Here is a 57,494-nt window from a genome sequence, read left to right as displayed (position 1 = left end):
GGCCCTGTCGCCCAGCTTTATTGGACCACGCAGGTCGATGGCGCGGGCGGCTACGATCAGTTCGATCGCGGTGAGGTATCGTAGCTTCTCAACCAGCCGTCCGGTCTTGTCGATCACCGACATGGCAAGCGACGCATAGTCCTCCACACGATCGGCAACCGGCGTCACCGTAAAGGGCATGGGCATCGCCAGATGGCCGATCTCCGCCGTCAGCGCCGCGACGGTCTTTTGCAATGCGCCAAAACCGTTGGCGCCAGCACCTTCCGGTGCGAGGAAACGCGGCAGATCGGAAAAGCCCGGCGACAGCAGCTTCATGATCCGCTCGGCTGTCATGGCGGCAAGACGGGCGAGCGCGAGCGCCAACGTGTCGAAGGCCAGCACCATGTGGGTCGGATCGAAATTGCCCGTCGGCAGCACGACATCTTCATCGGCAAGAACCGATGGGTTGTCGTCACTGGAGTGCAGCTCGAGTTCGGTCGCCGACCACGCCGCTCTCAGCGCATGCAAGGCAGTGCCGGAGACCGATGGCACGCAGCGAAGGCTGAGCGGATCCTGAAGGCGCCGCGCGGCCCCTTGTTTCGTCAGATCGCCCCCTTCGAGCAGCGAGCGAACCGCCGCCGCGACATCGCCTTGTCCGGGGCCGGGCCGCAGGCGTATCGCCAGCGGGTCGAGCGGATCGAGGCTCGCGCGAAATCCTTCGTAGGACAGCGCTGCCGCACCGACATGCGCGTCGAAAATACGCCTGATGTCCTGCAGCAGCAGGCAGGCAAGGCCAACGGAAGCAGCGTTGGAAGAGATCAGCGACAATCCATCCTTAATACCGAAGGGCGGCTGTGCGAGCCCGGCGACCGCCAATGCTTCAGCGCCGGAGACCTCACGGCCGCCCGGCAGAATGGCTTTCCCCTCCCCGACCAATACCAGTGCAATATGTGCAAGCGGCGGAAGATCCGCCTCGCCGATCGAACCGGTCATCGGCACCTTCGGATGAACGGCGCAATTGAGCATGCCGGCAAGCGCTTGCGCCACCTCGGGCGAACCCCCCGAATAGCCTCGGCAGAAACGGGCCAAACGCGCCGCCATCATGGCGCGGACCTCGTCCGCTTCGGCAAAGCGCCCGACGCCGACGGCGCGGGGGCGTGGAATACGGTGTTGCCCTGAATCCTTCGTGGGATCGAGGCGCGTATCGACGGCCGCGCCCAAGCCGGTGCTAACCCCATAGATCGCCTTGCCCTCGCCGGCATGGCGGACGAGACAGGCATAGGCGGCTTCGATGCCGGCGAGCGCATCAGCACCGATTGTCACCTCTGCGCTGTCGCGGGCGATAGCGCAGATCGCATCGATATCCGCGCCGGACGCATCGAAGATCACCTTAGCGTCGGCACCCATCCGTCTGTCCATTTCTCAAACCGAACGTTTTCAGGCGAAGCGCAGGCGCTGGCCGATATTCATCCGCTTCGCCTTGTCGACCATGGCCGCGCCCAGCGCAACATCCGTGGTGCTGAGACCGCGATGCCAGAAGAGAATGGTCTCGTCGTCGCTCTCGCGGCCGGGCCGTGCGCCGCAGACGATCTGGCCGATTTCGGCATGCAGCGTCTCCGCCGTCACCTTGCCCTCATCGACATGCCGGCGCAATGCGCCATAGGGACGGCCGGGGCCGCATTGGCCCCAATCGTCGACGACAACCTTGTCCATGATGTCGGTCAGATCGAATTCCAACACGCTCATCGTGCCATAGGGAACGACGAAGGCGCCCTTCTTGACCCAGGCTGTCTTGAAGAGTGGCGTCGGCTCCGGCAGACGACTGGCCTCGACCATGATGTCGGCGTCCTTCAGGCAGTCTTCCCAATTGTCGGTGACGATGATCTTCTTGCCGAGATCCTTTTCCAGCCGGGCGGCGAAGGCGTCGCGGCTTTCCGGCCGGCGGGAATGGATACGGATTGCCTCGAAATCGAAGAGATGGTCGAGCAGGCGGACATTCCAATAGGCGGTGCCGCGCGCGCCGATATGGCCGAGCACCTTGCTGTCCTTGCGAGCCAGATGGCGAGCGCCGATGGCCGTGACCGCGCCGGTGCGCATATCGGTGATCGCCGTGGCGTCGATGATCGCCTTCGGCATGCCGGTGCGCGGATCGAAAAGGTTGAGCACCGCCATTTCAGAAGGAAGGCCCTGCTTGTAGTTATCGACGAAATCGCCAACCACTTTGACGCCGGCATAGTCGAGCGGCTTCACATAGCCGCGGAGCACGTTGAAATGGCCCTTGTCCGAACTTTCAGGCACGAGGTGCACGCGCGGTTCGATCACCGTTTCGCCACGTCCCTGTGCGTCGAGCGCCCTGCTGACGGCAGCGAGAATTTCGTCGTTGGTCAACGCCAGCGCCCTGGTATCGATGGCGTTCAGATAGTCGATCCAAATTTCCTGCATGGGATGCCCTGGCCTTCCGCTGGTCGCATGCTCGCGTCACTATGAAATGAGTTGTCTATACTTATTGTCAAGGCAAATCCCGCCTGGAAACCGTGCCGTTAGCTGGGCCGGGCGTGGCTTCCCAGGCGATATTTCGCATCAAAGTTTAGTGAACGGCTAACCATTGCGGTAGATCGAACCGTGCGGCCAGCCCGGCGTAACAACTGATTAGCAACTGCTCCCGCAGGATCACACCATATGCGCGTCAACCTTTCTTGCTTCCGGGGAGCGAAAGAGGCGGCGCGATCCATATGTTTTTCTTTCTTTTGGGGCGCCACAACGAGGCCGGGCACCCTTCAAAACGGTGGTTATGATGATGCGCGATCCTTACAAGGTGCTTGGCGTAAAGCGGGATGCCGGGGCGGACGAAATCAAGACGGCATGGCGCAGCCTGGCCAAGGCCGTGCATCCCGATCACAATATCGGCGATCCCACGGCAACGGAGCGTTTTGCCGAGATCGGCCGTGCCTATGAAACGCTGAAGGACCCGCAGAAGCGCAGCCGCTACGATCAGGTGGCGCGCATGGCCGAGGCGAAAGGCCAAAGCACCGAGCAGACCATCATGCAGCAGCGCCAGGCAGCCCGCGAAGCCGCGGAGCGCGCCAAGGCCGCACGCGCCAACGCCGAAAAGATTATGGAAGAACTCGCCCGCGCCAAGGCCCAGAAGGCGCAGAAGGCTGCCGCGGCCGCCAACCCACAGGCCGCCGGAAGCGAGTCACCCGAGGATATGGTCGAGCGCATTTTCGGCGCCAAGGCCGCCCGCGCCGCACCGAACCAGGCAGAGACTGCCGCCAGTGCCGCGGAGACGGAGAAGCAGCGCGAACAGAGCAGCGGCGAGACCGAAGAGACCTTTGCAGAGGAAGAGCAGCTTGCAACGGGGACCGGGCCGGCCGTCTTCCGCTCGCGCTTCGGCATTCTCGGCTCGCTTGTGCGTCGCATTACGGGCGGCAGCACTCAGGATAAGGCGCCGGAAAAGACGCCCGAGATCGCTGCCGAAGCGACTGTCACCCTCGAAGACATGCTGAAGGGAAACTGGATCACCGTACCGCTTTCCGACGGACGGGAAGCGCGCTTTCAGGCAACGACGGATATCAGCAACGGCCAGGTCGTGCATCTGAAGGGCCAGGGGCTGAAATTGCAGGGCATGCAGCGCGGCGATGTGGCGATCACCATCCATCTTTCCACCGACAGCCGCTTTACCCTCAATGGCCTCGACGTCCATACGACACTTCCCGTAACCATCGAAAATGCTGTGCTCGGTTATGAGACAATGGTCGAGGGATTGAACGGTCCGGTCAAGCTTACAGTCCCGCCCTGGTCCGGTTCGGATCAGGTCATCCGAATCTCCGATCAGGGACTGCCGGACGGGCACGGCGGAAAAGGCAATCTCGTGGTTGAATTGCGCTTAATGCTGTGGGAAAAACCGGACGACAAAGTTACCGATTTGATGCGCAGCATGCGCGAGGGGCTTTTTTTGTGAAATTTCAGTGACAACCGCACCCTTTGTTACGATCCCTAACAGTTGATGATCTTTCCAATGCTTGAACAGGGGATCGGCCTATGCCATAGGCAGGATCATTCGAAAGTTCAAGGGAGCAGAATATGGCTCAAGCCACTGGCCTCATGGCAGGCAAGCGCGGCGTCATCCTCGGCGTTGCAAACAACCGTTCCATAGCGTGGGGTATTGCCAAGGCCTGTTCCGAAGCCGGTGCCGAAATCGCGTTGACGTGGCAGGGCGACGCTTTGAAGAAGCGCGTCGAGCCGCTCGCCCAGGAGCTCGGCGCCTTCATGGCCGGCCATTGCGACGTTACGGAACTGGCAACGATCGATGCCGTCATCGACACGCTGGAAGCGAAATGGGGCAAGATCGATTTCGTCGTCCACGCCATTGCCTTCTCCGACAAGGATGAGCTGACCGGACGTTATGTCGACACCAGCCGCGATAATTTCGCGCGCACGATGGACATCTCCGTTTATTCGCTGATCGCCGTCGCCCAGCGCGCCGAGCGCATCATGAACGACGGCGGCTCGATCATCACGCTGACCTATTACGGTGCAGAGAAGGTCATGCCGAACTACAACGTCATGGGCGTTGCCAAGGCTGCTCTCGAAGCGAGTGTCCGCTACCTCTCCGTCGATCTCGGCGGCCGCGGCATTCGCGTCAACGCCATTTCCGCCGGCCCGATCAAGACGCTCGCCGCCGCCGGCATCGGCGACTTCCGCTACATCCTGAAATGGAATGAATATAACGCGCCGCTGAAGCGCACGGTTTCGATCGACGAAGTCGGCAACTCCGCGCTTTATCTGCTCTCCGATCTTTCCACGGCTGTCACCGGCGAAGTGCACCATGTCGATTCGGGTTATCATGCCATCGGCATGAAGGCCGTGGATGCGCCTGATATCGCCGTCGTCAAGGATTGATCAACAGGAAGCCTGACCGTGCCGCCTCTCTATGTGATACGCCACGGTCAGACGGACTGGAATGCCGAGCGCCGGCTGCAGGGGCAGAAGGATATCGATCTAAACGCTATCGGCCGCGCGCAGGCGCGGCAGAATGGCGTCGAGCTTGCTGAAATCCTCGCTTTCGAAAACCAGCCGTTCGACTTTGTCGCAAGCCCGCTCAGGCGCACCCGCGAGACCATGGAGATCGCGCGCGAAGCCATGGGCCTGCCGCCCAAGGACTATCGCACCGACGAGCGGCTGGTCGAAGTCTCCTTCGGCGCTTGGGAAGGTTTCACCCTTAAGGAATTGAAGGCGACCGAGGCCGATCGCCTCGCCGAGCGCAACGCCGGCAAGTGGGATTTCATCCCGCCCGGCGATGATGCAGAGAGCTACGAAATCCTCTCCTGGCGCGTCGGCTCCTGGCTGACTTCGGTCGATCGGCCGACCGTCTGCGTCACCCATGGCGGCGTCATCCGCTCCATGTTCCGGCTGATCGCCGATGTCTCGAAAGAGGATGCCGCTGAAGCGGAAATCCCGCAGGACCGCATCCTGAAGGTCGATCTGAGCTGGAAGACTATCGGCTGGCTGGAATAGGTCTTTGGTTCGAACCTATTTGGGATCGTCGATATCAGCAGTGGTGATGGCGTGCGATGTCAGCGTCCCGTTGGCTATCACCGCAACCGATGTCGCCCCTCCCGCCAAGCGCAGCCAGAATTCATAGTCCGCTGTCCGATCCCCAAAGGCCGAAGCTTCGTTGTCGGTGAGCCAACGCGCCAACTTCTCAGGTGTGGCGAAGGAAGGGGAGATCGGCGACCCCTCCGTCGTCGTCTCATACATCATGAGATGCGTGCATTCGTTGGCCGGCCAGACCGGCATGAAGTTTTTCGGATCGGGGCGTGGGCCAGCATAGTCGGCGAAAGATTTCTTTTCGCCCTCATAAGGTTTCCAACCGCCATTTCGAAGGTCTTCGACAAGCGGCCATTTTTCGGCGCGCTCGTCCCATCTTGCAACCGCCCCTGGGTAGTCCGCGAGCAAACAGCGTATGGTGCCGATCCAAGGCTCATCGGGCGCATCTTCGATTGTATATCGGGGATGCTCCCAGTTCGCCGGAACCCGTCTCACTTCCCGTCCCATCAAGTCGCCTCCTTGGACATTTTGGCAAGGGCGAAAATAGACTCTAACCGCGGTACTGTCTTGATGGGCGCCAGCCTACAACTCATTTGGGCACAACTTATTTGTGTCGTGCCAAATGACGAATTGAGGCCCTGCAACTCCTGAAAATGTTCGGCAGCGGGCAAGCCCGCAATCGACAATCAGTTGACGATATCGAGATCGTTGATGACGCGCTTGCCGTCGACCTCGGTATAGAAGACGACAACCTTCACGCCTGCCTTCAGACCAGTGAAATCGAAATCCTGGGGCGCCTGATAATTCTTGCCGTCGTCCAGCGTGATGCTGGAATTCTTCTCGTCGACCTTTTTGATCGTGGCCTCGACGTCGGCGCTTTCGGCAAAGCCGGCGACGGGGGCGAGGAGGCTTGCCGTGGCCAGGAGCGTCGCAACAAAGAAGCGCATCGGAGGACCCTTTTGATTTCATTATTGGTGCTGATTTGATTGGTCACAAGTAACGCTTTGAATATGGCGGAAGTTGCCCGCAACAATGGCTTTCGTCGCCCAATTGATGAATGTGTTTTCACAATCCACAGCATGGATTAATCTTCGTTTACCATAACAGGCGCTGGCAGGTTCCAGCCCGCGCGGCCACAACGGAAAGAAAGATTTGCCTCGGCAGCTTTTTGGCCTATGAGTGTGCCGCAATTCCAAGAGATAAAGGCGCGGCCGCCGCCGGGCCGCAGCAATCCGGTCGTTTCCCATGTCGTACAATACATTCGGTCATCTCTTCCGCGTCACCACCTGGGGCGAAAGCCATGGGCCGGCGCTCGGCTGCGTCGTCGATGGCTGCCCTCCAGGGCTGCGTTTCAAGCTCGAGGACATTCAGGTCTGGCTCGACAAGCGCAAGCCCGGTCAGTCGCGTTTCGTGACGCAGCGGCGCGAAGACGATCTCGTCAAGGTGCTGTCCGGCGTGATGCTGGATGAAGACGGCGAGACGATGATTTCAACGGGCACGCCGATCTCGATGCTGATCGAAAACACCGACCAGCGCTCCAAGGATTACGGCGAGATCGCGCGGCGCTATCGCCCCGGCCACGCCGATTATACCTATGATGTCAAATACGGCATCCGCGACTATCGCGGCGGCGGACGTTCATCTGCCCGCGAGACCGCAGCGCGCGTCGCTGCAGGGGGTATTGCCCGTCTCGTCGTGCCCGGCGTCACCGTGCGCGGCGCGCTGGTGCAGATCGGCAAGCATAAGATCAACCGCGCCAATTGGGATTGGGCACAGGTCGATCAGAACCCATTCTTCGCCCCGGATCCGGAAATCGTACCGGTCTGGGAGGAATATCTCGACGGCATCCGCAAGGCCGGCTCTTCGATCGGCGCCGTCGTCGAAGTCGTCGCCGAGGGTGTACCCGCCGGTCTCGGCGCACCGATCTATGGCAAGCTCGATCAGGATATCGCCTCGCTGCTGATGTCGATCAACGCCGTCAAGGGCGTCGAAATCGGTGAGGGCTTTGCTTCCGCTGAGCTGACCGGCGAGGAAAACGCCGATGCGATGCGCATGGGCAATGACGGCAACCGCATTTTCCTGTCCAACCATGCCGGCGGCATACTCGGCGGCATTTCCACCGGCGAGCCCATCGTCGCGCGCTTTGCCATCAAGCCGACCTCCTCGATCCTGACGGAACGCCAGTCCATCGACGCGGATGGCAACAATGTCGATGTGCGGACCAAGGGCCGCCACGACCCCTGCGTCGGCATCCGCGCCGTGCCGATCGGCGAGGCAATGGTGGCCTGCGCCGTTGCCGATCATTATCTCAGAGACCGTGGCCAGACCGGCCGGCTGAAATAAGGACGTTTTCATGCCCTATGACCAGAAGCGCGTCGTGGAAGCCATCCGAGCCTTCGAGGCCGGCGAGATCGTCGTTGTCATGGACGATAACGACCGTGAAAACGAGGGTGACCTGATCGTCGCCGCCGTCCATTGCACGCCCGAGAAGATGGCCTTCATCGTCCGCCACACGTCGGGCATCGTCTGCACGCCGATGCCGCGCGAGGAGGCGAAGCGCCTCAACCTCAACGCCATGGTGGCGGAAAACGATTCGGCACATACCACCGCATTTACCGTTTCGGTCGACTTCAAGCATGGCACGACCACAGGCATTTCCGCCGACGATCGCACGCTGACGGTGCGCAATCTCGCCAATCCGAATGTCGGCCCGACCGATTTCGTGCGTCCCGGCCATATCTTCCCGCTCGTCTCCCGCGAAGGCGGCGTGCTGATGCGCTCCGGCCATACGGAGGCCGCCGTCGACCTCTGCAGGCTCGCCGGCCTGCCACCAATCGGCGTCATCAGCGAGCTCGTCAATGACGACGGCACGGTGACGCGCGGCCAGCAGGTGGTGGAATTCGCAGAGCGGAACGGGCTGAAGCTCATCTCCGTCGCCGACCTCATCGCTTATCGCCAGCGCAAGGAAACACTGATCGAACTCGGCGACAGCTTCGATATCGAAACGCCGTTCGGCAAGGCGCGGGCGCATACCTATTCGCTGCCGTGGGACCCGATGCAGCATCTCGCCGTCGTCTTCGGCGACATCCGTGACGGCATCGACATTCCGGTGCGCCTGCATCCGGAAAGCGTGGCCGAAGACCTGTTCGGCAAGCGCCGCCCGGTCGATTTCTACATGAAGAAGATCGCCGATGAGGGCCGCGGCATCATCGTCTATCTCCGGGAAGGTTCCGTGGGCGTCGGCCATTTCGAAAATGGCCGCAAATCCCGCCAGGCCGGCCACGAGATCCATGCCGAGGCCCAGGCCCGCGACAGCGAATGGCTGGAAATCGGCCTCGGCGCGCAGATCCTGAAAGATCTCGGCGTCAGCTCGATCAAATTGCTCACCAGCCGCGAGCGGCACTATGTCGGCCTGGAAGGGTTCGGCATCAAAATCACCCAGACGGAGATTTGCTGATTTTCACCCTCCCCTTGAGGGGGAGGGTCGGAGCGAAGCTCCGGGGTGGGGTGATATCTCGCCGCACTCAGGGGCACCCCCACCCGCGCGTTCCGCGCGACCTCCCCCTCAAGGGGCGGTGACTAAGCTCGCCATCCCTCCAGAAATACCACCTTCTCGACCCCGGCGAATCGCGCCACCCTATCCAGCTCGGCTTCCAATTTTTCCAGCCGTCCGGCAGATGCCCGGACACCGGGCTCCAGCCATAGGCGTTTGACGTCCAGCGTACCCGCCTTGCGGTCGGCTTTCATATCGATCCGGCCGACCAGCCGGTCTCCTTCCAGAAGCGGGAAAACGTAATAGCCATATTCACGCTTCGGCTCCGGCACGAAGACCTCGATGCGGTAGAAAAAGCCGAAGAGGCGTTCGGTGCGGTTGCGGTCGCGTATCGTTGGATCGAAGGGGCTGAGCACGCGCATTCGAGCAGGTGCTTCGGGGAAGCTGTCGAGCGTAGACGGAAAATCGACGAAGGCGAAGGAAGGGCGTGGCTTGCCGTCCACGGCGGGCTCGATCAATATTTCCGTCAGTTCCGCGCGATGCGCCTCGACCCAGGCCTTTGCCTCCTGTGGCGTTACCAAATCCCAGAAGGCGCCGATTTCGCCTGATGTGGCGAATCCCAGGCGTTGCAGAGCGCTGCGGCAGGCCCAGTCGACGAATTCGTCATGGCCGACTTCGGGCGCATGGACATTTTCCGGCAATACGCGCTCGACCAGATCGTAGACCTTTTGGAAATTGGTGCGTCCAGCGATCGCGAATTTGCCGGTGCGCCAGAAATATTCGAGTGCCGTCTTGTTCGGATGCCAGTTCCACCAGCCGCCGGATGTATGATTTTCATCCTTGATCTCACGGGCCGTGATGGCGCCGTTTTTCAGGACGCGCTCATAGGTCTCGTCGAAAGCGGCTTCGAAACCCTCGCCCCGCCATTTGCGCCAGCGCTCGACGATCGCCAGTTCCTCGCGGCGAAACCGGTGCTTCCAATAAACGAAGAAGGCGCTCGGCAGGATGGAGGCATCATGCGTCCAGTTTTCGAACAGCGCGCCATCCTTTTCCAAGAGCTCGGTCAGATGCTCGCGCCGATAGGTCTGATTGCGGGAAAACAGAATCTGATGGTGCGCCCGCTCCACCGTCGAGATGCTGTCGACCTGCACGAAGCCGATATCGTGGATCAATTGCAACAGCCCCGCCTTGGTCAAGGCACGGTTCGGCGGATTGGAAAGTCCCTGCTTGGCGAGGAAGACGCGGCGAGCGTCGCGGTTTGAAAGCAGATTCGTCATGCATGGATCATAGGCATAAATTCCCATGCTTTCAAACGGGCGTTGATTTGATAATTCGCCGCGATGGGCTATAGGACCGCGATATCACAGAGGAACAGGGCCAGCAGCTTGGATATCCGCTTCGACAATGCCGGCGTGAATTTCGGCGCGCGGCTTGCGCTTTCGCCGCTCAGCCTAACGCTGAGCGAGCGGCGCATCGGCGTGATCGGGCTCAACGGTTCCGGCAAGACGACATTTGCACGGCTGATCAACGGGCTTGCCAAGCCGACGACCGGTCGGGTCACCGTCAACGGGCTCGACACCGTCACCGACGCCAAATCCGTGCTCGGCAAGGTCGGCTATATCTTCCAGTCGCCGCAGAACCAGATCATCCTGCCGATCATCCGCGACGATATCGCCTTCGGCCTCAAGGCGCGCGGCCTCGGCAAGAGCGACATCGAGGCGGCAGTGGATGGCATTCTCGATCGTTTCAACGTCCGCCACCTAGCGGAGCGACGGGCACACGAACTTTCCGGCGGCGAGCTGCAGATGGCGGCTCTCTGTTCGGTGCTCGTCACCGGCCCCGACATTCTCATCCTCGACGAACCGACCAATCAGCTCGATCTCAAGAACAGGGCTCTGGTGCAGACAACCATTGCCGGCCTGCCGGAACATGTCATCGTCATCAGCCATGACCTGCCGCTGGTAGAGGATTTCGACCGCGTGCTGCTGTTCGATCAAGGTCGCTTGATCGCCGACGCGCCACCGGCCGAGGCCATAGCCCGCTACAGGGAGTTGGCCGCCTGATGCAGACGCTGTACGTCGACGCCAGCACTTGGATGCACCGGATGGCGCCGCGCCTCAAGCTCGGCGCGCTGGTTGTCCTCGGCCTTCTCTTGTTCCTGACCGACAATCTCGCGCTGCTCGGCCTCGCCGTCGCCATCGGCGCCCTTCTTTTTTTCAGTACCGGTTTACCGGCGAGCGAAGCATTGAAGCGGCTGAGGCCGGTCATTCTCACCATTGTCGTGGTGGCGCTGTTCAGCCTGATCTTCAATCCCGTCCATGTCGCTGTCGTCACCGTGTTGCGGCTGACCGCGCTTATGCTTTTTGCAGCCGTGGTGACGGCGACGACGTCGATCGCCGCCTTCATCGACGAGATTACGGCGCTTGCTGCGCCATTGGAAAAGGCCGGACTGCTGAAGGCCGCCGATATTGGGCTTGCGGTCGGTCTCGTCGTGCGCTTCGTCCCGGAAATTCTCGACCGTTACCGCGCCATCCGAGAGGCGCATGAGGCGCGCGGGATCAAAATCCGTTTTACGACAGCGCTGGTGCCGCTGATCATCCTGACCCTGCGCGATGCCGATAATATTGCGGCTGCGATTGACGCCCGTGGCATTCGGCGGCATTGAAAAGACACTATTTTCGAATGGAGCCGTCATGACCACCCGCGACCTCGTCCTCTCTGCGCTTTTTGCCGCCATCATCGTGGCGCTCGGCCTGTTGCCGCCGATCTCGATCGGCATCATTCCGGTCCCGATCACTGCGCAGTCGCTCGGCGTGATGCTTGCGGGCGTGGTGCTCGGCGCGAAGCGTGGCGCAGTCGCGGTATTGATCGTCGTCGTGCTGGTGGCAATCGGCCTGCCGGTGCTATCGGGCGGCCGCGGTGGGCTTCCCGTCTTTGCCGGCCCGACGGCCGGCTTTTTCATCGGCTGGATCTTCGCCGCCTATGTCACCGGTTATCTCTCCGAGCGGCTGGTGAAAGGCGAGCAGACGGCCCTTGCCCAGGGCATCGGCTTCTTCATCGCTTCGGTGATCGGCGGCGTCGTGGTTCTCTACGCTTTCGGCATTGCCTGGCTCGCGATCGCGGCCAATCTTGGCTTCGCCAACGCGTTCAAAGGGTCGATGGGCTTCGTTCCCGGCGATCTCGTCAAGGCTGTTGTCGCCGCCCTCGTCGGCCGCGCTGTCATGGTTGGCTATCCCCTGCTGCCGCAGCGGAGCTGAGCCAAAAGGTCAATCCAGGTACTTATAGAGCCAGTCGCGGGTATCTTCGGGCAGCGGCACGGGATCGTGTTCCTCGCCGCGCACGGCGAGCCAGAGGATTTCCACCTCCGCAGCCAGCTCGTTGCCGGTTTCGACCAGAACCATGAAGCCAATCGACTTGCCGCCGATCTTGTTGACGCTGACCGAAAAGCGGGCGAGATCGTCATAACGTAGCGCCCGGTGCAGCGCGCATGACGCCTTGGTGGCGATGTAGACCGGCTCGTCGCTTACAAGTGGCCGCGCGCGCCAAAAATTCGACAACGCCGTTTCCGCCTGGGAAATGTAGGAGGCGATGAACATCTGCCCCTGCCTGTCGACATCGCGAGGCGGTATTCGCATCTCGATGACATCAGATCGTTCGATACCCATCATAACGCAAAACCTCGGCCGGCCCGGCTTGCACCTTAATGAAAGCTTAACATCGCCCCTCAAGAAGTAAACGGTTGGTAGCCCAACGTGGTTAAGATGGATTGTTGACATTATGGTGATACTGCCCATGTCCGGTAGCAGATGTCATATCTCGTCTGTAGATTGGTTTTATGAGCACACGTCTTTACGAGCACCCGATTTTTCTGGAACATCTTACCCCGCCGGGTCATCCGGAGAGGCCGGACCGGCTGCGGTCCCTGAATATCGCGCTGGAGCATCCGAACTTCGAGAGGCTGGACCGGCGCAAGGCGCCGCTCGCCAGTGAGGACGCCGTGCTGCTTGCCCATCCGGAAGAGCACCTGAGCTTTGTCCTGCGTTCGATCCCCGACGGGGGTGACGAGGACGAGATCAACCAGCTCGAAGCCGACACCTATGCCAGCCCGAAGACGTTGCAGGCGATCATGCATGGCGTCGGCGGCGCGATGGCGGCAGTCGATGATGTATTTTCCGGCGCGGCCGACAACGTCTTCGTCGCAGCCCGCCCGCCTGGCCACCACGCCGAGAAGAACAAGGCCATGGGCTTCTGCTTCTTCAACAATGTGGCGATCGCCGCCCGCCATGCGCAGAAAGCCCACGGAGCCGAGCGCGTTGCCATCGTCGACTGGGATGTGCATCACGGCAATGGCACGCAGGACATCTTCTGGGACGATCCCTCGGTGCTCTTCTGCTCCACGCACCAAATGCCGCTTTACCCCGGTACCGGCAAAAAGGACGAGCGCGGCACGCATAACACCATCGTCAACGCGCCGCTTTCGCCCAATACCGGCGGCGACCATTTCCGCGAGGCCTTCAAATCGCGTGTGCTGCCGGCGCTCGATGATTTCCGCCCCGACATCATCCTCATCTCGGCCGGCTTCGACGCCCATCATCGCGATCCCCTGGCGCAACTCAATCTCACCGGCGAGGATTTCGACTGGGCGACCGGGCGCATTCTGGAAATCGCCGACCGCAGCGCCAAGAACCGGGTCGTCAGCCTGCTCGAAGGCGGCTATGATCTGGAAGGCCTCGCCGAATCGGCTGGCCTGCACATTCTGCGCATGATGAAGGGTTGATGATGAGCGAAAGCGCCAAAGTGGATGTCTCCGGCTATTCCTTCGAAAAGGCTGTGGCGGAGCTCGAAAGCATCGTCGCGCGGCTGGAACGTGGCGACGTAGCGCTGGATGAATCCATCGCCATCTATGAGCGCGGCGAAGCGCTGAAGAAGCATTGCGAGACCCTGCTCTCGGCGGCGGAAAACCGCATCGAGAAGATCAGGCTCGACCGCGCCGGCAAGCCTCAGGGCACGGAGCCGCTGGACGGGCAATAGGGCTTACGCGCGCAAAATTTGAGTTTCCGACACATTGCCGTTAGGTTGTCTTCAACCGAATGGAGCGCTCGTCATGTCCTTCTTCCCTGGAAAAGATCCGCTGCCCGGCGATGCCTTCGCCTGCGACGCGATCGAGCATCTCATCATTCCGCGCACCAGCGATCTCGGCGGCTTCTTCGTGCGACGCGCGCTTCCGAGCAGCCGGCGGCGGCTGGTGGGACCGTTCATCTTTTTCGATCGCATGGGTCCGGCGGTGCTGCGGCCCGGCGAAGCGTTGGATGTCAGGCCGCATCCGCATATCGGCCTGTCGACCGTCACCTATCTCTTCGACGGCGAAATCCGCCACATGGATAGTCTCGGGACAGAAAAAGTCATTCGCCCCGGCGATATCAACCTGATGACGGCCGGGCGTGGCATCGTGCATTCCGAGCGCACGCCGGACAATCTGCGCGGCCATCCGCTGGCGATGTCCGGCCTGCAGACCTGGCTTGCCCTGCCGGACGACAAGGAAGAGATCGATCCGGCCTTTACCCATACGGAAATGAGCGATCTGCCGCTGATCAACGACGGCGGTGCGACGGGCCGCGTGGTCATCGGCAGTTTCGAGGGCGTGACGTCGCCGGTCAAAGTCTTCTCCGATACGCTCTATGTCGATCTTCAGCTTCAGCCTGGCGTGAAATTCCCCTTCGGCGCGGGACATGAGGAACGTGCGGTCTATATTCTCTCCGGCTCGCTTGTCGTTGCAGGCGACCGTTTCGAGCAGGATCAGCTCCTTGTCTTCCGTCCCGGCGACGCGATTGCCTTAGAGGCGACTGAAAAAGGCTGTCATCTTATGCTTTTTGGTGGTGCGGCGCTCAATTCGAAACGCTATATCTGGTGGAATTTCGTGTCTTCTTCCAAGGAGCGCATCGAAAAGGCCAAGGAAGAATGGCGCACCGGGCGTTTCGACATCGTGCCGGGAGACGAGGAAGAGTTTATTCCTTTGCCGGAAAGCTAACGGGTTCATAACAATGCCAAATGTTTCTTGTTCAGGCAGTCCTTGAATTCGTCGCCTTCTGACGCAATCTGTTTTGACATAAAGGCGGGCCGCCGCCCAAGAATATCAAGAAAGAGGCTTCAGCCTTGACACACATGCCAGAGACGCCCCTGCTGGACCAGGTCCACTATCCTTCCGACCTGCGAAAGCTGGAGGACCGGGATTTGCCGCAACTCGCCAGCGAGCTCCGCGAGGAGATGATCGACGCGGTATCGCGCACGGGTGGACATCTCGGTGCCGGCCTCGGCGTCGTCGAACTCACCATCGCCATCCACAACGTCTTTGATACGCCGAACGACCGTCTGATCTTCGATGTCGGCCATCAGTGTTATCCGCACAAGATCCTGACCGGCCGCCGCGACCGCATCCGCACGCTGCGCCAGGAGGACGGACTTTCCGGCTTCACCCGTCGCGCAGAGAGCGAATACGATCCCTTCGGTGCGGCACATTCCTCGACGTCGATCTCCGCCGGTCTCGGCATGGCGGTTGCCGCCGAACTCGACAAGAGCGACCGCCGCGTCATTGCGATCATCGGCGACGGCGCGATGTCGGCTGGGATGGCCTATGAGGCGCTGAACAATGCCGGTGCCCTCGACGCCCGGCTGATCGTCATCCTCAACGACAACGACATGTCGATCGCTCCGCCGACCGGGGCCATGAGCGCCTATCTCGCGCGCCTTGCCTCCGGCCGCACCTATATGGGCTTCCGCGATTTCGGCAAGAAGCTGACCGCCTATCTCGGCAAGAATGTCGACCGCGCCATTACACGCGCCGTGGAGCATGCGCGGGGTTATGTCACCGGCGGGACGATGTTCGAGGAGATGGGTTTCTACCATATCGGCCCGATCGACGGTCATTCCTTCGACCATCTGCTTCCGGTGCTGCGCAATGTGCGGGACCATGCACAGGGGCCGGTGCTGATCCACGTGGTAACGCAAAAAGGCAAGGGCTATGCCCCTGCCGAAGCGGCGGCGGATAAATATCACGGCGTCAACAAGTTCGACGTCATCACGGGTGCACAGGCCAAGGTGAAGCCGAACGCACCGAGCTATACCAGTGTTTTCGCCGATGCCCTCGTGCAGGAAGCGATGCTGGACGATAAGATCGTCGGCATTACCGCCGCCATGCCGAACGGCACCGGCCTCGATAAGCTGCAGGAATTTTTCCCGACCCGCTGTTTTGACGTCGGTATCGCCGAGCAGCACGCCGTCACTTTCGCGGCCGGCCTCGCGGCCGAGGGTTTCAAGCCCTTCGCAGCTCTCTATTCGACCTTCCTGCAGCGCGCCTATGACCAGGTGGTGCACGATGTGGCGATCCAGGGCCTGCCGGTGCGCTTCCCGATCGACCGCGCCGGCTTTGTCGGCGCCGACGGACCGACGCATGCCGGCTCCTTCGATACCGCTTTCCTCGCCAGCCTGCCCGGCTTCGTGGTCATGGCCGCCGCCGACGAAGCAGAACTGAAGCATATGGTGCGCACGGCCGCAGCCTACGATCTCGGCCCGATCTCCTTCCGCTATCCGCGCGGCGAAGGCGTCGGCATCGAGCTGCCGGAACGCGGCGAAATTCTGCAGATCGGCAAGGGCCGCATCGTCAAGCAGGGGTCGAAAGTGGCGCTGCTATCCTTCGGCACGCGGCTCGCCGACAGCCTCGCCGCCGCCGAAGATCTCGATGCTGCCGGCCTGCCGACAACGGTTGCCGATGCTCGCTTCGCCAAGCCGTTGGACCACGACCTCATCCGCCAGCTTGCCAGCCATCACGAGGTGCTGATCACCATCGAGGAAGGCTCGGTCGGCGGCTTCGGCAGCCAGGTCATGCAGTTCCTCGCAACCGAAGGCCTGCTCGACAACGGCCTGAAGATCCGTACGCTGGTCATGCCCGATATCTGGATGGAACAAGCCAAGCCCGAAGTCATGAACGCCAAAGCCGGCCTCGACCGGGCCGGCATCATACAGACGGTGTTCAAGGCGCTGGGCCGCAGCCGGATGATCGAGGTCGCCGGATAAGCTCGGCTACCTCGCCATCAATCTACCGCTTGTCGGGGCGTCAAGCTTCCGGCACTTCATGTGACATACCTATTGGGGTTAGCCTGGGGCTTCTAGGCGCCCTATCTGGCGTTTGGCGTCCTTTACCCTTCGTCTCGCTGCAATCATTCATCCGACTGTCATGAACAAAGCGGAACTTGCAGCAATGCAGGGGCAGGCATGTTCGCGTTTTTTAAGAGCGATCATGCATTCGACTGCTATCATTAGCTGTCATAGAGAAGCGGAGAGAACCTTGAGCAATCCAGACAAAGAAAACGAGTATTCCGACTGGCTTGAAGCGGAATTGGCCGATACGCTAGATGAAGACTATGAGTTGGAACTCTCGGAACCGGCTCTCTCCGAAGAGATCCGAAAGATCTACCAGAAGGCGCATCCGGCTGCGATGCCGCGCATCGACTACTTCCGCGCCTTGCTGTCGCTGCAAGCCGAACTGATCAAGCTGCAGGATTGGGTGACCTATCACAAGGAGAAGGTCGTCGTGATCTTCGAGGGTCGAGATTCGGCGGGCAAAGGCGGGGCAATCAAGCGAATCACCCAAAGGCTCAATCCACGCGTTGCCAGGGTCGTCGCGCTACCGGCACCATCCGATCGTGAAAAGACCCAATGGTATTTCCAGCGCTACGTGCCCCATCTGCCGGCGGGCGGCGAGATCGTTCTCTTCGACCGGTCTTGGTACAATCGCTCCGGCGTCGAGCGCGTGATGGGCTTTGCGACGGAAGATCAAGTCCAGCAGTTCTTCCACGATGTGCCCGAGTTCGAACGCATGCTGGTTCGCTCCGGGATTCGGCTTGTCAAATACTGGTTTTCGATCACCGACGAAGAGCAACAGCTTCGCTTCCTCGTGCGCATCCACGATCCCTTGAAGCAGTGGAAGCTGTCGCCAATGGATCTGCAGTCCCGCGTGCGGTGGGAAGCCTATACGAAGGCCAAGGAAGAAACCTTCGCGCGCACCAACATTCCGGAAGCGCCCTGGCATATCGTCGAAGGCAACGACAAGAAGCGCGCCCGCCTCAACTGCATGGATCATCTGCTCAAGCAAATTCCCTATGAGGACGTGCCTCACGAGGACATCACGCTGCCGGAGCGTGTCTTCAACCCCGACTATGAGCGCAAGGTGCTGCCGCCGGAGCTTTATGTTCCGCCGAAATATTAAGGAACGGAGCGGGCCAAGGGGGGCATAGTCACCCTTGGCCATTGCCGCCAACTAGTATCTGTCTCGCCGCGAAATGAGCGAGACAGATCACCGATCAAAATGGTTCTTCTGCCCGAGCCTCCGCTGCTCGGAAAAGCATCAGGGGTTCGGCGTCATAAAGACGCCTGGCTCAGAATTCCTCCCACTCATCCTGGGCAACGGCCGCCGCAGTGGCCTTGCCGCTGAACGCCTTGGCGACCGTGCGGCCCAATGCCCTTGCGGGCGAAGCAGCCGGGCGCGACTGGGCGGTGACGGCCGCCGGTCGCTTGGATTCGCGGGGCATGTCATTCAGGCGGAACTGGTTCAGGAGTTCATTAAGGGAGGCTGCCTCGCGGGCAAGAGCGTGGCTCGCCGCCGTCTGTTCCTCGACCATAGCGGCATTCTGCTGCGTGCCCTGGTCCATGTTGTTGACGGCGGTGTTGATCTCCTGCAGGCCCGTCGACTGTTCGCGGGTGGCGATGACGATGGCGCCGACGTGGCGATTGATCTCCTGCACTTCGGAAACGATCAGCTCCAATGCCTTGCCGGTCTCTCCGACCAGGGACACGCCGGTATTGACCTGATCGCTCGACGTGGTGATCAGCGCCTTGATCTCCTTCGCGGCATTGGCGGAACGCTGTGCCAGCTCGCGGACTTCCTGGGCGACGACCGCAAAACCCTTACCGGCATCGCCGGCACGGGCGGCTTCGACGCCAGCGTTCAGAGCCAGAAGATTGGTCTGGAAAGCAATATCGTCGATGACGCTGATGATGTTGCTGATCTCGCCCGAGGACTTTTCGATCTGCTGCATGGCGGAGACCGCCTTCCGGACCACGTCGCCGGACTTCTCAGCACCCTGACGAGCGCGTTCGACGAGATGGCCGACATCTTCGGCGCGCTTGGCCGAATCGCGAACGGTCGTCGTTACCTGTTCGAGGGCTGCTGCGGTCTCTTCGACGGCGGCGGCCTGTTGCTCGGTGCGGCGAGCAAGATCGTCGGCGGCCGAGCGAATTTCGCCTGCGCCCGCATTGATTGCCGAAGCATTGCGGCCGACCGACTGCAGGGCAGCTTCCAGCTTTTCGGCAGCATTGTTGAAGTCGGCGCGAACAGCGTCGAACTGCGACGCAAAGGTGCGGTCGAGGCGCGCGGTGATATTGCCGGAGGCAAGGGCGGCAAGTCCGCCGGCCAATCCCTCCATGGCGAAGCGGATCTCGCCCTCTTCGCGGGCCTTCTGCTCGTCGCTCATCTGACGTTGACGCTCGACATCGCCGCGCATGCGGTCGGTTTCGCCCGCAAGACGCAGTTTCTCGATCGCCGCATCCTTGAAGACGAGGACGGCATCGGCCATGCGGCCGACTTCATCGCCACGGCCGATGGCCGGTACGTCGATATTATGCTCGCCGCCGGCCAGGCGGCCCATGGCAGCGGTCATGCCGACGATCGGGCGAACGATGGTGCGTGCGAGCAGCCAGGCAAGCACGGCAGCGGCCAACGAGGCGATGATGCCGCCGGCGATCAGCGTCATGCGAAGATCGCTGTTCGCTTCGTCCTGCGTGGCTGACAAGGTATCAGCCTTGGCGCGGGCAGCCTGCTTGATCTTGGCTGCCGCCTCACGGAAACCATCGAGCTGGCCCTTCGTCTCGTTCTGGCCGATCTTGACGACCTGGTCGAGCGGCATGTCGGTTTCCTTGCGCGCCTTCATCTGCGGCTCGGCGAGCTGATGGAAATAGAGGTCGGCGGCCTTCTGCATGCCGTCGATCGCCGAAAGCAGGTCCGGCTGATCGGCGGCAACCGCCTTGGCGGCCGCCATGCTCTTCAGCATGCGATCACGATTGGTGCCGACGTCGCGATAGGTGCTGTCGCTACGCAGCAGCAGGAAGCCGCGCAAGTTGACGGCCTGCTCCAGCATGGCCTGCAGGGAATCGTCGATCAGATTGACGAGCTCCTGCGATTTGACCTGTTCGGCGGCCGCCCCGGTGGATACTTCTTCCTTGGCGTAAACGAATGCCGAAACGCAGGCGAAGATAGCGATAAGTGCGGCAAAGGTGATGGCGAGTTTGCCATTCAAAGAAAGGTTCTTCGCAAACATGGGCGAGCGCCTCCTGAGCGCTGGTCCTGGAGCACATCGACGAACCCCGCTGGGAGTGCGCGGCCGGATGCTCGAAAATTCAGGGAAGAGGCATGATTGGGCGCGAGAGGCGCAAAGCCGTCATGGCAGGCGATTATCCCTGAAGAAGACAATCGCAATCCTCTGCATAAGTAGATGCTACCGCTTTAAAATCATTTAACTCTGTGCGGCGCAAAAAGGTGCAGTAAAAGCCTAGTTCTGAGATACTGCGTTGAGGATCAGAATATCGAGATCGTGCTCGGGAGAAAAATCCTCTGCGCTCATCTGAAAGCTCGTGGGGCCGATCTTCTTGACGCCGCTGCCGCAGAAACTGACGTAGTTGTCCGGGCTGCCCTTATCGACCGTTAGTTGGAAATGCTTGATCGGGCCGGACCAGTTGGCGCCCGTGCTCAAAACATAGGAAATCCAGCTTTCGGTATAGCCGCGGCCACCCTTGTCGGAGGCATCGGATAGTTTGCCGGCGGTTTTGACGAAAGCATCATCCATGCAATATTTGGCCTGATAAGTCTTGAGCTGCTCTTTCTTGTAGTCGCCGTCGCCGGCAAAGGTGATCGCGACCGTGCCGCCGACACTCGGCTTATAGCGATGCTGCACGCTGATCTTGGCGCCGGCTGGAAACTTGGTGCGCCACCAGTAGGTGGTGTGCAGAAGCCACATCGGCGTCGGGTGATGCTTCATGCCCTGGCTGTCATTGTCGTATTCGTCATCGGCGATGAGGCCGCGAGCGGTCCAGTCCTCGAGCACATCGGCCGGCAGCTTCGCAACCGCATCCAGCGTGGCTTTGCTGAGCGGCAGTAGCGGAATATTGTGCGCCTTCAGCTCCGCCGTCATATCGATACCGGCGACAGTGACGCTCTGCTGCAATGTCGGCGTGATCGACTTGCCGTCCTGCGTGACGGTGAAATCGAGGAAATTGTCGGCATCGGAGTCGGCGATGGACACGATGCTGTCGATGTCGCCCTGAATATCTGGCATCGGAAAGGCGACGACGCTTTCGACATCCTTATCCGAGGTGTTCTGGAAGATATAGTCGACCCTCACCTCGGTCGGAGAGATGAAGAGCTTTTCGTCCTCCATGCTGATATCGCCGGTGCGGACATAGGCGAGGCCACCGGTCTTGAGTTCGGCCATGCTATCATTTGCCAAGGCCGGCGTGGCGAGCATCGCCAGAGCCGTCGCATAACCGCAAATCCCGCGCATTCGAGCCCCCATCTACCGCCGGTTTGCGGCGATTATGGTCAGATACCGCATAGCGTCAACGCCGACATTCGCCGCCATCAACACAAAACGCTTGCAACGCAGACCATTGCCCGGCATGGACAGCCCATGTCCGAACCGCAACGCCTCGACCAGCTCCTCGTCTCCCTCTCGCTTTTCGCCAGCCGCTCGCGGGCGCGCGACGCTATTCAGCGCGGCACGGTAACGGTTGACGGCAAGGTGGTGAGCAAGCCGGGGGCACTATTTACCGAAGATGCCGAGATCTCGATCGACGATCCTGCTCAAGACTATGTTTCGCGCGCCGCGCTGAAACTGGTGGCCGCGCTGGATCATTTCCAACTGGACCCCAAAGACCAGCACTGTCTCGATGTCGGCGCATCGACCGGCGGCTTCACCGAAGTGCTACTGCAGCGGGGTGCAGCGCATGTCACAGCTATCGATGTCGGCCATGGACAGATGCATCCGCGCATTTCAGCCGACCCGCGCGTCACCAATATCGAGGGCCTGAACGCCCGCAACCTGACGGCTGAGGATATCGGCAAGCCCACAACCTTCATCGTCTCTGACGTTTCCTTCATCTCGCTGAAGCTGGCGCTGGCACCCGCCCTTGCACTCGCAGAGCCGGGCTCGCACTGTGCGCTGCTCGTGAAGCCGCAATTCGAGGCCGGGCGCGAGGCGATCGGCAAGGCCGGCCTGTTGAAGGACCCCTCCTCCGCTCCGACGGTTGCAGCGGAGCTGGAACGCTGGCTCGTCGAGGACATGGGCTGGCAGAGCCTCGGCCTCATCCCCTCGCCGATCGCGGGTGGCGACGGCAATCAGGAATTTCTTCTCGCAGGGATCAAGCCATGAGCACCGAAACCGTGACCATCCAGAAGCTCGGCGCCCAGGGCGACGGCATTGCGCAAGGCACTGACGGACCGATTTATGTGCCGTTCACGCTGCCCGGCGAGACCATTGCTATTGCCCGGGTGAAGAGCCACGGCACATTGATGTCGATTGCAACGGCCTCGCCCGACCGGCAGGAGCCGCACTGTCGGCATTTCGGCCCCGAGGGCGTCAATGGCGCCTGCGGTGGCTGCACGCTGCAGCACTATGCGGATCAGCCGTATCGCGCCTTCAAGCGCCAGCTCGTGATCGATGCGCTGCGCTCCAAGGGGCTGACGCCCGAAGTAGACGACATCATCGCGGCCCATCCCGGCGAGCGTCGGCGTGTCGTCTTCGCCGCGCGTAAGACCGAGAAAGAGATGCTGATCGGCTTCAACCAGGCCGAAAGTCATCACATCGTCGCCATTCAGGAATGTCCGATTGCGTCGGCCGGGATCATGTCGCGGCTGCCGGCGATCAGGGCGGTCGGCGCGGCTCTCGCCGTCAGCGCGGAAGCGTTTCGCATCTCCGTTCTGGAGACGCTCTCCGGCCTCGACATCGCCGTCGACGACATCAAGAAGCTCTCCGACAAGCAGCGCCGCAGCGCCATCGAGACCGTTCTCACCCTTCGCGGCATCGCCCGGGTCTCGTTGAACGGCGAGATCCTGGTCGAGCCGATGAAGCCGATGGTCGAGTTCGGCGGCATCCAGGTTTCGCCACCGCCGGGCGCCTTTACCCAGGCGACGAAACCGGCGGAAGAGGCCATGGCCGAGCTGGTCGCCGCCCATGTCGGCAAGGCAAAGCGCATCGCCGATCTCTTCGCCGGCAGCGGCACGTTTGCGCTGCGCCTGGCGCGCACCGGCCGCGTGCATGCCGTCGAAGGCGAAGACAAGCCGCTGGCAGCGCTCGACCATGCAGCGCGCAACACGCCGGGGCTGAAACCAGTAACGACCGAACGCCGTGACCTTTTCCGTCGGCCGCTGATGGCGCAGGAGTTAAAAGCCTACGACGCCGTCGTCTTCGACCCGCCGCGCGCCGGTGCGGAATTCCAGAGCAAGGAACTGGCTCGCTCCACCGTCAAAAAAATCGTCGCCGTCTCCTGCAATCCGCTAACGCTCGCGCGCGATCTGGCCCTGCTTGTCGAAAGCGGCTATCGCATCACGAAAGTAACCCCGATCGACCAATTCCTCTGGAGTTCGCATGTCGAGGTGGTGGCGGCGCTGGAGAAGTGAGATTTCCCTGCCGAAAGCCTGTGGCCGACCCTCGTGGTTCGAGACGGCCCTATGGGCCTCCTCACCATGAGGGCGGAGGGACACCCTCATAGATCATCCTGCGACACTCTCGGGGCTTCGCGCCTCGCAATGGGCGTGGAACGAGAATCACCTCGTCCCGCTTCCTTCGAAAAAGTTAGGATGTGGGATCTGCTGAGTTTTGAAAGGCCAGGAGACTAGCCCTCATGGTGAGGCGGGAGCAAAGCGACCCTCGAACCACGAGGGCGGATGAGGGAAAAGATTTGCTCGCTCAATACACTTAATGGTAGCGAGCAACTCGTTCCAATTTGAAAGCTCTGCCATGGAAGCCACCGTCTACATCCTTCGCTGCAGCGATGGCTCTTATTATACTGGTCTCACCAAACAGGAGATCGAAGCGCGCGTCTGGGAACACAATGCGGGCATCTACGATGGCTACACCGCTAAACGCCGGCCGGTCGAATTGGTGTTCCATGAAATCTATGACCGTATCATTGATGCCATCGCCCGCGAACGGCAGATCAAGGGTTGGTCACGCCGAAAGAAGGAAGCGTTGATTGCCTTGAATTACGAAGCGTTGCCTGCCCTGTCGCGACGCGGACCCGCCGGGCATAAACCGAGTGGAAATGACCGGGATTAAGGGGCCAACCCTCGTGGTTCGAGACGGCCCTGTGGGCCTCCTCACCATGAGGGTGGAGTGACCCGTCGGTAAAACACCCTTCGATAAACTCAGGGTGCAGAGCGATTTTCCAGCTTATATCGAAATACCCCGCTCCGCCCCAAATGTGTGGAAGGGCCAGCTTAATCTTCTTCAGTCGAGCACAAAGCCCAGCCCTCATCGTGAGGAGGCCCACAGGGCCGTCTCGAACCACGAGGGCGGATGAGGGAAAAGAATATCCCTCACCGTTTCATGAACGCCTCGAATGCCGCCCGAGCCTCCGCGCTCTTCAGTTGCGCCGCAAAGTGCCTTGCCTCTTCCTCGATACGGGCGAGAACGTCTTCGGGGGAGCTTCGCATCAAGTCACGAGCGATCCGTAGGGCCTCCGGCGGTTTGGCCGCAAGTTTGGCGGCGAGCGACAGGGTTTCGGCTTCCAGCGCTTCCGGCGTGGTGATTTTCCAGATCAGGCCGGCCTCTTTTGCTTCCGCGGCGGAAAAGCCCTCGCCGAGAGCGAGTAGAGCGAAAGCGCGTTGGTGGCCCATGACACGGGGTGCGAGCAGGCTGGAGGCGGCTTCGGGGACGAGGGCGAGATCGACGAAGGGGGTCTTGAACAGGCTGCGGTCGGAGGCGATCGTCAGGTCGCAATGGAGATGAATCGTGGTGCCGATGCCAATCGCCAGGCCATCGACGCCGGAGACGACGGGCTTTTTCGCGGTCGCCAGTACGGCCAGGAAGTCCAGAACCTCGCGGCCCATGGTGCCGCTCATGGCGAAAGCCAGGAAATCGGCAAGGTCGTTGCCGGCGGAAAAACAGCCTTCGCTGCCGAGGAAGGCGATGGCGCGGATATCTGAGGTCTCATCCGCTGCCCGCAGCGCGTCGGTCATTGCCTGATACATGGCGCGGGTGAAGGCATTTTTCTTTTCTGGCCGGTTGAAGCGGATCACCTGCACATGCGACGCGGTCTCTGGGCGTTCGATCAGGATGTGGTCGGTCAAATCTATATCCTTAGGCAAGAGCGATGCGCGCAGCTTCGAGGCTGGAAGCGCCGGCGACGATGCGATCGGTGAGCGCGGTGGTTTCGGCCAGCATGTTTTCCGCAGCAAAGCGGCAGAGGGCGATGCGCTTTTCCCCCTCGCCGTCCGCAACATCAGCCAGACCGCCCTTGGCGAGATAGCAGGCCGTCAGCACGAGACCGAAAAGCCGCTGATAGGGTGTGGCGCCTGACAGGGCCTCGGCGATACGGCCCTCCGCCTGGCGTGCCAGCAGCCATTCGCTTGCCGCTTCGAGATCGGTTATGGCGGCGTAAAGCCGAGCCGCCGTCTCGCCGAAGCCGTCCAGATTGGATTTCTCGACAGCATCGGCGATCTCGCGCAGCTCGTGGGTGAAGCCACGCAGATGGTCCCCGCCGGCGATTGTCAGCTTGCGCGTCACAAGATCGATCGCCTGAATGCCGTTGGTACCTTCATAGATCGGCGCGATGCGGGCGTCGCGCAGCAGGCGGGCGGCGCCCGTCTCCTCGATGAAACCCATGCCGCCATGCACCTGGATGCCAAGCGAGGCGACATCGACGCCGGCGTCGGTGGAGAAGGATTTGGCGATCGGTGTCAGCAGAGCGGCACGCCCCTGCCAATACGATGCCCTGCCCTCATCGCGATGCGACATATCGATCGCCTCGGCGCAGGCGTAGCAGATGGCGCGCGAACCCTGCGTCAGCGCCTTCATCGTCAGCAGCATGCGGGCAATGTCGGGATGTTCGATGATTGGGCTCATGCCTGTGGTCGTCGTACCCGGCGCCCGACCTTGCGTGCGCTCTTTTGCGTAAGCGATGGCCTTCTGTGTCGCAGCCTCGGCGATGGCCACGCCCTGGATACCGACGGCGAGACGGGCATTGTTCATCATCGTGAACATGCAGGCCAGCCCCTTGTTCTCCTCGCCGATGAGCCAGCCAACAGCACCCTTCTCGGATCCGTATTTGCCGTCGCCATAGATCATCGTGCAGGTGGGCGAGCCATGGATGCCGAGCTTATGCTCCAGCGAATGGGCGAAATAATCATTGCGGGCGCCGAGCGAGCCATCGTCGCCGACAAGGAATTTCGGCACCAGGAACAAGGAAATGCCGCGCGTCCCCGCCGGAGCATCCGGAAGGCGGGCAAGCACGAAATGGACGATATTCTCCGCGGCCTCGTGATCGCCCCAGGTGATGAAAATCTTCTGGCCGAACAGGCGGTAGGTGCCGTCGTCACGGCGTTCGGCGCGAGTGCGTAGCGCGCCGACATCGGAGCCGGCATGCGGCTCGGTCAGGTTCATTGTGCCGGCCCATTCGCCGGAAACCAGTTTTGCCAGATATTTGCGCTTAAGGTCTTCGCTGCCGTGGGCGAGCAGTGCCTCGACTGCGCCCATGGTCAAGGTCGGTGCGAGACCAAAGGCCATGGACGCGGAATTCCACATTTCCAGCGTCGCGATATTCAGCATATGCGGCAGGCCCTGACCGCCAAATTCCTCCGGCGCCGTCAGCCCATTCCACCCGCCGGCAATCCAGTCGCGATAGAGCTGCTCCCAGCCAGGGGGTAGCACCACCTTGCCATCGACCAACTTCGTGCCCTGCCGATCGCCGATCTCGGCCAGCGGTTCCATCACATCGCCTGCAAAACGGCCGGCTTCGGTCAGGATGGCGTCGACGACATCGCCGCTGAGATCGCCAAGACGTCCGTCTTCCATCGCCCGCCCCATGCCGGCGACATGCTTCAGCGTAAACGCGATTTCCTCGACCGGCGCCTTGTACATGGTATCTTCCTCCGCAATGACGATGCCAACAGTCTACCTCACCCAGGCTATTGGCCACATGACGTTTATAGCTAATTGATTTTTACGTAAACGTCAATTTTGAGGTTTCGTTTGAAAGCAAAATTGCGGCATATCCGCCTCTCTATAATCGCAGCCGGGACTTGCATAAACAACTGTCATGAACAATGACTATGGCAATTGCCTTATGGATACGAACAACCCGGCCATGAACACGATCACGTCAGCCACCACGATACCCGGCCTCGTCTGGGCTTATCGCCTGCGTCCCGGCGCGAGTAAGCCGGAGCGGCTGTCCGAAGATACCGAACGCGCCGCGCTGTTTGCCGAGGACGGTTTCCTGTGGCTGCATCTTAGTCTTGTCGATGCCCGCGTGCCCGCCCTTTTGGAGGATGCGCCAGGTCTGAACGAAGCTGCCCGCATGGCGCTCACCACGCATGAGACGCATGCGACCCTCACCGTCGACGAGCAGATGCTCTATGGCACGCTGGTGGATTTTCAGCGAGAGTTCGATCAGGACACGCGCGACATCGGCTGGCTGCATTTCGTGCTCACCGACCGCATGCTCATCACCACCCGGCTGCAGCCGCTGCGCAGCGTCGAGCGGGCGCGCATGCTGATCGAAAAAAACGCCGCCAAATTCACGGGGCCGCTGGATATCTTCGAACTGCTGGTCATCGAGTTCCAGCGCAGCCTGATCTCGCTGGTCATGGAAATGACCGAGGAGCTCAACCTCATCGAGGATTTCGTCTACGAGAACGCCCCGCGGGACGAACGCCGGCGGCTCGCGCCCATCCGCCGGACGATCGTGCGCCTGCACCGGCATCTACGCACCGTTTTGTCACTGATGCGGCGCGCTGCAGCATCCGATGACGAAGAGATGCCGCTCGGCTTCGAGGATGTCGCCGGCCGCTTGACCGGCCGCCTGGAGGCGGTTGATCACGATGTTTACGCGCTGCAGGAGCGCGCCAGACTGCTGCACGAAGAAATCGACTCGAAGCTTTCCTCCGAGATCAACCGCCATCTCTACATTCTATCGATCATGACGGCTTTCCTGCTGCCGCCAACGCTGGTCACCGGCTTTTTCGGTATGAACACGTCAAATTTGCCATTTTCAACCGGCGGCGGCGGCACGGAATATGCCGTCGGCCTTATCATCGCATCGATGGTGTTATCCTGGTGGCTGCTTAAGCGGGTCAACATTCTCTGACGGCATCATATCCATTCATAAAAAACCGCCCGGCGAATGACCGGGCGGTTTTTTATGGATGGACCAAATCTCTTGCTCAGAAGTAGGGCGAATAGCACTGCTGCCGGGGGCCGCGATTGGGCTGGAACGTATTGTCGTAAGCCCGGTAGGAGCGGTAGCGCGCCTCGCACCATTCGACATGGCGCGGGTTGATGTCTCCAGCCGGGGCAACATAACGAGGCTGGCTGGCAATCGCGCCGCCGATGATGGCTCCGGCGCCAAAGGCTGCCAACGGGTACCAATAGCCATCGTAATAGCGATAGCCATAACGATAGCCGGGATAACCGCGATAGCCGCCATACCAGCCACGGCGATAATACGGATAGTACCCGCCATGATAACCGCCATAACGGCGCCACTGAACCTGCTGAACGTCTGTTGGGGCGGCCTTGTCTGCCGCCGCAGCGGGCGCGGCAGGCATCTGCATTGCGAAGGACGGGGTGAAGCTCGTCAGAGCCACCGCGGCCGAAACAGCAATGGTCGCAATTCTTGCACGGAAACCAAGCATTTACATCTCCATTCCTGGCTTATTTTGTGCTCAGCAAATAACGTTCCGTATTGGGGAAGGTTCCCCAAGACAGGGTTCGAGTTACCTGCCGCGCGGCGCCTCCAATAAGGACGCGCCAAGACGCAGCGGTGGCGCATAGTTCTTCCTTAAATCACGACCAATTTAAGGGCTATGCGCGGACCCCACGGAGGTCAATCTATAACGATTTCATTCTTAACCAAGGATTAACCAGCAATCCTTACCATTATTTCATGAAGGGATACCGGCAGACTCACCCTCTGATTTGCAGTTTCCTGATGGTTCTGGCGCTGCTGGGACCGGCTTCCCGCCTCGCGGCCGCTGAAAACCAGCCCTGGAACGATCCCCAGAACGCCCTCATCGTCGATGCCTACGAGCTGAACACCATCGATTGGGATCAGCTTTTGCAGGACAAGCGCATCGCCGCCTTCATCTCGAAGGCTTCCGACGGCCTGCCAGAAAGCTTTAGCTGCACGGGCGATCATGCCGGCGACACCTTTGCGCACTGCAAGACGATGTGGCGTAAATATGCTGTTAGCCGCGAGCTATTTCAGACGCGCCGGATGCTGGCGAAGACGAACGGCCTGCTCTGGGGCGCCTACCACCTTGGACGGCCCGGCAACCCCGTCGACCAGGCCAATCATTTTCTGGATTATGCCGATCCAAAACCGGACGAGTTGATGGTGCTCGATATCGACGGCATGGACACGACCCAATTCATGTCTCTGGATGACGCACAGGTCTTCGTCGGTCACATCAAGGTCAGAACCGGCCGCTATCCCATCCTCTACACCAATCACAACACCGCCCGGTATATCGCCGATCATCGAGAGGACTATCCGATCCTGTCGCGGTTGCCGCTCTGGTATGCCCGCTACAAGCCGGATGTGACAGGCACCTTTCCGCTCGGCAATTGGGACAATTATGCGCTCTGGCAATTCTCCTCATCCGACAATTGCTCGGAGAAGACCTGTCCTTACCGGGTGCCGGGGACACTTACCGATATCGATGTCAACGTCGTTCAGATGACGAAGGTGCAGCTCGCCAAGATATGGCCACAGGGCGATCTGCTGCCCGCCAAACCGGAGCCGGCCCCCATGATCATAGCCAAGGGACCGAGCTGTACCGCACCGCTGCAGACGCTCGTCTCGCTGATGGTCGATCCCATCGTCACCGCAGCGACCACCCAGCCGAAGCCGGTCGAGATCAACGAGTTGAATTATCAGGATTTTTAGAGCGGTTGGAGAGCGCCTTCAATGCCGCCACGGCACGCTCGGCATCGGCGGACGGCACGAAGATATGGTCATGATAATAGGCCGCAATGACATTGGCGCTGATGTCCTCGTTTCCGAGCGCCGTGGCGAAGGCGGCTGTCAGGCCGACCGCTTCCAGCAAGGAGTGGACGTCGAGGCTGATCATTCGCATCGCGGGTTCAGCAGGAAGCTTCGCCTGCCGGGCGGCGTCGATCGGAAGGATCAGCGTCATCCCTTCCTTTTCCTGAAACATCCCGATCGGCTTCAAATGGGCGTAGTCTGACAGCGCTGAAGGCGGCAGGCTGCAAAAAACGAATTCGCCTTCGATGAGATTCGGTTCCATGCTGGAAATCAGCAGTTTGAGATCGGTGATACCCGGTATGGTTCTGATCCTCCTCAAACCGTGAGCGCTGGGCGCGCTTAAGCCCGGCTCAAGCTAGGCGATCTATCAACTTGTATCCATACCCAGACGTGAGTGCCGCATGGCCAAGCTCAGATATTTCGACGCCAAGAAGCCCGCAGAGCCGGAACCGGAATTGCCGGCAGCCGCGCATAGCGAATTCCTGCGCACCGGCCGCATCACCCGCGACAGGGCGCATTGGCTGGCCGAAGAACGGCGCTATCTCAGTTATGAGGAAGTGGCCGAGCGCACGGCGAATAAGCTGCGGAATGCCGGCGAAAAGACCCATGACCGGCTGAACAGCTTTCACCAATCGATTCGTTTTCCGAAGCTCATCTTCCATCACACACTGAAGGACACGCCGCATCTCGGCTATTGCCATGTCACCGCGGCGCGAACCCAATTCGCGCAGTATGAAGAGGTGAGCTGGGCCTTCTACATCGCCAACTTCTTTGCCCGCATCGGCCAAAACGACAATTTCTTCGAGAATATCAGCCTGAAATATTCACGGATGTATTTTGCCGTCGCCGTCCACCCGGATCAGGAATCGCCGGAAAAGAAACTGACGATCAATCGCGAGATCCGAGGCAACGGCGTACTCTTCCACACGCATGATCCGCAGATCGCCGTTCGCAATGTACTGCTGCTTGGCGCGCGAAACGAACAGCTCCGCGACATCATTCGCCAGCTTTGATCATTGATCCCCAAACTTGAAAAGCATAAGAACGGCCTGAATTGCAACCGGTCAGGCCATGGCGCGACACATAGACATTCTCCAACACCCTGAAACAGCAATAGCGGTGGCGTCGGCAACGCTCGCCGAGGGGCTGCCGATCGGGTTGCCGACCGAGACGGTCTATGGGCTTGCCGCCGATGCCACCAATCCCGCCGCCATCACTCGCATCTACGAGACGAAGGGGCGGCCGCGCTTCAATCCGCTGATCTGCCACATGAGCGATCTCGCCATGGCGGAACGATATGCGATCTTCGACCCGATCTCGCGGAAGCTTGCGGAGGCCTTCTGGCCCGGTCCACTGACCCTGGTGTTGCCGCTGCGGCCGGAAAGCGATATCCATCCGCTGGCAACGGCGGGGCTCGATACCATCGGCATCCGCGTGCCGCAGGGTTTTGCTGGCGATCTGATCCGCGCCTTCGGCCGGCCGCTTGCCGCTCCCAGCGCCAATACGTCCGGCAAGATCAGCGCCACCAGCGCCGATCATGTTCACGACGATCTCGGCGAGCGGATTTCCCTGATCCTCGATGCCGGCGCTTCGATCGTCGGCGTCGAATCGACCATCGTCAAGGTCGAGGACGGAGAGATGCGCCTACTGAGACCCGGCGGCCTGGCGGCGGAAGAGATCGAGCGAGTCGCGGGTCAGCCGCTCCGGCGAAAGAACGGCGCTTCGCCTGCCATTGAGGCCCCGGGTATGCTTGCCTCTCATTATGCGCCGGGCGCCGCTGTGCGGCTGGATGCGACGACTATTTTGCCGGGCGAGGCGCTGATCCGTTTCGGCCGGCCGGACATTGCCGGGGTGGAGAACGCGGCCATGGTGCTTGATCTCAGCCCGTCCGGCGATCTCTCGGAAGCCGCCGCCAATCTGTTCGACTTCATGAAACGCGCCGATGGCAGCGGCGCGGCAACGATCGCCTTTTCCAGCATTCCCGACGAAGGCCTCGGCGAGGCCATCAACGACCGGCTGCGCCGCGCAGCCGCGCCCAGAGAGTAAATCCGGTCAAAGACAAATCGGCAAAGGACACGCTATGAGCAGCTCCGCCCCCTCCCCCGCCCTTCTGGATCGCTTTACCGCGATCGTCGGCGAAAAGCATGCGTTGCGGGAGGAGGCTGACATCGCGCCGCACCTCATCGAAAATCGCGGGCTCTATCATGGCGCATCGCCGCTGCTCGTGAAGCCCGGCTCGGTGGAAGAGGTTTCGGCCATCCTGAAGCTTGCCAGCGAGACCGGCACAGCGATCGTGCCGCAGACCGGCAATACCGGCCTTGTCGGTGGCCAGACGCCGCGCGAAGGCGGCTCCGACATTATCCTCTCGCTGGAGCGCATGAACCGCATCCGCGACATTGATCCGGTCGGCAATACCATGATCGTCGATGGCGGCTGCATTCTGGCCGACGTGCAGAAGGCGGCGGAAGAGCATGGCCGCCTGTTTCCGCTGTCGCTCGGCTCCGAGGGCTCCTGCCGCATCGCTGGCAATCTCTCTACCAATGCCGGCGGCACGGCCGTCCTCGCCTATGGCAATATGCGCCAGCTCTGCCTCGGCCTCGAAGTGGTGCTGCCGACCGGCGAGATCTGGAACGGCCTCCGGCGGCTGAAGAAGGATAATACCGGCTACGATCTGCGCGACCTCTTCATCGGCGCCGAGGGAACCCTCGGCGTCATCACCGGCGCGGTGCTGAAGCTCTTCCCGCAACCACTCGGTCATCAGGTGGCCTTTGCCGGCATTCAGTCCCTCGAGGACGCGCTGACGTTGTTCAAGAATGCTTCCAGTCTCTGCGGACCGGCGCTGACCGGTTTCGAGCTGATGCCGCGCATCGGCGTCGAGTTCACCGTCCGCAATATTCCCGGCGTGCGCGATCCGCTGGAAACAGTGCATCCCTGGTATCTGCTGATCGATATTTCCACATCGGATTCGGCTGAAACCGCCGAGCGGATGATGACGACGCTGCTGGAACAGGGGTACGAGGCCGGCTTGGTTCAGGGCGCGACCATCGCCAGCTCCGAGGCGCAGCAGAAGGCGCTGTGGCACATGCGCGAGAGCATGTCGGACGCGCAGAAGCCGGAGGGCGGCTCGATCAAGCACGATGTGTCCGTCCCGGTCGCGCAGATCCCGAAATTCATGCACGAGGCGGAGACGGCTGTGATGGCGGCCATACCCGGCGCCCGCATCTGCGCCTTTGGCCATATGGGCGACGGCAATATTCACTACAACATCTCGCAGCCTGTCGGAGCGGACAAAGCGGAGTTCATTGGCCGTTGGCACGAGATGAACGAGATCGTGCACGGGCTGGTGCTGCAACATGGCGGCTCGATCTCCGCTGAACATGGCATTGGCCAATTGAAGCGCGACGAACTGGCCTCGATCCGCCCAGAAATCGAGATGGACCTGATGCGTCGGATCAAGATGGCGTTTGATCCGGCGGGGGTTATGAATCCGGGGAAGGTTTTGCGGGTTTAGAAAGAGGGGCTTCCGTCTGAAGATCAGAAAGCTCTGTGTATGCCGAGCCTCTGATACCCCCCTCTGTCACTTTCGTGACATCTCCCCCAAGGGGGAGATTGGCAACTCGCGGCATATATTTGCCTCAGACAAACATCGCATCCGCGGAGACCAAAGCATGATGGCATGGTAAAGCGGTCAGCGCACTCCCAACGATCTCCCCACTTGTGGGGGAGATGTCACGACAGTGACAGAGGGGGGTGGCGGAGGCACGGCATATTCGAAACCCCGCGTCCACCCCCCACTGGATCAATCAAAGTCTTCCTGGCTCGCATTGCCGCCACCATTGCGGTTGCCCGAGATGATCTCACGCTTGCCTACATGGTTCGCCGGGCCGACCAGGCCGTCCTTTTCCATGCGTTCCACCAGGGATGCAGCCCTATTATAGCCGATACCGAGGCGGCGCTGGATGTAGGAGGTCGAGCACTTCTTGTCGCGCATGACGACCTTGATCGCCTGTTCGTAGAGATCGTCGCCGTCTTCCGAAGCGATGGCGCCCTTGTCGAAGACAGCCGTATCTTCTTCCTCGTCTTCTTCATCCTCGTCGGCGGTGACCGTATCGAGATATTCCGGACGGCCCTGCAGCTTCAGATGTGCGACGACCTTCTCGACTTCCTCGTCGGAGACGAAGGGACCGTGAACGCGGGAGATGCGCCCGCCGCCCGCCATATGGAGCATGTCACCCTGGCCGAGGAGCTGTTCGGCGCCCTGCTCACCCAGAATGGTACGGCTGTCGATCTTCGACGTCACCTGGAAGGAGATGCGGGTCGGGAAGTTCGCCTTGATCGTGCCGGTGATGACATCGACGGACGGACGCTGGGTCGCCATGATCAGGTGGATGCCGGCGGCACGCGCCATCTGCGCCAGACGCTGGATCGCCCCTTCGATTTCCTTGCCGGCGACCATCATCAGGTCGGCCATTTCGTCGACGATGACGACGATGTAGGGCATCGGCGTCAGGTCCATTTCCTGCTGTTCTTCGATCGGGGCACCGGTGCCCTTGTCGAAGCCGGTCTGAACCATGAGGTGGATCCTCTCGCCCTTTTCGCGGGCCAAAGCGACACGGCTGTTATAGCCGTCGATGTTGCGGACGCCGAGGCGCGACATCTTCTTGTAGCGATCCTCCATCTCGCGCACCGCCCATTTCAGCGCCATGACGGCCTTCTTGGGATCGGTCACGACCGGGGTGAGCAGATGCGGGATGCCGTCATAGACGGAGAGTTCCAGCATCTTCGGATCGACCATGATCAGGCGGCACTGCTCTGGTGTCATGCGATAGAGCAGCGACAGGATCATGGTGTTGATAGCGACCGATTTACCCGAACCGGTGGTGCCGGCAACGAGCAGATGCGGCATCTTGGCGAGTTCGGCGATGACGGGCTCGCCGCCGATCGTCTTGCCGAGGCCGAGCGCCAGCTTATAGCCGCTCTTCTCGAAATCCGCGGATTCGATCATTTCGCGGAAATAGACGGTCTCGCGGGTGACATTCGGCAGTTCGATACCGATGACGTTGCGGCCGGGAACGACGGCGACGCGGGCTGATAGAGCCGACATGGAACGGGCGATATCGTCGGCGAGATTGATGACGCGCGAGGATTTAACGCCAGGAGCCGGCTCGAATTCGTAGAGCGTCACGACCGGGCCGGGACGAACATGGATGATCTCGCCCTTGACGCCGAAGTCCTCGAGCACGCTTTCGAGAAGACCGGCATTCTGCTCCAGCGTTTCCTGCGTCATGATCACGCCGGTCCGGGCGACCGGCTCCTGCAGCAGTTCGCGAGGCGGCGGTTCATATTCACCCTCACCGCTGGGGGCGATCGGCCGCCACTCCGGAAGAGCCAGGGCGTTAGCCCTGCGCGGTGTAATCTGCGACGGCGGCGGATCGATCAGGCGCTGCTTGGCGGCTTCGACAGCGGGAATAACCGGCTTCGCTTCGACGACAGGAGCGGCGGCAGCCGGTGCCGATGTCCGAACCGGCATCGGCGCGACGACCATGACCGGGGCCGGTTTGGCTTCGGCGACAGCCTCGGGTGCGATGGCGAATACTGCGGTGACGAATGCGGGCGGGATGAACGCAGCGGGTTCAGTCGGCTTTGATTCCACGACGGCCGGCGCGGCAGCTTCGACCGGAGCCGGCGCGAAGGGCGCCAATGCCAAGGCTTCCAGCGCGGCAAGCTCGTCCATCACGAATGTGCCGGCAGGGGCAGGCTCGACAGCCGGAGCAGGCTCGGCGGAGGCAGCGGCCGCTATAGCAGGCGAAACCCCGGTTTCCGGTGATGAGGCCACGGCAGGCGATGGGCGGCGGCATTCGACGACGCGGAATTTTGCGATGATCGATTCGACCCGGGACTGGATCTCCGGAACGACTGCCGGCTGGACCGGCTTGCCTCTGACGGCGGCAAGAAATTCGCTTTCGAAGGGCATGGCATCCCAGAAGGCGAAATCGGAGAGATTGACGAGCCGCGACTCGACCACAGGCGCGGCAACGGATTCTGCAGTTTTCGGCAATGACGGCGAGGCATCCAGCGCGATCGCTGGAGCTTTATGAAATGCGGTAGCGATGACGGTCATCTCCAATGCGTCCGGCTCCATCGCCGGAGATTTCTGAATTACGGTAGGCTTGTAGGTTTCAGCCGCGAACGGCATGTCCTCCCATGGCGGCAGTTGGAAATCGGCCGCCTGCTCCGTCTGTGAATTATCGATCGAGACATGTGATTCGATGATGACCGGCGGCTCAACGACGCGCATGGCGGCGTGGTTCACCGCCGCAGGCGCCAGGACGGGCGCAGGTTCCGCAGGCGGGCGCCGGCTGATGATCTCGGTTTCGCGCGTGCGGGTGAAACGGACGTTCGGTCCCATCAGGAAGGCGTTTTGCCAGCCGGGTGAGGCAAGCTCCTCGGCCGAAATCCCATGCGGCGTAACGGGCATGATGGGGCCGCCTGCCGCCGTGCTGGCTTGCAAGGCTTCGACGACAGGCTTTGGCGCCGCGGCGATCCGCAGGCGTGCCTCTTCGGCGAGCCGCAATTCTTCCTTGCGGCGCTGTTCTTCAGCGCGCTGCTTTGCCTCGCGGGCATTGCGGATCTTTTCTTCCAGGAAAGCGCGGCGAGCGGCGATCTGCTCGGCCCGGCGGGCTTCTTCCGCGACCTGCTCCGGGTCGAGCTCTCCCTCCTGCAGGAAGCCCGTTGCCGCATTCGAAATGTTCGTTCGAGAAAGACGCATGAGACCTGCAACCCAGTCATTGATATTGCCGTTGGCTTCTCAAATCGAATAGGGCAAAGACGGTTAATAAGTTCCTTCCGATTGATGTCGAATGCGCTTATTCCACGTCTCCGGAGCCTGTAGGCGCCTCATGCTGGCACGACTGCAACAGGCGCATCGACGGCTTCGCGCCGCACATTGAAGCGGCGCGAACCAACCATCATTTTTTTCGAAACGGTTCGCTATTTATTGGAAAGCTGGGCGATCGACAGCAGCGTATCGGCGCTGATGCCGACGGTCGAGGAACCCGTTAAGATCGACAGTGCGGGCGATGTCGACGAGGTCGTATTGTTCTGCATGTCGTACATGGCGGAGAACCGCTGCAGAAGCTTGGTGACCTTGTCCGGGTCCTTCAGATCGCTGACATCGATAACTTTGCCCAACACCTTGGCCTGCTGATCGACATCCATCGACGAGATCGAACTCGGCAGGCTGAAGGTCGTCGTGACGACCTGATAGAGCGCGGTGTCGCCCATGATATCGTAGATGGAATTAATGTCCGGCGCCTTGCGCTGGAAATAGAGAGCCAAGCGTACGCCGGGGTTGCTCTCTCCCTGCTGATCCTCGAGGGTTTGATGCAGGAAGAGGTCGTTCGTCTGGTCGATCGCGCCCTGGTTTTGCGTAGTGCCCAGTTTCGAGTCAGTCAGGTTTCCGGCTGTATCGAAGTTGAACGCTTCGACGATGCTCTTGAACTGAGAGCCATCATCCGTGTTGATGAAACTCTTGGAGTTGCTCGGATCGGAAGCGAAAGCCTTCTTCAGCGTCGCGGTGGTGACGCTCTTCGGGTCGATGCCATTGGCAGTCAGGATGAAATTGGTGAGCTTGCTGTCGGCCAGAAGATCGGTGACGCTGGTGACCTTGACGATATTGGTCGCAAAATAGGTGGCGGCATCCTTTGCATCGCTTGCGGCCTTTGTCTCCTGAGCACCCGTCAGCCCTGCAGTCACGCTGCTGGAATATTTGGAGATGTAGCTATTGATCTGTGTCTGGGACAAAGACTGAACGGGCGGCTTCAACTTGCCTTTACTATCGAAATTGAAGGCTTTGGCGAGATTGGTGAAACGCGTGTCCTTGAGCGAGCTGACATAGCTTTTCGAATCGTAGGGATCGCTTTCGAGAATCTTCTTCATCTGCGTCTTCGACATCTCGTCCGAGCTGATACCGTAGGCGCGCAGCGCCATTTGGTAGATCTCGGGAAGATCGTCATTGGACGTGTTGCTGTCGGCGGTGGCGTTGGTTTTGAAGAAGTCGTCGATCGTCTTCACACTGGCGATGCGGGTCTTGTAGTTGCTGACCGCATCGGTGGTCAGTGACGACTGCGACGTCGCGTAATTTTTCATATAGGCGGTCGATGCGGCGGTGATCTCCGCCTGTGACTGCGCCACGTCGCCTGACGCCAGTGTGCCATCCGACTGAAAGTTGAACGCCGCAACAACATTACTCAGGCCGAAAATGGAGGCGGTGGTGGAGTCCGAGAACGCGTTTTTGAATACGACGGCGGGGGTGCTCGCATCGATCCCATAGGCCGTCTTGACGTAATCGAAGAGCCGGGTGTCCGATGTCAGTTCGTCGATCGAGGTGATGGAGCCGATGTGGTCCTTATAATAAAGATCGTTATCCGTGGCGCCGACATCGGTCGTGAATGAGGGAACGGTGGAATTGTAAGCGCTCATGACGTCGGCCGTCTGACCGAGTGTCTGCGGGCCGCCCGGATAATTCGTCGCATAGGCTGACGTCGTCGTGCTGAGCTGGGTGGCGGTCTGCGCCTGCTCGCCGCTAGCGACCGTGCCGTCGGACTGGAAATTGAACTGCGCCAGCACACTGGTCAGCCCGTTGGACTTTGCAACGCTCGCATCCTCGGCCGAGGCATTGAATTGGGCTGCGGTGATGTAGGACGGGATATCGAAGGCCGTTTTGACATAGTCGAACAGCTTGGGATTAGAGGTAAGCTCATCGACGGAGGTGATCGAGCTGATCTGGCTCTGATAGTAGGTCGTGTCGGCGTCCGCGGTCGTCGTCTTCACGCTTCCATCGGCATTGAAATTGAACTCGGCGACGATCGCCTTGTCGGCGGCGCTGCCGTTCTGATTTACGAAGCTGCTGGAATCGCTGAGGTCGCTCGTCAGCATCTGCTTCAGGAATGTGTTCGACACATTCGTCGGATCGATGCCATAGGCCTGCAGCACATAGTTTCTCAAGCGCGTGTTACCCAGGAGATCATCCACGGTCTTAACGTCGCTGATATGCTGGCTGTAATAACTTGTTTCAGTCTCGGCGTTGGTCTCCTCAGTCGTAAACGACTGCTTGTAAAGGCCGACCAGATCGTCTTCCTGTTCACTGGATTGCGCCGAAGAGGAGCTGCTCGTGCCGAAATTGAACGCCGCTGCGAATTCCTTGTAGCGCGAATCCGTCAGCTTGTTTGCGAAACTGCTGGAGTCGCTGAGGTCGCTGGTCAGCACCTGTTTCATAAAGGCCTTGGCATAGGTCATGTCCGAAAGACCGTAGGCTTCCATAGCGTAGCTATAGAGCTGATAGTCGTTCATGAAGTCGTCGACGCTGGTGACCTTGCCAATATTGGCGTTGTAATAATCGATCTCGCGCTTGTTCTCAGGCTGCGTTGCCACCTGTTTGAGCGTCGTCGCCATGCTCCGGGTCGCGATCGAATAGCCAAGATAGGTGGATATCATCAGCGTGAACCCCAATAAGTCTCTAATATATGCAGGCGAATCTATCGGCAATATCGCAGGTAAACCTTACCTGAGACTTACAATACTTCCTCTACCGCCTGCGTCAGATCGGGACACGGACGGCCAGCCAAGCATTCATCTAATAGAAACCCTGCCACATTCGATTTTGCTAACCATTTGAGGACGCAAAGTTTTCTTAACCGCGATTTTTAAGCTGTCTGGAAGGGGGGCCGCCTAATCTGCACCCAACGAGAGGACATGAGGTTCTCCGTAAGAAGACCGGAAAACCGGCTCTCAGGTAAAGCAAGGGTAGAGATTTAGATGACTAATACCGTCCTGAAGCCCGACTGGGCTGGAACCACACTGCGGCTTGATCCGACGCGCTTTCCGCAACAGGTCAGCTATGCCATGCGCGGTACCGCGGGTGATGTCACCATCACGATCGACGAGCGTGGCGCAGTGCTGCGCAAGATATTGCCGTCCAGCGGTCTGCCGCTGTCGGTCGCATTACCAAAGCGTGCCTTCAAGGGCGTCGCCGCCCGTGCCATCGACCATGGCGACGGCGAAGTCACTGTGACACTGGAATTGCATCATGAGGACCCGGATCTCTGCATCCCCCTCCTCGTCGCCCATGATTTGAGCGATATCGCCGCCGACTGGCGCTCATGGTCGGAAGCCTTCCGCATTCCGATGATGATGATCGAAGCCGATGGCGTTGCCCGTCCGCTGGAAGAGCATCTGGGCGGCGTCGCCACCCGTGACCTCCAGCCCCGTCGCCGTCACGCCTATTTCGCCAATCGCCGCCCGCGCTTCCTCGTGCGCCGCACGACCGGCAAGCTCGGCGTTAAGATGAAGATCGAAGGCCGCGAGATCATCGCGCGGAGTTAAAATACCCGAGATCAAAATCGCAGCATATTGCCCATGATCGGCCGCAGGCATTCAGCCATGCGGCCGATATGGCTATTGCTCCAGCGAACGCTCCATAATGATCGTCCGTTCATCCCCGTGGAAGTTATCCCTCACGGCCTGATAGCCCAACTTCGCATAGAAAGCCTGCGCCGTGACGGACGACGGCACGGCAAGGGTCGTGATACCCTTACCACGCGCTATCAACTCTATTTCGGCCATCAGTTGGGTTCCCACTCCCTGTCCCTGCATCGATGGGGATACGAACACGGTGCGGATTACCGCGCCGTCGAGACTGGCAGTGCCTACGACATTTTCGCCGTTCGTCGCCACGCAAACAATCCGGCTTGCCAAGAGCTTTCGCACCGCGGCGGGAGTGAAATTCTGTGCGACGCGGGAGATTATGTCCTGCGAATAATCCTTCGCATTGGTTTCGCGAAGAGCGGACAAGACCACTGCGCTGATGGCCTCCACATCCGCTTCCTGAGCCAATCGGATGCTATATCCCATGCTGAGCACCCACCGCTTATAGCAAAACCGTAACGCGGCCGTCTTTCACATCACGGAACGAGAAATAGAAACGACAGGAAGAGGCCGGCGAAGATGATGAGGCCGACCTTGCCGTTGGATCTGAACAGGATCAGGCATTGTTGCCCATCGTTGATGTCGAGCACGGCAATCTGATAGGCGAACATGCCGCCGGCGACGAGAAGGCCGATATAGGAGAGCCACCCTGCTCCCGCCAGTGCAAAGGACAACAGCAGCAGCAGCAGCGCCGTACCGTAGAGGCCAACCAGCCAGAGGCGCGTCTTGTCGCCGAAGAGCCGGGCGGTGGAGCGCACGCCGATCAGCTCGTCATCCTCCTTGTCCTGATGGGCATAGATCGTGTCATAACCGATCGTCCACAGGATGGCGGCGGCATAAAGTACGATGGGGGCGAGCGACAGGCTGCCGAACAGTCCGGCCCATCCCATCAGCGCACCCCAGGAGAAAGCCAGCCCCAGGAAAAACTGCGGCCAATCGGTAAAGCGCTTGGCAAAGGGATAGAGCGCGACGATGGCGAGCGACAACACGCCGAGAACGACGCTGAACCAATTGAACTGCAGCAGGACCAAAAGGCCGACCAGCGCCTGCAGCGCTATGAAAACCTTCGCCTGCCAGCGCGTGACGCGGCCGGAGGGCAGCGGGCGTGAGCGCGTGCGGGCCACTTCCATGTCGATCTCATGATCGACCAGATCATTATAGGCGCAGCCGGCGCCGCGCATGGCAACGGCGCCGACGAAATAGAGAAAGAGGTGGTAGATCAGCAAAAAGCCGGGCGAGGCCTTGCCCGCCGCCAGGGCGGCATTGGCCGCCAACGTGGCCGACCAGAAGCACGGCCACATCAAAAGCTCCCAGCCGATCGGCCGATCCCAGCGCGCGAGCTGCGCGTAAGGCCAAAGCGCCGGGGGCAGGACGCGGTAAACCCAGTTGCCGGAGGACGCGTCTGCGACGCGCCCATTGATGTCGCCTGTCTTTTGCATAGACGACTAGTAGTGATATCCAGCGCCTGCGGTCAAGCGGCGGGGCTGAAGCCCCGCTCTTTTCAGTTCATCGTGAAGTTGAACTTGTAGCTGGCGGAAACGCCCACCAGCAACTGGTTGCGGTCGCCGCGCTCGCGCACGAGGCTGCTGTCGGCTGCCGGGCCGGTCAGGCGGCTGTATTCGACAAAGGCGCTCGTGGTCCAGTTCTGCGTCGCCTTCCAGGTCAGCGCGCCGCCAGCGCCGACGGACTTTATACCGCCGCCCGGATTGTAGCGGCTGAGGCCGGATGCCGCCGACTCCTTGGCGTTAACGCCGTAATAGGTGTCGAAATAATCGGGGGAAGCGAGCGTCATGCGCGGGCCGCCGGAAAGGCGCAGTTCCGGCGTGATATCGGTGAAGGCGTCGACAGCGGCATCGGCGACAACGCCGCTATGGGCGCGAATACCCTGGCGGACTTCGACGCGGGCACGCAGCCAATCGGTCGGATAGGCTTCGACGAAACCGCCGGCTTCCGCGCCCCACTTGACCTTCTTCAGGCCCTTCAGTTCGTGACCATCGCTGGAATCTCGGCTCGGCACAAATTTGCCGACGATACCGGCCCGGATACCGTCATTGTCGATGAACGCAAAAGAGGGATTGTCGTTGCGGGAGGAAAAACGCGGGCCTGGGCCCTGTTTGCCAACCGAGATCAACGGCGACCATTGCAGCTTGTTGTGTTTGCTACCTTCGAATTTCGGCGCCGTGAAACCGGCTGCACCGACGCTTAGATACCAATCACCCGACCAGAAATGCTGGCCGTCTCCGGCGAAAGCGGCGCCCGCCGAGGCGGAAAACAGGCCGAGGGTGAAAAATAGACGCGATTTCGCAAACACAACGCAACTCCATAATACGCAATACAAAAGGCCATACACACCCTCAGAGTGGCCGCAAATTATCCCGATCACGTTACCGCTCTCTTAACCAAACGCGCCTGAATTCGGGGAATAACGGCGAAACTTTAAGGGCGATTTCTTCGGATTCTAGCCTGCGCCGATGTGTCGCGGTGATTTAATTCCGGCATAGGATACTCAATCATGGGTATTACCTAAGGCATTATTCAGGAATAGACCGGAATGAATACTATCTCTTTGATTTCTCTCAGCGCATTTATCGGTATCGGCATGACGCTTTCAGGCTGCGTTGGCACGCCGCTTGATGGCGCCAAACAAAACCAATACTCCCACAGAGTGATCTCCGGCAAAAAGACCGCTCTTGGCATGGCCGCTTCCGTGAAGCGAGACTGCACGTTCAACTCCTATCCCTATACGGGGATCATTAAGCAACCCAGCCACGGCAAGGTCACTTTCGAACATGGCCCGGTTCGCGTGAAATACGACAAGGACAGCGATGCTTATATCTGCAGCGGCAAACCGGTTGAGGGAACGACGGTCTATTACACGTCCGATCCCGGCTTCACCGGCACGGATCAATTCGGCCTGCGCATGACCGTGTTGTATGCCAATAAAGTCAATGACGAGAATCTGACCGTTCAAGTGGTCAAGTAATACATGCCCGGCAGGGCCGAAATGAATGCGCCGGGTTACGGAAACTCATGGCTCGGCGCAATCTCAAACAGCAGCGGTCGCTTTAGAACGTCACCTTTTCCAGCGGCGCTCTGGTCGCCTCGAATAGTCTGAGTTTCGCTTCCCGCTCGGCGATGTAATTGCGGTTGTCGGGAACAGCGAACTGGTTCTTGGTAATCTGGAGCTGCATGATGAAGAGTTCATCCCAGCGGAAGCCCATTTCCGAGCCGGCCAGATAGAATTCCCACATGCGGAAGAACTTCTCGTCGTAGAGCGCGACAGCCTCCGCCTTGCGCGCCACGAAACGATTGCGCCAGTGCCGCAGCGTATGGGCATAATGCATCGGCAGGACTTCGACATCCTTGACCATAAGCCCGGCCTTTTCCAGCGGCGCCGTTGCCTCTCCAACAGAGGGAATGTAGCCGCCAGGGAAAATGTACTTCTCGATGAAGGCGTTCGTGGCGAAGCTCGGCTTCGGACGGGCGATGGAGTGCAGCACCATGACGCCGTTGTCGTCGAGCAATTCGTGGACCTTGCGGAAGAACTTGCCATAGTCGCCGATGCCGACATGCTCGAACATGCCGACCGAGACGATGCGGTCGAACTTCCTGCCTGTCAGATAGCGGTAGTCCTGAAGCTCGAAGCGCATGCGGTCGGACAGCCCACGCTTGGCGGCGCGGCCGCGCGAAACTTTGAGCTGCTCTTCGCTGAGCGTGATGCCGGTGAAATCGAGGCCGGGATTGGCTTCGGCAAGATACATGCCCATGCCGCCCCAACCGGAGCCGATCTCAAGAACGCGCTGACCTGGCTCGACCAGCAGCTTGGCGGCGATATGGCGCTTCTTGGCCAGTTGCGCTTCGTCCAGACTGATGCCAGGCGGCACGAAATAGGCGCAGGAATACTGCCAGTCATCATCAAGGAAGAGATCGAACAGCTTGGCCGACAGGTCATAGTGATGCGCAACATTGTATCTGTTGCGGTTGATCGGCGAGCGGCTCTTGATCTGCTGCCAGGCAATGCGGCCGATCAGGAGCGCCGCCATGCGCAGGTCAAAAATCTCGTTGGTGGTATTCTGCTTCACGAGCGAGAGGAATTCATAGATATCCCCGTGCTCCAGAATGAAGCGCCCCTCCATGTACATTTCACCGAGCTTCAGGGTCGGATCGCGCGCAACCGCGTCCTCCGCCTGTTGGTCGGCGACGCGGACGGCAACCATTTCGCCGGACCCATCGCCGATCATATGCGTCTCGCCGGACGCGAGTGTAAGTTTCAGAGAGCCTTTACGGACGATTTTTTTGACAATCGAGAAGAGTGCCGACGCCATGGACGCCTCGCCTATGATGACATGACATTAGCGCTGACTTTAACGCGTCACATCAATGTGGCAAGCGCACCTTTTCGCACTCGTTAGCGCTCCGGCAACAACTCTGCCAGAGTGTGACATTCTTGCACTGAGTCTCGCTAAGTCCTTATTTTCGTTTGAGCGCGTCCGCCAGAGCGGCGCCGAAGCTGCCCTGCTGCTCCGGTTTCGGACCACTGTCACGCCTACCGCCTGCGTTGTGCCCGCTATTTTTTTCGCGTGACTGCTGCCCAGGCGTTGCTGCCACGGCGCTGACATCCTTGCGCATGGAGAGGCCGATTCGTTTGCGTTTGACGTCTACCTCCACAACTTTCACTTTCACGACGTCGCCGGCCTTGACCACTTCATGCGGGTCCTTCACGAAGCGGTCGGCGAGCTGCGAGACGTGGACAAGGCCGTCTTGGTGGACGCCGATATCGACGAAGGCGCCGAAGGCAGCGACGTTGGTCACCGTGCCCTCCAGCAGCATGCCGGGCTTGAGATCGCCGATCTCGTTAACCCCTTCGGCAAAGGTCGCGGTCTTGAAGCTCGGGCGCGGATCGCGGCCGGGTTTTTCGAGTTCGGCAAGGATGTCGCGCACTGTCGGCAGGCCGAATTTTTCGTCGATGAACTGGCGCGGATCGACCGCCTTCAGCACGGCGGCATCACCCATCAGGCTGCGCAGATCACGGCCGCAGGCGGCCACGATCCGCTTGGCCACGCCATAGGCTTCCGGATGCACCGATGAGGCGTCGAGCGGCTCCTTGCCATCGGGAATGCGCAGGAAGCCGGCACATTGTTCGAAGGTGCGCTGGCCGAGGCGCGCGACCTTCAGGAGGTCGCGGCGGGTCTCGAAGCGTCCCTCCCCGTCGCGATGCTTAACGATCGCGTCGGCAATCGACGGGCCGAGACCGGAGACGCGCGCAAGCAGCGGCGCCGATGCCGTGTTGAGATCGACACCGACCGCGTTCACCGCATCTTCCACGACCGCATCGAGCGAGCGTGACAGCTTCTGCTGATCGACATCGTGCTGATACTGGCCGACGCCGATCGACTTCGGCTCGATCTTCACGAGTTCCGCCAGCGGATCCTGCAGGCGACGGGCAATGGAGACGGCGCCGCGCAGCGACACGTCGAGACCAGGGAATTCCAGCGCGGCCGTTTCCGAGGCGGAATAGACGGATGCGCCTGCCTCCGAAACAATCACCTTAGTCGGTTTCGGTGCCGGCAGGTCGGCGAGCATATCGGCCACCAGTTTCTCCGTCTCGCGGCTGCCCGTGCCGTTGCCGATGGAAATCAGCTCGACCTTGTGCTTGCGTACGAGTGCAGCCAACGTCGCCTGCGTGCCGCGCACGTCGTTTTTCGGCGGGAAGGGATAGACCGTCGTCGTCTCCAGCAACTTGCCCGTGCCGTCGACTACGGCAACCTTGACGCCGGTGCGGATGCCCGGATCGAGACCCATGGTCGCGCGCGATCCCGCCGGTGCCGCGAGCAAAAGATCCTTCAGATTGCGGGCGAAGACGTGGATGGCCTCCTCTTCGGCGCGTTCGCGCAGCTCTCGCATCAGGTCGAGCGACAGCGACATGGAAAGCTTGACCCGCCAGGTCCAACTCGCGACATCCATCAACCAGCGGTCACCGGGTTTGCTCGTGCCGATCTCGTAAGCCGACACAATCATCCGCTCGACCGGCTTGTTCGGCGAGACGGCATCGACGTCGACCTCGATGGTCAGGGTCAGCACTTCCTCATTCCAGCCGCGCAGCATGGCAAGCGCGCGATGGCCGGGAGCGGTTGCCCAGCGCTCCTGATGTTCGAAATAGTCGGCGAATTTCGCGCCCGCCTCCTGCTTGCCGTCGACGACCCTGGCCTTCAGCACCGCATTCGTTTTCATATAGGTGCGCAGCTTGCCGAGCAGATCGGCATTTTCGGCAATGCCTTCGGCGATGATATCGCGCGCGCCTTCGAGCGCCGTCTTCACATCGGGCACGTCGGCGGTGATGAAACCCTCGGCAAGGACGGCCGGCTCCTTGGAGCGATCGGCAAGGATGGTATCGGCAAGCGGGCCGAGGCCGCGCTCCCTGGCGATTTCGGCGCGGGTGCGACGCTTCGGCTTGTAGGGCAGATAAAGATCTTCCAGCTCTGCCTTGGTGGCGACCACGGCGATCTTGCGCATCAGCTCGTCGGTCATCTTGCCCTGGCCGGTAATCGACTCGACGATCGCCGCACGGCGGGCCTCCAGCTCGCGCAGATAGACGAGGCGCTCCGCCAGCGTGCGCAACTGACCGTCGTCGAGACCGCCGGTCACTTCCTTGCGGTAGCGGGCGATGAATGGCACCGTCGCGCCTTCGTCGAGAAGCTCGATCGCGGCCTTGGCCTGATCCGCACGCGAATTGATCTCAGTGGCGATGGTTGCGGCAAGGGAGCGAATATCGGCGGCCATATGATTCTCTGAACTTGATAGAAGTGCGGGGACCATAGTGCCACAAAAAGGCGTGGCAATGTTGTAGCCTGGGCCTCCACAGGATTTGCCGCTTGACCTTTGGTCCAACGGCCCTTAACCGCGCAAGTGGACCTAAGAGCAGTTCCAGGAAAAGTGTGAAGCGGTTTTTCGTCCGGAATGCGGAAAACAAATGGATAGAGCGGGAAAGCGATTCCGTGAAACGCTGACCACTCTACAGAAGGGCAAGCCATGAAAGTTCTGTTGATCGGATCGGGCGGACGCGAGCATGCGCTGGCCTGGAAGCTGGCGCAATCGCCGCTGATGACGGAATTCTACGCCGCGCCCGGCAATCCCGGCATTGCCGAACATGCGACGCTTGCCGCCATCGATATCGAAGACCACGGCGCGATCGTTGTCTTCTGCAAAGAAAAGGCCATCGACTTCGTCGTCGTCGGCCCGGAAGCGCCGCTGGTCGCCGGGCTCGCCGATCGCTTGCGCGCCGAGGGCATCGCCGTGTTCGGGCCATCGGCTGCAGCCGCGCAGTTGGAAGGCTCCAAAGGGTTCACCAAGGATATCTGCGCTCGCTACGATATCCCGACCGGCGCCTATCAGCGTTTCAACAATGCGCCGAAAGCGAAAGCCTATATTCGCGCGCAGGGCGCCCCGATCGTCGTCAAGGCCGATGGGCTTGCCGCCGGTAAGGGTGTTACCGTCGCCATGACGGTCGAGGAGGCACTCGCCGCTGTCGATGATTGCTTCGAAGGTGCATTTGGCGCGGCCGGCGCCGAAGTCGTGATCGAAGCCTATCTCGATGGCGAAGAGGCGAGCTTCTTCTGCCTTTGCGACGGCAAGCATGCGCTGCCTCTCGCCACCGCCCAGGACCACAAGCGCGTCGGCGACGGCGATACCGGCCCGAACACCGGCGGCATGGGCGCTTATTCCCCAGCTCCGGTCATGACCACAGAGATGGTCGAGCGCACGATGAAGGAAATCATCGAGCCAACAATCCGCGGCATGGCGGAAAGCGGCCATCCCTTCTCGGGCGTCTTCTTCGCCGGGCTGATGATCACCGCCAAGGGACCGGAATTGATCGAATACAATGTCCGCTTCGGTGATCCGGAATGCCAGGTGCTGATGATGCGGCTGAAGAGCGACCTGCTGCCGCTGCTTCTTGCCTGCACCAACGGCACGCTGGATCAGGTCAGTGCCGAGTGGAGCGACGACGTGGCGCTGACTGTGGTCATGGCCTCGAAAGGCTATCCCGGCTCCTATGCAAAGAATACGCCGATATCAGCCCTGCCCGCCGACAGCGACGGCGCCAAGGTGTTTCATGCCGGCACAGCGCTGCAGGATGGCGCGCTGGTCGCGACCGGCGGGCGGGTGCTGAATGTCACCGCGACCGGCAAGACCGTCGGCGAGGCGCAAAAGCGTGCCTATGCCCTTGCTGCCGAGGTGCAATGGCCGAATGGCTTTAACCGCACCGATATCGGCTGGCGCGCAATCGGACGCGAAAAGATTTGAAGTAAAAACCGCTCGTCTGTCCCGATTTCTGCGGTTCCGCTAAACTTTTAGCAAATCTTCTGACGGGATGGAAACAAAGGAACACTAATCTCTCCATCATGTAAGACGGAGTGGTTTTTTATGCGTCTCTTGTTCCTGACTTTGGCATCTGTGCTGGCCGCCGGCTCGGCCATGGCGTCGTCGATCCAGCCCATCGACAGCAAGACGGAAACTGACGGCGACAGCATCATCCAGCAGGTTTGCACGGATTGCCCGGCGCTTAAGCCGCAAACGGTCAAAAAGGATTATGTGGTGCCGGACCTGACGCCGGGCACACAGTCCATCGTCGTGCGCGATATCGATGGCCAGAAGAAGGTGGTGCGCACCGAAGCCTGGATGGGCGGCTCGCCGGTCGTCTTCATCTCCAAGCCGACGCCCGAGGCTCTCCAAGCTGCCGGCATTTCGAACGACGGCATCGACCTCACAGCAAAAACGGCTGCCCTGCCCGAATCCGCCAAGACGAAGGCACCCGTGCCGCTCGATGTCTCCGGCTTTGAACTTCGCCAGTAACAATAGCCGTTCGACCCTGTTCCCTGCCCCGCCCGGCCAAAGTTTCGGTCGACGGGGTCTGCCGCGAGGCGGACCAATGCGCCCCTGAAGAGAAGCAGGGGCGCATTCGTTTTGTATAGCAAAGCATAAAACTTTGCCGCCAATTCTGGATAAACTTGAAAGCCAGTTAGTATTATTTATTGCGATGCAACTAAGCGCTTGATTAAATCCGCTTAAATTCTGATCGCGCGGTTTGATTAAAACTTTCTTAGACATAAAGCGCGACTTTGCTTGCACCGGACAGCAGCATGTCATTTCGAGCAGCGGCAAGCGTATTGGGGGTCTCCCAGGCGATCGCACAGGCGGTAGAATACCGCGCCGGTATTCACCGTACCCTGTTGCGAGGCATTATGAAGAATCTCAAGATCGCCCATCAACTCTTCGCGCTTCTGGGCGTGCTTATGGCCGCTTTTGCCGTGGCGACCTATTTCCAGATCCGGTCGCAGGCAGACTCCATCTATGACGACCGTTTCGACATGCTCCGCACGCAGGTCGAGTCCGGTATTTCGGTGCTGAATCAATATTATCAGCGCGAAAAATCCGGTGAGATGACGCATGAGGCCGCCCAGGCCGAGGCCTTCAAGATCCTCTCGCATGTCAGCTTCCAGCCGTCGGGCTATCTCTTCGGCTTTGACTACAGCGCCATTATGCGCATTCATCCGAACCCGGCCAATGTCGGCAAGGACATGTCCGGCCAGGTCGACAAGAACGGCACACATTTCAGCAAGGAAATGGTCGAAAAGGGCATCAAGGGCGGCGGCCGTACAGTCTACTACTGGGGCAAGCCCGGCCATCCCGACGGCGAGCTTTTCCTGAAGGGCAGCTATTCACTAGCCTTTGAACCCTGGCAGATCGTTCTCGGCTGCGGCGTCTACCTGGACGACCTCGAGGTCCAGATTCGCGCAACCATGTGGAATGCGCTGCTGATCTGCGGCATCGTCTTCCTGGTCGGCATCGGTTCTGCCCTCTATTTCATCCGTGGCATCACCAAGCCGCTCGCCGACGTCCATACCGCCCTCAAGGCGGTGGCCGATGATGACGTGAAGATCGTCATTCCGCATGCCGATATGCGTAACGAAATCGGCCTGATGGCCAAGGCCACCCTGGCGCTGCAGGAGAAGGTCCGCGAACGCCATGCGCTGGCGGATCGTCAGGCCGCACAAGAGCTGGAAATCAGCAATGAGCGCGAACAGAACCTTCGCCAGCAGCAAGACGAAGCGCATGAGCAGGCGCGTGTCGTTTCCACCATCGGCCGGGCGCTCGAAGCGCTGGCCGCGGGCGATCTGACCGTACGCTGCGGCGATATCGGCATCGGCTATGCCGGCCTGCGCAACAACTTCAACGAGGCGCTGTCGCATCTGGAAGCCGCCATGGGCCGGGTCAATGCCAAGGGCAATGACATCGGCGTTTCCAAGGAAGAGATCCGCCGCGCCTCCAACGAGCTGTCGCAGCGCACCGAACGCCAGGCCGCCAGCCTCGAGGAAACCTCGGCGGCGCTGGACGAACTGACCGTCGCCGTGCGCCAGACCGCCGAAGGCGCCCATGAGGCGAGCAAACGCGTGCATGCCGTCTCGACCGAAGCCTCGCGCAGCGACGCCGTCGTCGCCCAGGCGATCGATGCGATGAGCGGCATCGAAAAGTCATCGGAAGAGATCAGCAAGATCATCGGCGTCATCGACGAGATCGCCTTCCAGACCAACCTTCTGGCGCTGAATGCCGGCGTCGAGGCGGCCCGTGCCGGCGAATCCGGCAAGGGTTTTGCCGTCGTTGCCCAGGAAGTGCGCGAACTGGCGCAGCGTTCTGCCGCCGCCGCCAAGGAGATCAAGGACCAGATCGCCCGCTCCTCCGGCCAGGTCGACCAGGGTGTCCGCCTTGTCGGCGAGGCCGGCGAAGCGCTGAAGCGCATCTCCGACCAGATCAAGGCGGCCAACGAGATCGTCTCGAAGATCGCCCACAGCGCCTCCGAACAGGATACGACGCTGCGCTCGATCTCGTCTTCGATGAACCAGCTCGACGCCGCCACGCAGCAGAACGCCGCCATGGCCGAAGAGACGACGGCATCGGCCGAAACGCTCGCTGCCGACACCGAAGATCTGCTCGGGCTCATCCGCGGCTTCCGCGTCAATGACGGCCGTCCGGCCACACAGAACCGCCGCGCCGCTTAAGGCGGCAAGACAACGGTTATCTCAAACCGCCGGGCGCAAACCCGGCGGTTTTTCTTTGTTGGCTATGAATGGTTGCCTCAGTCGGCCGTCGCCAGCCGCTCGACCAGCCTGTCGATCTCGCTGTCAGAATAGACTTCGATGCCCGCCTGCTTCAGCAGAGCCGCCGTGACGCCATGACCCGCATGCCGGTCGCCGGAGAATGCGCCATCATAGATGAAGCCCGAACCGCAGGATGGGCTTCCGTCGATCAGTAAAGCGTAGCGACAGCCGGTTTCCCGCGCGAGCGCCAGTGCATTTTCGGCGGCCTGGAGAAATCCCTGCGTGACATCGCCGCCGGTGATCTCCATCACGCTTGCGCGGCCGGCAAGCACGTCCTCGCCGGTGGCGCCATCGGCAATTTCGGCCGGCGGTCGCGGTACCACCATGCCAGCGGACATTTCCGGACAGATCGTCACCAGCCTGCCCTCCTCGCGCCAGCGATCGATGGCCGGATGGAGAAGCGGCTTGGAACGGCCGTCATAGCGGACGGCATGGCCCATGAGACAGGCGCTGACGAGAATTTTTCCAGTCATCGCGCCCTCGCCTTACCCCGCGATCTTCGAGAAGTCCGCGACCGTTCCCGTCGCCTCGCGGATCAGCCGCAACAGCGCCAGACGATTGGCGCGGATGGCGGCGTCTTCATCGTTGACGAGCACGTCTTCGAAGAAGCGGTCAACAGGCGCGCGCAGCTTGGAAAGTGCTGCCATGGCCGAGCGGAAATCTTCCTTGGCGATCGCATCGGAAGCCTCGGCGGAGGCTTTGGTGATGGCGGCAAAGAGGTCCTTTTCCGCATCGAGCTTCAAGAGGTTTTCGGAGACGCCATCGGCAACGACGGTGCCCTTCTTCTCCTCGGCAGCGAGAAGCTGCGTGGCGCGCTTGGTGCCTGCAAGCAGGTTCTTGCCGTCTTCCGAGGTGATAAAAGCGGTGAGCGCTTCGACACGGCGAGCGACCATCAGGAGGTCGTCGGCTTCCGGCGTCAGCACGGAGTCAATGAGGTCGTAACGAGCGCCCTGATCGCGGAGATAGACCTTGAGGCGATCGTGGAAGAAGGCGAGGAGATCGACGTCCTTTGTCGTCGCCAGAAGCGGTAGGCGTACCTTGCGTTCCAGCAAAATCCTCACCACGCCCAAAGCCGCGCGGCGCAGCGCAAACGGGTCCTTCGAACCCGTCGGCTTTTCATCGATCGCCCAGAAGCCGATTAGCGTGTCCAGCTTGTCGGCGAGAGCGACCGTGATCGCCACCTTATCCTCCGGCACGCGATCGGATGGGCCCTGCGGCTTGTAGTGGTCTTCGATCGCAGCAGCGACGGACGCGTCTTCGCCCTGCAGCGCTGCATATTTGCGGCCCATGAGGCCCTGAAGCTCGGGGAATTCGCCAACGGCTTCGGTGCGCAGATCGGCCTTGGCGAGGATCGCGGCGCGATCGACCTTGGCCGGATCGGCGCCGGTAATTTTCGCAAGCTCGGATGCCAACGCACGAATGCGGGCAACACGTTCGCCCTGGCTGCCGAGTTTGGCATGGAAGGTGACGTTCAGCGCGTCGAGCTTCGCCATGCGCTGGTCGAGCGGCTTTTTCAGATCGAGGCCGAATTTGACCGCGGAGGCTTCCAGCGTTTCGAGATCCGGCAGGTCACCCTGGTCGCGCTTCCAGAAATGCAGTGCGTCGGAAAGGCGGGCGCGCACGACCTTGCCATTGCCGTGGATGATCTCCTTGCCGCCATCCGTCGCCTGGATATTGGAGACGAGGATGAAACGGTTGGACAGCGTCTCGCCGACCTGCGGTCGGGTGACGAAGCACTTCTGGTTGGTCTTGATCGTGAGACGGATGATTTCTGAGGGGATCGACAGGTAATCCTCCTCGAAGGAGCCCATCAGCACCTGCGGCCATTCCACGAGGCCGGAAACCTCTTCCAGCAGGCCCTCGTCCTCGACAAGCTCCAGGCCATTGGCAAAGGCGACATCACGGGCATCGTGCAGAATGATGTCCTTGCGGCGCTCGGCATCGAGAATGACCTTCGCCTTCTCCAGGCTGGAGACGTAGTCATCGAAACGCTTGACGGTGATCGCCTGCGGCGCATGGAAACGGTGGCCGTAGGTCACATTCGAAGCGATGATACCGTCGATCTCGAAGGGGATGACTGCGGTTTCTTCATGCTCGGTGCCGAAGAGACAGACGATCGACTGCAGCGGGCGCACCCAGCGCAGCGAGCCGGGCTTGGCCGACGCCTTGCCCCAGCGCATCGACTTCGGCCAGGGGAAATCGCGGATGATACCGGGCATGACGTCGGCGACGATCTCCTCGGCGGCGCGGCCGGGCTTGGAAATGACCGCAACGTAGAAATCGCCCTTCTTCGGGTCGCTACTTACCTGCGCTTCCGAAATGGAAGACAGGCCGGCGCCGCGCAGAAAGCCCTCGATCGCCTTTTCATTGGCATCCGTGCGCGGTCCCTTGCGCTCCTCGCGCACATCAGCCGAGCGCGCCGTCAGGCCGCGAATGTCAAGCGTCAGCCGCCGCGGCGTCCAATATTCGCGCGCACCCTCATAGGACAAACCCGCTTCGACCAGCGCGTCGGTGACGAGCTTCTTCAGGTCGCCGGCAGCCTTGCGCTGCATACGGGCAGGAATTTCCTCGGAGCGGAGTTCGAGAAGGAGATCGGGCATGTCAAGGTTCCTCACCCTCCCCTTGAGAGAGAGGGTCGGCACGGCGTGCCGGAGTGGGGTGAAAATGGTCGGCCTCTGCTAGCAAAATTTGTCGCTGCTGCACAATGGCAAATATCGTGTCCAGAACAGCCTCGATCTCATCCATGACTTCAGCATTCCAGAATCGGATGACATGATAGCCTTGGCTTTCAAGATATGCCGTTCGCTGAGCATCATAACGTCTTGCCGCATCTTCTGCATGCTGGCTGCCGTCAAGCTCGATAATCAAACCTATCTGATGACAGGCGAAATCAGCAAAATAACGCCCAATTGGAACCTGCCGCCGAAAATGCGTGCCTTCAATGGGGATGCGCCACAAATGCTTCCAGAGCTTGGTTTCCGCATCAGTCGAACCTGCGCGCAAGCACCGGCTATTGGCAACTTTAAAGCGATCCAGTTTGGAGGGCTTTTTGGGCACGGGATCTCCGATCTGCTGAAATACCGAAACTAATACATCGCGACAGACACCCTCCCCTTGAGGGGGAGGGTCGGCCGCAGGCCGGGGTGGGGTGATCGCGGCTAGCTCCGCAGCCAAGCAATTGTCACCCCCACCCGCCGCTTCGCGGCGACCTCCCCCCTCAAGGGGGAGGTGATCAACTACCACCCACCCCCGCCTCCGCCGCCTCCACCGCCGCCGGAGGAGCCGCCGCCATCGCCGCCGCCCGAAAAGGCTGAGGACGAGCTGGAGACCGGCGCGGGAATGGTGGAGGCGATGGTGGATGCCATGGAGGAGGAAAAATCGCCGATCGTGCCGCCGATATTGCCTGGATGGAAATCACCGGAATACCAGGCCGGCGCATAGGCGGCCGCGGCCGCACCCGCAGCGGTGGCGAGCCAGGTCTCGAAGGCGCTCGACCAAGGCTTTTCGACGCCGAGCGCGACCGCATAGGGCAACAGCTTTTCGAAATGCTGCGGCGACATCTGCGGCGCGCCCTGCATGTTCATCCGGTCGCGTTCGGCAAGCGTCAGATATTGCCGTAGCCCCGCGATGCCATCCATCATCTTGCGCCCGAGCGGCGTCGGCGCCCCCATCAGGAAAAAGAAGACGACGTTGAGCGCGAAAATGCCGACGATGCCGGCGAGCAGAGGCAGTTCACCCGCCTCCCACAAGGGGACGACGGCGGCAGCCAAGCCGCCGACCGCAGCCGAGACGAACAGAAAGCCAAAGAAAGCTGCGATCAGAACGGAAAGAATTCGCCGTCCAAGACCGGCATCATGACGGCGAAACCTGCGGCCGATCGTGCCGGCAAAGATCGTCACCACAATCGACAGGAAGCCGGGCACGATGATGAGAGGCAGCGCATTCTCGTGCAAGCGACCGAAAATCACGATCGCAGCAAGGATGAGGACCGACAAGGCAATGCCGGCAATCACGTAGAGCGCATTAGCTTTGTAATATTCGCCGCGATGATCGCGCTCGATGGCGCTGCGGAATGTCGAGCCAAGCTGCTTTACCGCCTCGCCATTCGCCTTGTCGATGACAAGCGGGGAAAATGGGCCGACGGCCTGCATGAGCACTTTGTCGCCGCCGCTGAGATCGCTGCCTGCCTTGCCGGTCGGGCGAATGACCACCTTTTCCTTCAGATTGTCGAGAATAACATAGCCGTGCACAGCAAGATCGATCGCCGTCGCCGACAGCGCCGTCCAGCCCGCACCGGAAAAACCTCTGTTGTCGATGTAGTTGACCAACGCCGGCGAAATACCGTCCGGCGGGTCCCAGCGCGGGACCATCACACCGCGTGGGGGATCACGGCCGACGGCGATCCAACTGCGGAGATAGTAGGCGAATACCAATATCAAACCGCCGATGGCGATGATCGCGTCTATATGATCGGTTATGAACCAATGCCATTGTTGGCTGCTGCTCGGCGCCGCAATCGCGTCCTTCGGCAGCCTGATGGCGATCGTCAAACCTTCGGCCGGGGCCAAGGGCCGCGTGGTGACGAACATGACCTTGTCCGCCTGCGCGCTGGCGCTCGCGTCCTGGCCGGTCGCGCCGATCGGCCCGGTATAATAGGCAAGCTGTTGCGGCTTCACGCCGTCCGGCAGCGTAGCGGTGGCCGAGACGTGAAGGATCGGAAATTGCCAGCCATTACCGGTGACGTTCCAATAGAGCTCGTCGTGATCGTCAAAATAGCGGATCTGGCGATCGGTGGTGTAGACGATGCGGTAGACGTGCTGGCCACGGTTTATGATCCGATCGGCATTTCCGATATAAATGCGTTCCCCGCCCTCGATCTGCTCCTTGTGCCAATCTTCCGGCTGTCCATCGCGTTCGACAGAGACAACATTAAAATCCACCTGCGCCTGGCGGCCCGCAGAATCGACAAAAGTCAGCGGAAAATCCCGGAATATGCCGCGACGGATGGCGCGGCCTTCCGCGTTCACCGTAATTGTCTCGGTGACACGCATTGAGCCGTCGCGATCGAGAATAATCGCCTGATCGAAAGCGTTGATGACTTCGGCGGCTGACGCGATCGATGCGGAAAACAGCAGGAGCAAGGCGATAGAGAGTCCGGAAAGCCAACGCGTCATCACAGCTCCTGCGATCCGACGGCACCCCATTCAGGATGCCGCACATGCCGATATATTTACGCGCCTCCCGTTGGGGCGGCATCAGTCGTCGCAGGCAACTCCCAGTGACGCAAGGACGTTCCAATAGGCCGGGAAGGTCTTGGCGACGCAATCGGGGTCGAGAATGGTGATGCCGTCGATCTTCAGCCCGGCCAGCGCAAAGCTCATGGCGATGCGGTGATCGGCGAAGCTGTCGATCTCGGCCGGCAGCGTCTTGCCGGCAAGGCTCGGGTCGGAGGCGACAATCAGATCGTCGCCTTCCTCGGTGCCGAGGCCGGGAACGATGCGCGACAGGCCGCTCGACAGCGCCCG

Annotated in this window: 50 protein-coding genes (2 of these 50 cut by a window edge); 26 read left to right on the top strand and 24 right to left on the bottom strand. The window is 60.7% G+C overall.

Features of this window, described 5'->3' with window-relative positions; genetic code table 11:
- Positions 1 to 1,386: the 5' portion of an HAL/PAL/TAL family ammonia-lyase gene (locus C9E91_RS04870; protein WP_107107228.1), read on the bottom strand. The gene continues 135 nt to the left of window position 1, outside the view; 1,386 of the gene's 1,521 nt are visible here — the first part of the coding sequence; the start codon lies at positions 1,384 to 1,386; the stop codon falls past the left edge of the window.
- 30 nt (positions 1,387 to 1,416) lie between these two features.
- Positions 1,417 to 2,421, bottom strand: coding sequence for an ornithine cyclodeaminase family protein (locus C9E91_RS04865; protein WP_107107227.1), 1,005 nt, complete (start codon positions 2,419 to 2,421; stop codon positions 1,417 to 1,419).
- Positions 2,422 to 2,776: 355 nt separating this feature from the next.
- Here C9E91_RS04865 and C9E91_RS04860 point away from each other — a divergent pair, with 355 nt between their 5' ends.
- From C9E91_RS04860 to C9E91_RS04850, 3 genes are all read left to right on the top strand, one after another.
- Positions 2,777 to 3,940: a DnaJ domain-containing protein gene (locus C9E91_RS04860; RefSeq protein ID WP_107107258.1), complete on the top strand. Its 1,164-nt coding sequence runs from the start codon at positions 2,777 to 2,779 to the stop codon at positions 3,938 to 3,940.
- Between the two features lie 122 nt (positions 3,941 to 4,062).
- Positions 4,063 to 4,881, top strand: coding sequence for an enoyl-ACP reductase FabI (gene fabI / locus C9E91_RS04855; protein WP_107107226.1), 819 nt, complete (start codon positions 4,063 to 4,065; stop codon positions 4,879 to 4,881).
- An 18-nt stretch (positions 4,882 to 4,899) separates the two neighbouring features.
- On the top strand, positions 4,900 to 5,496 hold the full coding sequence (locus C9E91_RS04850) for a histidine phosphatase family protein (protein WP_107107225.1): 597 nt from the start codon (positions 4,900 to 4,902) through the stop codon (positions 5,494 to 5,496).
- A 15-nt stretch (positions 5,497 to 5,511) separates the two neighbouring features.
- On the opposite strand, the gene C9E91_RS04845 is transcribed toward C9E91_RS04850, so the two are convergent.
- Both C9E91_RS04845 and C9E91_RS04840 read right to left on the bottom strand, forming a co-directional pair.
- Complete coding sequence (locus tag C9E91_RS04845) at positions 5,512 to 6,036, bottom strand: hypothetical protein (protein ID WP_107107224.1); 525 nt, start codon at positions 6,034 to 6,036, stop codon at positions 5,512 to 5,514.
- 179 nt (positions 6,037 to 6,215) lie between these two features.
- Positions 6,216 to 6,476, bottom strand: a complete 261-nt coding sequence (locus tag C9E91_RS04840) for a DUF1344 domain-containing protein (RefSeq protein WP_107107223.1) — start codon at positions 6,474 to 6,476, stop codon at positions 6,216 to 6,218.
- 298 nt (positions 6,477 to 6,774) lie between these two features.
- Here C9E91_RS04840 and aroC point away from each other — a divergent pair, with 298 nt between their 5' ends.
- On the top strand, positions 6,775 to 7,872 hold the full coding sequence (gene aroC / locus C9E91_RS04830) for a chorismate synthase (protein WP_107107221.1): 1,098 nt from the start codon (positions 6,775 to 6,777) through the stop codon (positions 7,870 to 7,872).
- 10 nt (positions 7,873 to 7,882) lie between these two features.
- Positions 7,883 to 8,986 carry a 3,4-dihydroxy-2-butanone-4-phosphate synthase gene (gene ribB, locus C9E91_RS04825; RefSeq protein WP_107107220.1) on the top strand — a complete coding sequence of 368 codons (1,104 nt, stop codon included), beginning with the start codon at positions 7,883 to 7,885 and terminating at the stop codon, positions 8,984 to 8,986.
- Between the two features lie 122 nt (positions 8,987 to 9,108).
- Here ribB and C9E91_RS04820 read toward each other — a convergent pair whose 3' ends face one another.
- Positions 9,109 to 10,299: a winged helix-turn-helix domain-containing protein gene (locus C9E91_RS04820; RefSeq protein ID WP_107107257.1), complete on the bottom strand. Its 1,191-nt coding sequence runs from the start codon at positions 10,297 to 10,299 to the stop codon at positions 9,109 to 9,111.
- A 108-nt stretch (positions 10,300 to 10,407) separates the two neighbouring features.
- On the opposite strand from C9E91_RS04820, the gene C9E91_RS04815 reads away from it, so the two are divergent.
- Genes C9E91_RS04815 through C9E91_RS04805 form a run of 3 tightly spaced genes read left to right on the top strand, consistent with a single transcriptional unit; the run spans position 10,408 to position 12,279 of the window.
- Complete coding sequence (locus C9E91_RS04815; protein WP_107107219.1) at positions 10,408 to 11,085, top strand: energy-coupling factor ABC transporter ATP-binding protein; 678 nt, start codon at positions 10,408 to 10,410, stop codon at positions 11,083 to 11,085.
- Positions 11,085 to 11,687, top strand: coding sequence for an energy-coupling factor transporter transmembrane component T family protein (locus C9E91_RS04810; protein ID WP_107107218.1), 603 nt, complete (start codon positions 11,085 to 11,087; stop codon positions 11,685 to 11,687). Before C9E91_RS04815 ends, C9E91_RS04810 begins: the two co-directional genes overlap by 1 nt.
- 28 nt (positions 11,688 to 11,715) lie before the next feature.
- A complete protein-coding gene (locus C9E91_RS04805; RefSeq protein WP_107107256.1) occupies positions 11,716 to 12,279 on the top strand; it encodes a biotin transporter BioY in 564 nt (187 codons plus the stop codon).
- 9 nt (positions 12,280 to 12,288) lie between these two features.
- Here the strand turns inward: C9E91_RS04805 and C9E91_RS04800 are convergent, their stop codons facing one another.
- Positions 12,289 to 12,690 (bottom strand): acyl-CoA thioesterase, encoded by a 402-nt coding sequence (locus C9E91_RS04800; RefSeq protein WP_107107217.1) that lies wholly within the window; start codon positions 12,688 to 12,690, stop codon positions 12,289 to 12,291.
- Between the two features lie 167 nt (positions 12,691 to 12,857).
- On the opposite strand from C9E91_RS04800, the gene C9E91_RS04795 reads away from it, so the two are divergent.
- The 5 genes from C9E91_RS04795 (at position 12,858) to ppk2 (ending at position 18,284) form a co-directional block, all read left to right on the top strand.
- Positions 12,858 to 13,799 (top strand): histone deacetylase family protein, encoded by a 942-nt coding sequence (locus C9E91_RS04795; RefSeq protein ID WP_107107216.1) that lies wholly within the window; start codon positions 12,858 to 12,860, stop codon positions 13,797 to 13,799.
- Between the two features lie 2 nt (positions 13,800 to 13,801).
- The gene (locus C9E91_RS04790; protein ID WP_028750625.1) at positions 13,802 to 14,053 is read left to right on the top strand and encodes an exodeoxyribonuclease VII small subunit; all 252 of its coding nucleotides are present in this window, start codon (positions 13,802 to 13,804) and stop codon (positions 14,051 to 14,053) included.
- 73 nt (positions 14,054 to 14,126) lie between these two features.
- On the top strand, positions 14,127 to 15,050 hold the full coding sequence (locus C9E91_RS04785; protein WP_107107215.1) for a pirin family protein: 924 nt from the start codon (positions 14,127 to 14,129) through the stop codon (positions 15,048 to 15,050).
- A gap of 125 nt (positions 15,051 to 15,175) precedes the next feature.
- Positions 15,176 to 17,092, top strand: coding sequence for a 1-deoxy-D-xylulose-5-phosphate synthase (gene dxs, locus C9E91_RS04780; RefSeq protein ID WP_107107214.1), 1,917 nt, complete (start codon positions 15,176 to 15,178; stop codon positions 17,090 to 17,092).
- A gap of 271 nt (positions 17,093 to 17,363) precedes the next feature.
- Positions 17,364 to 18,284 (top strand): polyphosphate kinase 2, encoded by a 921-nt coding sequence (gene ppk2 / locus C9E91_RS04775; protein WP_107107213.1) that lies wholly within the window; start codon positions 17,364 to 17,366, stop codon positions 18,282 to 18,284.
- Positions 18,285 to 18,453: 169 nt separating this feature from the next.
- Here the strand turns inward: ppk2 and C9E91_RS04770 are convergent, their stop codons facing one another.
- Both C9E91_RS04770 and C9E91_RS04765 read right to left on the bottom strand, forming a co-directional pair.
- The gene (locus tag C9E91_RS04770; RefSeq protein WP_107107212.1) at positions 18,454 to 20,391 is read right to left on the bottom strand and encodes a methyl-accepting chemotaxis protein; all 1,938 of its coding nucleotides are present in this window, start codon (positions 20,389 to 20,391) and stop codon (positions 18,454 to 18,456) included.
- A 231-nt stretch (positions 20,392 to 20,622) separates the two neighbouring features.
- On the bottom strand, positions 20,623 to 21,630 hold the full coding sequence (locus C9E91_RS04765) for a DUF4424 domain-containing protein (protein ID WP_107107211.1): 1,008 nt from the start codon (positions 21,628 to 21,630) through the stop codon (positions 20,623 to 20,625).
- Between the two features lie 126 nt (positions 21,631 to 21,756).
- Here C9E91_RS04765 and C9E91_RS04760 point away from each other — a divergent pair, with 126 nt between their 5' ends.
- The 3 genes from C9E91_RS04760 (at position 21,757) to C9E91_RS04750 (ending at position 24,402) form a co-directional block, all read left to right on the top strand.
- Positions 21,757 to 22,497 carry a TlyA family RNA methyltransferase gene (locus C9E91_RS04760; protein WP_107107210.1) on the top strand — a complete coding sequence of 247 codons (741 nt, stop codon included), beginning with the start codon at positions 21,757 to 21,759 and terminating at the stop codon, positions 22,495 to 22,497.
- Positions 22,494 to 23,744: a class I SAM-dependent RNA methyltransferase gene (locus C9E91_RS04755; RefSeq protein ID WP_107107209.1), complete on the top strand. Its 1,251-nt coding sequence runs from the start codon at positions 22,494 to 22,496 to the stop codon at positions 23,742 to 23,744. Before C9E91_RS04760 ends, C9E91_RS04755 begins: the two co-directional genes overlap by 4 nt.
- Before the next feature lie 340 nt (positions 23,745 to 24,084).
- Entirely contained in the window at positions 24,085 to 24,402 is a 318-nt protein-coding gene (locus tag C9E91_RS04750; RefSeq protein WP_107107208.1) for a GIY-YIG nuclease family protein, read from the top strand.
- 260 nt (positions 24,403 to 24,662) lie between these two features.
- On the opposite strand, the gene C9E91_RS04745 is transcribed toward C9E91_RS04750, so the two are convergent.
- Together C9E91_RS04745 and C9E91_RS04740 are read right to left on the bottom strand one after the other, a co-directional pair.
- Positions 24,663 to 25,415, bottom strand: coding sequence for a crotonase/enoyl-CoA hydratase family protein (locus tag C9E91_RS04745; protein WP_107107207.1), 753 nt, complete (start codon positions 25,413 to 25,415; stop codon positions 24,663 to 24,665).
- Between the two features lie 10 nt (positions 25,416 to 25,425).
- Complete coding sequence (locus tag C9E91_RS04740; protein WP_107107206.1) at positions 25,426 to 27,204, bottom strand: acyl-CoA dehydrogenase family protein; 1,779 nt, start codon at positions 27,202 to 27,204, stop codon at positions 25,426 to 25,428.
- 226 nt (positions 27,205 to 27,430) lie between these two features.
- On the opposite strand from C9E91_RS04740, the gene C9E91_RS04735 reads away from it, so the two are divergent.
- Complete coding sequence (locus C9E91_RS04735; protein WP_107107255.1) at positions 27,431 to 28,432, top strand: transporter; 1,002 nt, start codon at positions 27,431 to 27,433, stop codon at positions 28,430 to 28,432.
- 76 nt (positions 28,433 to 28,508) lie between these two features.
- Here C9E91_RS04735 and C9E91_RS04730 read toward each other — a convergent pair whose 3' ends face one another.
- Positions 28,509 to 28,979 (bottom strand): BA14K family protein, encoded by a 471-nt coding sequence (locus C9E91_RS04730; RefSeq protein ID WP_107107205.1) that lies wholly within the window; start codon positions 28,977 to 28,979, stop codon positions 28,509 to 28,511.
- Positions 28,980 to 29,275: 296 nt separating this feature from the next.
- On the opposite strand from C9E91_RS04730, the gene C9E91_RS04725 reads away from it, so the two are divergent.
- A complete protein-coding gene (locus tag C9E91_RS04725) occupies positions 29,276 to 30,232 on the top strand; it encodes a glycoside hydrolase family 25 protein (protein ID WP_245407418.1) in 957 nt (318 codons plus the stop codon).
- Here C9E91_RS04725 and C9E91_RS04720 read toward each other — a convergent pair.
- Entirely contained in the window at positions 30,204 to 30,632 is a 429-nt protein-coding gene (locus tag C9E91_RS04720; RefSeq protein ID WP_107107254.1) for an ACT domain-containing protein, read from the bottom strand. The two genes, C9E91_RS04725 and C9E91_RS04720, sit on opposite strands and share 29 nt — an antisense overlap.
- 100 nt (positions 30,633 to 30,732) lie before the next feature.
- On the opposite strand from C9E91_RS04720, the gene C9E91_RS04715 reads away from it, so the two are divergent.
- The 3 genes from C9E91_RS04715 to C9E91_RS04705 are packed head-to-tail and all read left to right on the top strand — an operon-like array spanning position 30,733 to position 33,842.
- Positions 30,733 to 31,344 (top strand): DUF6656 family protein, encoded by a 612-nt coding sequence (locus tag C9E91_RS04715; protein WP_107107203.1) that lies wholly within the window; start codon positions 30,733 to 30,735, stop codon positions 31,342 to 31,344.
- 58 nt (positions 31,345 to 31,402) lie between these two features.
- On the top strand, positions 31,403 to 32,377 hold the full coding sequence (locus C9E91_RS04710) for an L-threonylcarbamoyladenylate synthase (RefSeq protein WP_107107202.1): 975 nt from the start codon (positions 31,403 to 31,405) through the stop codon (positions 32,375 to 32,377).
- Between the two features lie 34 nt (positions 32,378 to 32,411).
- Positions 32,412 to 33,842, top strand: coding sequence for an FAD-binding oxidoreductase (locus tag C9E91_RS04705; protein ID WP_107107201.1), 1,431 nt, complete (start codon positions 32,412 to 32,414; stop codon positions 33,840 to 33,842).
- Between the two features lie 288 nt (positions 33,843 to 34,130).
- Here the strand turns inward: C9E91_RS04705 and C9E91_RS04700 are convergent, their stop codons facing one another.
- Together C9E91_RS04700 and C9E91_RS04695 are read right to left on the bottom strand one after the other, a co-directional pair.
- Entirely contained in the window at positions 34,131 to 37,100 is a 2,970-nt protein-coding gene (locus C9E91_RS04700; RefSeq protein ID WP_107107200.1) for a DNA translocase FtsK, read from the bottom strand.
- Positions 37,101 to 37,321: 221 nt separating this feature from the next.
- Positions 37,322 to 39,826 (bottom strand): DUF1217 domain-containing protein, encoded by a 2,505-nt coding sequence (locus C9E91_RS04695; protein ID WP_107107253.1) that lies wholly within the window; start codon positions 39,824 to 39,826, stop codon positions 37,322 to 37,324.
- A 321-nt stretch (positions 39,827 to 40,147) separates the two neighbouring features.
- Between C9E91_RS04695 and C9E91_RS04690 the strand changes: the two genes are divergently transcribed.
- Positions 40,148 to 40,714: a DUF6101 family protein gene (locus C9E91_RS04690; RefSeq protein ID WP_107107199.1), complete on the top strand. Its 567-nt coding sequence runs from the start codon at positions 40,148 to 40,150 to the stop codon at positions 40,712 to 40,714.
- 72 nt (positions 40,715 to 40,786) lie between these two features.
- Here C9E91_RS04690 and C9E91_RS04685 read toward each other — a convergent pair whose 3' ends face one another.
- The 3 genes from C9E91_RS04685 to C9E91_RS04675 all read right to left on the bottom strand — a co-directional run bounded on the left by C9E91_RS04685 (position 40,787) and on the right by C9E91_RS04675 (position 43,091).
- Positions 40,787 to 41,242 (bottom strand): GNAT family N-acetyltransferase, encoded by a 456-nt coding sequence (locus tag C9E91_RS04685; protein ID WP_107107252.1) that lies wholly within the window; start codon positions 41,240 to 41,242, stop codon positions 40,787 to 40,789.
- Between the two features lie 50 nt (positions 41,243 to 41,292).
- Positions 41,293 to 42,255, bottom strand: coding sequence for a 4-hydroxybenzoate octaprenyltransferase (gene ubiA, locus C9E91_RS04680; RefSeq protein ID WP_107107198.1), 963 nt, complete (start codon positions 42,253 to 42,255; stop codon positions 41,293 to 41,295).
- A 62-nt stretch (positions 42,256 to 42,317) separates the two neighbouring features.
- Positions 42,318 to 43,091, bottom strand: coding sequence for a MipA/OmpV family protein (locus C9E91_RS04675; RefSeq protein WP_246451057.1), 774 nt, complete (start codon positions 43,089 to 43,091; stop codon positions 42,318 to 42,320).
- 276 nt (positions 43,092 to 43,367) lie between these two features.
- Between C9E91_RS04675 and C9E91_RS04670 the strand changes: the two genes are divergently transcribed.
- The gene (locus tag C9E91_RS04670; RefSeq protein WP_107107196.1) at positions 43,368 to 43,799 is read left to right on the top strand and encodes a hypothetical protein; all 432 of its coding nucleotides are present in this window, start codon (positions 43,368 to 43,370) and stop codon (positions 43,797 to 43,799) included.
- An 82-nt stretch (positions 43,800 to 43,881) separates the two neighbouring features.
- Here the strand turns inward: C9E91_RS04670 and C9E91_RS04665 are convergent, their stop codons facing one another.
- Both C9E91_RS04665 and C9E91_RS04660 read right to left on the bottom strand, forming a co-directional pair.
- Complete coding sequence (locus C9E91_RS04665; RefSeq protein ID WP_107107195.1) at positions 43,882 to 45,141, bottom strand: cyclopropane fatty acid synthase; 1,260 nt, start codon at positions 45,139 to 45,141, stop codon at positions 43,882 to 43,884.
- 145 nt (positions 45,142 to 45,286) lie between these two features.
- Positions 45,287 to 47,596 carry a Tex family protein gene (locus C9E91_RS04660; RefSeq protein ID WP_107107194.1) on the bottom strand — a complete coding sequence of 770 codons (2,310 nt, stop codon included), beginning with the start codon at positions 47,594 to 47,596 and terminating at the stop codon, positions 45,287 to 45,289.
- 249 nt (positions 47,597 to 47,845) lie between these two features.
- On the opposite strand from C9E91_RS04660, the gene purD reads away from it, so the two are divergent.
- The 3 genes from purD to C9E91_RS04645 all read left to right on the top strand — a co-directional run bounded on the left by purD (position 47,846) and on the right by C9E91_RS04645 (position 51,870).
- Entirely contained in the window at positions 47,846 to 49,117 is a 1,272-nt protein-coding gene (gene purD / locus C9E91_RS04655) for a phosphoribosylamine--glycine ligase (protein WP_107107193.1), read from the top strand.
- A gap of 120 nt (positions 49,118 to 49,237) precedes the next feature.
- A complete protein-coding gene (locus C9E91_RS04650) occupies positions 49,238 to 49,666 on the top strand; it encodes a plant virulence effector HPE1-like domain-containing protein (protein ID WP_107107192.1) in 429 nt (142 codons plus the stop codon).
- A 389-nt stretch (positions 49,667 to 50,055) separates the two neighbouring features.
- Positions 50,056 to 51,870 (top strand): methyl-accepting chemotaxis protein, encoded by a 1,815-nt coding sequence (locus C9E91_RS04645; RefSeq protein WP_107107191.1) that lies wholly within the window; start codon positions 50,056 to 50,058, stop codon positions 51,868 to 51,870.
- A gap of 77 nt (positions 51,871 to 51,947) precedes the next feature.
- On the opposite strand, the gene C9E91_RS04640 is transcribed toward C9E91_RS04645, so the two are convergent.
- The 5 genes from C9E91_RS04640 to C9E91_RS04620 all read right to left on the bottom strand — a co-directional run.
- Positions 51,948 to 52,442 carry a 2-thiouracil desulfurase family protein gene (locus C9E91_RS04640; protein ID WP_107107190.1) on the bottom strand — a complete coding sequence of 165 codons (495 nt, stop codon included), beginning with the start codon at positions 52,440 to 52,442 and terminating at the stop codon, positions 51,948 to 51,950.
- Between the two features lie 12 nt (positions 52,443 to 52,454).
- Positions 52,455 to 54,569 carry a glycine--tRNA ligase subunit beta gene (gene glyS, locus C9E91_RS04635; RefSeq protein WP_107107189.1) on the bottom strand — a complete coding sequence of 705 codons (2,115 nt, stop codon included), beginning with the start codon at positions 54,567 to 54,569 and terminating at the stop codon, positions 52,455 to 52,457.
- 1 nt (position 54,570) lies between these two features.
- Entirely contained in the window at positions 54,571 to 55,026 is a 456-nt protein-coding gene (locus tag C9E91_RS04630; RefSeq protein ID WP_245407417.1) for an endonuclease domain-containing protein, read from the bottom strand.
- 179 nt (positions 55,027 to 55,205) lie between these two features.
- A complete protein-coding gene (locus tag C9E91_RS04625) occupies positions 55,206 to 57,143 on the bottom strand; it encodes a DUF2207 domain-containing protein (protein ID WP_107107188.1) in 1,938 nt (645 codons plus the stop codon).
- Between the two features lie 81 nt (positions 57,144 to 57,224).
- Positions 57,225 to 57,494: the 3' portion of a 3-phosphoshikimate 1-carboxyvinyltransferase gene (locus C9E91_RS04620; protein WP_107107187.1), read on the bottom strand. The gene runs 987 nt beyond the window's last position; 270 of the gene's 1,257 nt are visible here — the last part of the coding sequence; its start codon lies beyond the right edge, outside the window — the gene reads right to left on this strand; it ends in the stop codon at positions 57,225 to 57,227.

It is taken from the genome of Rhizobium sp. SEMIA4064, from assembly GCF_003025035.1.
Classification (GTDB): domain Bacteria; phylum Pseudomonadota; class Alphaproteobacteria; order Rhizobiales; family Rhizobiaceae; genus Rhizobium; species Rhizobium paranaense.
The sequence above is the reverse complement of the archived record's forward strand: the minus strand, read 5'-3'. Positions and strand labels throughout refer to the sequence as shown.

Coding starts and splice junctions, on each gene's coding strand:
- C9E91_RS04690 (WP_107107199.1), top strand. CDS start 40,148: ATGACTAATACCGTCCTGAAGCCCGACTGGGCTGGAACCACACTGCGG.
- C9E91_RS04650 (WP_107107192.1), top strand. CDS start 49,238: ATGCGTCTCTTGTTCCTGACTTTGGCATCTGTGCTGGCCGCCGGCTCG.
- C9E91_RS04695 (WP_107107253.1), bottom strand. CDS start 39,826: ATGATATCCACCTATCTTGGCTATTCGATCGCGACCCGGAGCATGGCG.
- C9E91_RS04795 (WP_107107216.1), top strand. CDS start 12,858: ATGAGCACACGTCTTTACGAGCACCCGATTTTTCTGGAACATCTTACC.
- C9E91_RS04755 (WP_107107209.1), top strand. CDS start 22,494: ATGAGCACCGAAACCGTGACCATCCAGAAGCTCGGCGCCCAGGGCGAC.
- C9E91_RS04725 (WP_245407418.1), top strand. CDS start 29,276: ATGGTTCTGGCGCTGCTGGGACCGGCTTCCCGCCTCGCGGCCGCTGAA.
- C9E91_RS04760 (WP_107107210.1), top strand. CDS start 21,757: ATGTCCGAACCGCAACGCCTCGACCAGCTCCTCGTCTCCCTCTCGCTT.
- C9E91_RS04800 (WP_107107217.1), bottom strand. CDS start 12,690: ATGATGGGTATCGAACGATCTGATGTCATCGAGATGCGAATACCGCCT.
- ubiA (WP_107107198.1), bottom strand. CDS start 42,255: ATGCAAAAGACAGGCGACATCAATGGGCGCGTCGCAGACGCGTCCTCC.
- C9E91_RS04700 (WP_107107200.1), bottom strand. CDS start 37,100: ATGCGTCTTTCTCGAACGAACATTTCGAATGCGGCAACGGGCTTCCTG.
- C9E91_RS04660 (WP_107107194.1), bottom strand. CDS start 47,596: ATGGCCGCCGATATTCGCTCCCTTGCCGCAACCATCGCCACTGAGATC.
- C9E91_RS04845 (WP_107107224.1), bottom strand. CDS start 6,036: ATGGGACGGGAAGTGAGACGGGTTCCGGCGAACTGGGAGCATCCCCGA.
- fabI (WP_107107226.1), top strand. CDS start 4,063: ATGGCTCAAGCCACTGGCCTCATGGCAGGCAAGCGCGGCGTCATCCTC.
- C9E91_RS04740 (WP_107107206.1), bottom strand. CDS start 27,204: ATGTACAAGGCGCCGGTCGAGGAAATCGCGTTTACGCTGAAGCATGTC.
- glyS (WP_107107189.1), bottom strand. CDS start 54,569: ATGCCCGATCTCCTTCTCGAACTCCGCTCCGAGGAAATTCCTGCCCGT.
- C9E91_RS04710 (WP_107107202.1), top strand. CDS start 31,403: ATGGCGCGACACATAGACATTCTCCAACACCCTGAAACAGCAATAGCG.
- C9E91_RS04625 (WP_107107188.1), bottom strand. CDS start 57,143: ATGACGCGTTGGCTTTCCGGACTCTCTATCGCCTTGCTCCTGCTGTTT.
- C9E91_RS04670 (WP_107107196.1), top strand. CDS start 43,368: ATGAATACTATCTCTTTGATTTCTCTCAGCGCATTTATCGGTATCGGC.
- C9E91_RS04865 (WP_107107227.1), bottom strand. CDS start 2,421: ATGCAGGAAATTTGGATCGACTATCTGAACGCCATCGATACCAGGGCG.
- C9E91_RS04750 (WP_107107208.1), top strand. CDS start 24,085: ATGGAAGCCACCGTCTACATCCTTCGCTGCAGCGATGGCTCTTATTAT.
- C9E91_RS04860 (WP_107107258.1), top strand. CDS start 2,777: ATGCGCGATCCTTACAAGGTGCTTGGCGTAAAGCGGGATGCCGGGGCG.
- C9E91_RS04790 (WP_028750625.1), top strand. CDS start 13,802: ATGAGCGAAAGCGCCAAAGTGGATGTCTCCGGCTATTCCTTCGAAAAG.
- C9E91_RS04715 (WP_107107203.1), top strand. CDS start 30,733: ATGGCCAAGCTCAGATATTTCGACGCCAAGAAGCCCGCAGAGCCGGAA.
- C9E91_RS04735 (WP_107107255.1), top strand. CDS start 27,431: ATGAACACGATCACGTCAGCCACCACGATACCCGGCCTCGTCTGGGCT.
- purD (WP_107107193.1), top strand. CDS start 47,846: ATGAAAGTTCTGTTGATCGGATCGGGCGGACGCGAGCATGCGCTGGCC.
- ribB (WP_107107220.1), top strand. CDS start 7,883: ATGCCCTATGACCAGAAGCGCGTCGTGGAAGCCATCCGAGCCTTCGAG.
- C9E91_RS04645 (WP_107107191.1), top strand. CDS start 50,056: ATGAAGAATCTCAAGATCGCCCATCAACTCTTCGCGCTTCTGGGCGTG.
- C9E91_RS04685 (WP_107107252.1), bottom strand. CDS start 41,242: ATGGGATATAGCATCCGATTGGCTCAGGAAGCGGATGTGGAGGCCATC.
- C9E91_RS04770 (WP_107107212.1), bottom strand. CDS start 20,391: ATGTTTGCGAAGAACCTTTCTTTGAATGGCAAACTCGCCATCACCTTT.
- C9E91_RS04665 (WP_107107195.1), bottom strand. CDS start 45,141: ATGGCGTCGGCACTCTTCTCGATTGTCAAAAAAATCGTCCGTAAAGGC.
- C9E91_RS04810 (WP_107107218.1), top strand. CDS start 11,085: ATGCAGACGCTGTACGTCGACGCCAGCACTTGGATGCACCGGATGGCG.
- C9E91_RS04705 (WP_107107201.1), top strand. CDS start 32,412: ATGAGCAGCTCCGCCCCCTCCCCCGCCCTTCTGGATCGCTTTACCGCG.
- C9E91_RS04765 (WP_107107211.1), bottom strand. CDS start 21,630: ATGCGCGGGATTTGCGGTTATGCGACGGCTCTGGCGATGCTCGCCACG.
- C9E91_RS04820 (WP_107107257.1), bottom strand. CDS start 10,299: ATGACGAATCTGCTTTCAAACCGCGACGCTCGCCGCGTCTTCCTCGCC.
- C9E91_RS04840 (WP_107107223.1), bottom strand. CDS start 6,476: ATGCGCTTCTTTGTTGCGACGCTCCTGGCCACGGCAAGCCTCCTCGCC.
- C9E91_RS04785 (WP_107107215.1), top strand. CDS start 14,127: ATGTCCTTCTTCCCTGGAAAAGATCCGCTGCCCGGCGATGCCTTCGCC.
- C9E91_RS04805 (WP_107107256.1), top strand. CDS start 11,716: ATGACCACCCGCGACCTCGTCCTCTCTGCGCTTTTTGCCGCCATCATC.
- aroC (WP_107107221.1), top strand. CDS start 6,775: ATGTCGTACAATACATTCGGTCATCTCTTCCGCGTCACCACCTGGGGC.
- C9E91_RS04730 (WP_107107205.1), bottom strand. CDS start 28,979: ATGCTTGGTTTCCGTGCAAGAATTGCGACCATTGCTGTTTCGGCCGCG.
- C9E91_RS04640 (WP_107107190.1), bottom strand. CDS start 52,442: ATGACTGGAAAAATTCTCGTCAGCGCCTGTCTCATGGGCCATGCCGTC.